The organism is uncultured Tessaracoccus sp., assembly GCF_947286155.1.
Lineage (GTDB): Bacteria > Actinomycetota > Actinomycetes > Propionibacteriales > Propionibacteriaceae > Arachnia.
The window spans coordinates 1-40,526 of sequence record NZ_CAMYPD010000024.1 but is presented as its reverse complement, the minus strand read 5'-3'; the positions used below and the strand labels follow the sequence as shown (position 1 = coordinate 40,526).

The following is a 40,526-nucleotide window of genomic DNA, read 5'->3' as shown; positions in this document are numbered from 1 at the left end:
CCCGGCACTGGTGTCACTTGCCTAGCTGCGACGAGGCGTCGCCCAGAAGCAGGTGACACTTGATCCGCTCAGTTGCCGCACAGGTTGCACCTGCCCGGGGCAGGCCCAGCAACCACCGGGCAGCCGCAAGATAGATCAAGTTCGTGGTGGGTAGACGAGCCACCAACTTGATCTATGATTCAGCGTCGGCGAGCCACGCGTCGGGTTGGTACACGCAGGTCGGGTCGGAGGCGAGCGGGTCGCCCAGCATGGCGTGGGCGCGGGCCCTCGAGCCGCCGCAGATCCAGTTGAAGTCGCACACGCTGCACTTGCCGGAATAGCTCGACGGGTCGCGCAGGGCCTGCATCATGGGCGCGTTCGAGTAGATGTCGTGGAACGACTGCTCCTTCACCGATCCACAGCGGTACGGCAGGAAGCCCGACGGGTACACGTCGCCGATGTGATCCACGAACGCAAAACCCCGGCCTGAGTTCACCCCAATCGGCGGGCGCGGCGGACGTCGATCCGTCACCTCGCCCAGCAGCCGGTCGGTCTCCGCCATCAGCCACCGGTGCAGCTCGCCGCGCTCGGGCATGGGGAGCCCGGCCTGGCGGGCCTCGTCGCGTTGGATCGCCACGCGACGGTAGTTCGGCGCCTCGGTGACCTTCACCGCAATGCGGTCGGAGACGTCGTGCAACCAGTGCAGCACGTCCTCCATCTCCTCCGGGTCGAGGGGCTCGAGGTTCGAGCCACGCCCCATCGGCACCAGGAACAGCAGGTACCACATGTGCGCTCGCATGGCGATGGTGTTGGCCAGCAGCTGCGGCAGTTCCTGCAGGTTGTTCTTGCAGATCGTGGTGTTCACCTGGAAGCGGAATCCATGCTTGACAACGAGCTTTGCCGCCTCCATCGTGGCGTCATAGGTGCCGTCGATGCCACGGAATGAGTCGTGCGTGGCGGCAGTGGCGCCGTCGAGGGACAGCGAAAAGGCCTTCACCCCAGCCTCGCGCACGGACGCGAGACGTTCGTCGGTGAGCAGCGGAGTCACCGACGGCGACAGCGCGATCGGCAGGCCGATGCTGGTGCCGTACGCGATGAGCTCCTCCAGATCGGGGCGCTCGAACGCGTCGCCGCCGGAGAGAATCACGATGGGGCGAGGCGTGCCGTACGAGGCGAACTCGTCGAGCAGTTTCTTGCCCTCGGCGGTGGTGAGCTGGCGCGGGTCGGGTTTCGTGAACGCGTCGGCACGGCAGTGCTTGCACGCCAGCTGGCAAGCCCTGGTCACCTCCCACACGATGACGTGCGGCCGCTCGCCGGCGTCGTGATGCAGAGTGCGGACGACGCCCTTGCGGGCCTCGTGAGGATGCGAACCAGGATGGGCAGACATAGCCTCGACGATAACCGCCGGCCAGCGGATCACCTGAGGCGGGGTCGGGTACCGGAGACACAAGACAGTCCCGCCGCCCACACCCTGAGTGTGAGAGAGGGGGCCGCAACCGTTCTCCTACAAGGTGTTATGATGAGCGCACTTCTTCGGAGGCAAATGGCGTCACCGAAGATGCCCCTAGCCATGGAATTCCGGTGAGAATCCGGAGCTGTCGCGCAACGGTATGGCCAAGAGCTGAGCCCGATCACTGGCGAAGGGCTGTGTATTTCCCGGTCGCGCGAAACGACCCTGACAGGAAGTTCAGACTTTGCCCGTTCCTGAACGTGACGAATCGCCCAGGCAGCGCTTGGCCGCGAGGCGACGTCGGCTGTTGGGGCGCCTCCTCGTACTTGTGGTGCTGCTGTTGGTCTCGCCTACACTCACCATTGCGTTGGGCCCTGCAGGAGTGCCGATCCCAGACGTGCTCGGGGTGATTGCGAGCCACATCCCTGGGTTGGACGTGGATATCACCTGGTCGCAGACGGTTGACGCTATCGTCTGGCAAACCCGGGCGCCTCGCATCGTTGGAGCGGTGGTTGTGGGCGCCATACTTGGAACCTCCGGAGTGGTGCTGCAAGCCATCGTTCGAAACCCTCTTGCCGAGCCGTACGTACTTGGAGTCAGCTCAGGAGCGTCCACGGGGGCAGCGGTCGGCATGATCATCATCGGCACGACGAGTGCTGCTGGCGTCAGCGGGCTGGCGTTCATTGGTGCTTTGATCGCCACCGGTTTGGTGCTTCTGATCGGAGGGCGACAGGGCTCGTCGTTGCATCTGGTGCTGGGCGGTCTGGCGGTGGGTTTTGGGTTTCAAGCCGTGACAAACCTCATCGTGTTTTCCTCGGGAAGCCCAGAGACGTCTCGAGCCGTGATGTTTTGGATGCTCGGATCTCTGGGGCGGATCTCGTGGGCCGACCTCCCGGTGGTGAGCGTAGTTGCCGTAGTACTCGTCGCGCTGATGATGCTGTCCGGCCCGGTTCTCGACGCCCTGTGTAGCGGAGATGCCGCAGCACGCTCCGTAGGGGTGGAGCCCGGACCTGCCCGGGCAATCCTGTTAGTGCTCGTCTCCGCCGCAGTGGGCGTCGCGGTCGCGACAGCGGGGAGTATCGGGTTCGTAGGGCTCGTGATCCCGCACATGATGCGGTCCTTGGTCGGACATTCGCACCGAATGCTGGTGCTCGCGAGCGCCCTCGCTTCCTCACTATTACTCGTCTGGGCGGATGCGTTCGCCCGCATTGCGTTCGCCCCCGCCGAGCTGCCTCTGGGTGTTGTTACTGGGCTCGTCGGGGCGCCCATCCTCGTTGTACTCGTGCGTCGATTGGCTCCGGGTCGCTGAAGCCAAACAACAACTATCGAAAGGTTCAACAATGACGAAACGATTGCTGGTACCACTGGCGTTGCTCTCCCTGGCCGTTGCCGCGTGCGGCACGTCTGCGGCTGACAAAGCAAGTCAGGCCTCCTCACAAGCAAGCGAGCCGAGCACAACCACTTCGCAAGCCAGCGAGCCGAGTGCGGCGACGGGGTTTCCCGCTCGTGTCACCAACTGCGGCCATGAGCTGACAGTTGAAAAGGCCCCGGAACGCGTGCTGATGTTTTCCGGCACAGCTGCACCCGTGTTGGATGAGCTGGGTTTGCTGGACAAGGTGACGGCGCACGCCGGTGCGCAGAGGTTCGGTGAGGCCGCCGGCGAGCTCGATCAGAAACTCAGAGCCATCAAGCAGGTTTCCAGCGAGGAATTGGAAACTGGAGGCGCCACTCTGTCCACCGAGGCGATCCTCGCTGTCAACCCAGACCTCGTGCTCGCCTACGACTTAGGCGTTGATCGGGAGGCCCTTGCCAAGCTGGGGATTCCGTTGTACTCACCAGAAGCGCTGTGCCCCAATTATGAGGTCAAGCAGGCCTCGTGGGAGCTGGTGGACGAGGAATTTGAACGGATCGCCACCATCTTTGGGGCGACCGACCGCTTGCCGCAGGCGTTGGAGCGCCTGCATTCGAAGGTCGACGAGCTCCAGCAGCACAGCGACGCCGTGGCTGGTTCGACTGCCGCGGCGCTGTACGTCACTCCAGGGTCATCCACCTTCTACGCGTACGGGACTTCGTCGATGGTGCAGCCAATCTTCTCGGCGGTGGGGTTGAAGAACTCATTCGACGACGAGACCACCCGGGTGTTCGACATGACGATGGAGACCGTGTTGAAACGGGATCCGGAGTGGATCGTACTGCTCTCCCAGGACGCGACCGAGCAGGAAGCGAGAGACACATTCATGGGGTTCCCTGGCGTGGATGCGCTGCAGGCGGTAACCAAGAACCAGGTTGTTGTCTTGCCCTTCGCGCTGACTGACCCACCAAGCAACCTCTCGGTTGAGGGCGCTGTGCGGCTTGCGAAGGCGTTGCATCAGTAGTGCTCGATGTTCGAGACGTCCGGGTCGAGCGTGGTGGGAAGGTCGTGCTCGATGGGGTGAGCCTCGTGGCACGCCAAGGCGAGACAGTCGGCGTTCTAGGGCCGAACGGTTCGGGCAAATCCTCACTCCTGCTGGCCCTGCAAAAGGCGTTGCAGGTGAAGGAAGGGCAGGTACTCCTGGACGGCACCGACGTGCAATTGCTTGGGCGACGCGCGATCGCTCGAGCAATTGCCGTGGTGGCGCAGGAGACGGGGACGACCCTGCCGCTTTCGGTGCGCGACTCCGTGATGCTCGGGCGTCTCGCGTCGTCTGGGATTCTGCGTTACGGCGCATCTGCGGAGGAAGGCGTTGTCGAAGAGGCGCTCCGGAGGGTGGGGCTCTCAGGCCACTCTGAGCGGCTCATGACACAACTCTCAGGAGGGGAACGGCAGCGCGCGCTGATAGCCCGAGCCATCGCACAGCAGGCTACGCATCTGCTTCTCGACGAGCCCACGAACCACCTGGATTTGCGTCACCAATTCGCGCTACTCGATCTGATCGCCTCGCTTGATTGCGCCACCGTGATTGTGTTGCACGACCTGAACCTTGCAGCGCGCTGCTGCGATCGGCTGCTCCTCCTCGACGAGGGGCGGCTCGTCGCGGCGGGGACACCCGACGAAGTACTGCAGCCGGCCCTGATCGAGCAGGTGTACGGGATCTCGGTGGAGCGAATTGAAAGCGGGGGGAAGGTGCATCTCATCTTCGGGCCTCCTCGCAGCAGCGCTTCGGCCTGATGTGTATTACTGCAGGATGCCCCCGCGTGCGTCGCGGCTGGCCGGTGAGCCGGGGGCTGCGGTGAGGATCATGATGCCTTCGACGATTCCCCAGATCGAGCTCACGAATGCGAGCATCCCGAAAGACAGCACAGTAATCAACAACTGTGCGATTGCCTTGCCCGTGTAGCCGAGGTAGAAGTTGTGGATGCCGAGTGTGCCCAGAAAGACACCAAGCAGACCAGCGGCCACCTTCGACTTGGTGCTGGGCGCCATGTTGCCGTACGGCCCCGGCTGGGCGGCGTAGCCGTAGGGCGGCGGCATGTTCGGGTTGTATCCAGGCTGCGGAGCGTAGGGCTGAGGCATCGGCCCGGGCGCCTCACCGTACGCCTGCGGAGGGTGATTCGTCGGGTCCGCATACCCGGAGGCATATGGCGCGACGGGTTCCGGGCCGCGCGGCATCGGCTCCTGGAAGCTGCTGGGAGGCGCGGGCATCTCAAACTGAGGCGACGATGCGGGCGCAGGCGAAGGGCTAGGCGTCGGTGCAGGCGCAGGGGCAGCACCACCGTCGGATGGGGCATCTGCTTCCGTGGGACGGTCGGGCTCGACTGAGCCGGCCTCGTCCCACGCGCCCTGCTCCTCAGACGAGGCGTAGGGGTCGTCGTAGGGATTGTTGCTCATCGTTTTCCTCCCGTTGCGTGCAAGAACTGCTTCCCATGGTACGGCGTCGGCGGTAGCACGAACGTATCGTGTTTCGCGCGCGCCGTGATTACTGGCGTGTGCCGACGTGGAACGCGACGGCGCCGCCACCCGGCATGGTCACCTTCACCCGCCCGTCGGCGACGGTGATGTCGCAGGCGTCGGAGAGCACATCGCAATACTCCCCGTCCGGGAGCTGCGTCGCTACCTCGATCTGCTGTTCCTGGGCGTCGGAGGAGATCGCGACGAATCCCTTGTCGCCGCGGTCGAGTGACAGCACCGAGTTCTCCCACACCTGACGTTCCACCGGCGCATCCCCGACGACGGCCCGCCAGCCAGCGAGTGCGGCGACGCGTTCGTCGACGCAGTAGAACTCCCCGCCCGACGGTGAGTCGGAGCTGGTGCAGACGACGTCGTCGACCTTCCCGTCGGTGCTCGGGGCTCCGGCGTCCTTGTCGGAAAAGGCGTAGCCGGAGTACAGCACTGGGCGCCCGAAGTCGGTGGCGAGCATGAGCAGTTCGGCCTGCACGAACTGCTCACCGTCCTTCGGCGTGAGCGTCTGGTGCCCGCGCTCGGTGTCGTGGTTGGTGACGAACGTGTAGGCGTGTTCAGAGTCGACGGCGCCCTCGCGCGTCTCCATCGCCAGGTGTAGCGAACCACCCTGCACCACGCCGGCGATGTCGCGCGCCCACTGGAACGCGAACACCCCGCCGAGCGACGTGTAATCCTCTGGCTGCACGGGCTCGTTTCCGCGGATGACCTCGGAGATGATGATCGGGTCGCCATCCACCTTGCTCAGAATCTGCTCCACGTCGCGGACATGCATGTGCTTGGCGGCGTCGATCCGGAACCCGCCGACGCCCAGCGAAAGCAGATCGTTGAGGTAGCCGGCGATGGTGTCCTGTACGTTCGGTGCGTCGGTGCGCAGGTCGGCGAGGTTCGACAGCTCGCATTCCTGAATTTGTTGCTGATCGGAATAGTTTTCGATGTCGTCGTTCGGGGTGAGCCCGCAGTGATGGAAATCGGATTCCTCGTACAGCCCCGGGTAGCTGTAGTGCTTGAACTTCGTGCCCGCCACGCCGGTGCCCCCGTCGATGCCGGCCATGTGGTTGATTACCGCGTCGGCGATCACCTTCACGTCATGCTCATGGCAGGTGTCCACCATGCGCTTGAACTCGTCGCGGGTGCCGAGCTTCGACTCCACCTGGTAGCTCACCGGTTGGTAGCTCGTCCACCACTGTTCGCCCTCGATGTGCTCCTGCGCGGGGGAGAGTAGGACGAACTCGAAGTGATTCGGGCCGAGCACGTCTGCGCACTGCTTGGCTACGGAGTTCCAGTTGTACTGGAACAGTTGGATGCCGACGTTCGGGGTGACCTCGAGTTCATTACCCGACGACGCCTCGTCGCCGGTGCTACACGCGGCCACCAGCATCGTCGCCGTGGCCACGAAGGGCAAGAGATGTGTGCGCATGAGCGCCATTGTGTCAGGCGGAGGGTCAGTGCACCTCGCGCGCGGCGAGATCTGGAGACAGCATCGCGAGCCGCTCATTGATGGTGGCAAGTAGGTCGGCGGTCTCCTCGTCGAGCTGGCGCATGGCCGCGCGCCGCTGCGAGCCTCGCCGTGACGCCCACGCGAGCTGCCCGCGCATCCGCAGTGAGGCCGCCTTCTGGCGCCACACCCTGGCGTCCTCAGTGCCTGGAAACACCTCGTCGACGGCATCCGCGCACGCCTCAATGGCGTCGATCTTCGCATCGAAACGCACCTTCGCGCTCTTGTTGCGCAGCGCGGACTTGATGTTGTCGACGGTGGCTTTCGCCGCCTCGGTGATCTTGGGCGCATCTTTGAGCGCTGCAAGGAGTGCCGCCGACGCAGCAAGCGCGCTGGTGGCGGCTTTGATTACGGGGACTGGGTTGGCCATTACGTCAGTCTACGGGGCGACGCTGCAAGGGATGCGTTGGTGTTCAGGCATCCTGTGCAGCGACGTCGATCCCCGCCCAGCGGACGACCTTCCAGCCGTCAGCGGTGGAACCCTCCAACACGATCCATTCCGTGTTGTGCAGGGGCTGGGCGGTTTCGAGGCTGAGCGATGGGTGGACGGTGAGCCCAAACACGCGGATGGCGGCACCGTGGCTCACCACTGCTGCGACGGCGTGCCCCGCCGCTTCGATCTCCTGCACGGCGCCGGAATAGCGCTCGAGGAACTCGCGAGCGGTCTCGCCTCCCGGCAGGCCGACGTCGAGGTTGTCGGGCGCCCAGCTTTCCAGCACTGCGACGTAGCGCTCCCAGTCTGGGCTCATCTCGTCGTCGCCCGCCGAGATCTCCGTCAGCCCCTCGAGCACGGTTGAGGTCAGCGCAAGCTTGCTGGCGAGCGGTTCGGCCGTCTGCTTCGCGCGCGTGAGATGCGACGTGTACAGAGCCTCGATGGGCTCATCCGCAATGCGCTCGACGAGGTCTCGCGCCTGCTGGAGACCGAGCTCGTTGAGCGGCGCCCCCGGCGCTTGCGTGTCGAGAAGGTGCTGCACATTGGAATCGGTCTGACCGTGGCGAATGAGAATGAGGCGCATGATGCCAGGGTACTCAAGCCGCGATTGAAGTGCCCACTTGTCACCATTTCATCGTGGTCCGGTAATTTCCCCGCAACCAAACGCGTGTGCTACTGTTTCTCGGCGGACCAAACGTGTCCCACACGCGCGAGTGGCGGAATGGCAGACGCGCCGGCTTCAGGTGCCGGTGCCCGCAAGGGCGTGGAGGTTCAACTCCTCTCTCGCGCACGGCACAAAACCCCGTCTGACAAGGTGAAGCACCGAATCAGACGGGGTTTTCTTGTTGTACGGAAAATGCTACAGGGTGGCAAGGCACGCCATAAGGTACCCCGTTGAGCACCCCGCGCCGAACGGAAAAGTCGACTGAACGCACTCTAGATGCCAGAAACCGGCTCACAGAGCCCAAAATCTGCATCTGGAGTGCGCTCAGTCGCGCAGCGTCATCCGTCGCAGCCGAATCCTTGTTGCTCGATGCCGGTGCCACGACAGTACGCGTGCCCGGTGAAGAGCCCGCCGGTGTTCAGCGTCAACTCGCTCACCGTGACGAGCTCGACACCGGCCTCAGTGAGCTGGTGGATGATCTCCTCGGCGGCGGCCACCGTCGAGTCGTGAATGTCGTGCATCAAGACGATCGGCTCGGTGAAGGTCTTGCCGTCCTTGACCGCGATACCGATGGTGCTCGCCGTATTCTTTGTCTTCCAGTCCTCCGTGTCGACGCTCCACTGCACAATCGCCATGCCGTGCGAGGTGATGATCTCGTCGACCATCGCGTTGTGGCTGCCGTACGGCGGGCGAAACAGCAGCGGCTTGAACCCTGTGGTCTTCTTCAGCAGCTCGGAGTTGCCCGCTACCTCTTTCTCGACGCGCTCGCGCGATTTGGACGCCAGGTTCGGGTGCGTCACGCTGTGGCTACCGATCTCGTGGCCGGCAACCGCGACGTCGAGCGTCGTGCCCGGATACTCCTCGATGCTGTTGCCCATCTGGAAGAACGTGGCAGCAGCCTTTGCGGCGTGGAATGCAGCCAGCAGCTCAGGGGTTTTCGGACCAGGGCCGTCGTCGTAGGTCAACGCGACGCAGCGCTCGACGACGCTGTCGAAGCCGATGGCCGTCGTGGGGCGTACCGCGCCGCCCGGCGTCGGTTTGGGGAGCGCCTCGCCAGGGTCGGAGCCGTCCGACGGACGGTTCGGGGAACCCGTCGCGGCAGGGTGGTCTTCGCCGGGCTTGAAATGCGTGATGGAGATCGACGCTTTGCCGGAGAACTCCGACGGGGTGAGGCTGGCCGAGCGGGCGATGCGTCCAAAATCTGAGAGCCACTGCGTAGCGTCGACCGTAATTTTCGCGACGGTATCCGTCACCGCCCCCGCGCGGAACGCAAGCACCATCGCACCATCGCCATTGAACGCCATCGCGGGGCCGTTGCCGTACGGCGCCGACTTCTCGATGAGCGCGGCGTCGGCCTTGTCGGCGTCGAGCCCGGCGTCGGCAGCCGCCTGATGCACTGCCTTCGCAAACTCGCCCCACTTTGAGGCCGAGATCAGCTCGGGCGAGGCAAACGACTGCTGCTTGCGGGTGTCGTACCAAATCATGCACGGCGTGTCGCTCTGCTCGGAGCCGAACGACGAGTGCAGCGCCAGGCCGATGGCATCCCGCGACGCCGCGAGGAGCGCGCCCTTGATCTCCACCTTCTCCTGCGAATCCCACGACGCCTGACGCAGGATGCGGTTGCGCACCACCTCGACGGCCTGCGTCAAGTTGCGTGCCGACGGGAACCGCGGCGTCACCACGTCCTTACCTTTCGCTTCCTTGCTCAGCATCACCTCGACGATGCCCGGCACCAAGGCCGGCGGCACCGTCGTCCATTCCGTGCTGGCAGCTGTTGGCGAGGGCGACGGGGAACCGCTGGCGGCAGTGGGTTCGGGGCTGGGGGCTTTGCCGTCGATGTCTCCGGAGCAGGCGGCGAGGCCGAGCACGGTCGCGGCGGACAGACCTTGGAACGCGCCGCGGCGACTCACGCCGAAACGATGGGTGGGTGGCAGCTGATTCCTCACGAGCTTGAACGTAACCTTCGCCCGGGGTCAATCCCAAATCCCAAAGGTGATTCTGAGAGGATTCTCACCCAATTTTTCGGCTGCGCTCAGCATGAAGGGAAGCGACGAGGAGGCGGCGGCAGCCGCTCGTGACGATTTCGCGGCACAATGACACCATGACGGTTCCCTCTGGCATCATCACCTGTCTCCCCGACGCCGACCTCGACGACGTGGCGAGCGTCGTCGAGGTGCTCATCCAGGAGCACCTGAACACCTTCGCCGTGCCCCTGGGGCGCCTGGGCGAGTTGCGTTCCATTTTCGGTGCCCGAGCGAACTTCGGCGTGTGGGGCATCGACGGGATCAACGCGCTCACCCAATCCATCGAAGCCGACGCACAGTTCATACTCACCGACGGAGCCGACGAGGACATGGCGGCCACTGCCCGGGGGCACTCCGCCACGTGGTTCGCCAGCGCGCTGACCCCGCTCGAGGTGCGTGCGGTGCTGGAACTCGGCGCCACCGGGGCGTTGCTGTGGCCGGCGGAGATCGTCGGGCATTCCATGGCGAAGCATCTGGCGCGTTTGGGGCTCACGTCGAGAGTTATCCCGATGGGTGGGGTTGGCGCGTTTGCTGCCGGGGAGTGGCTGGTGCACGGATCGCCGGCCGCGTGCGTCGACGAGACGCTCCTAGGCGATTCCCTTGGTGGCGGGGATCTCGGCATGCTGCGCGACAGGTGCGAGTCGTTTCGGAAGGCTGCACTGCGCGGAGTGCGCGAAGGCTGATAGCCGCCGCGTCAGTGCGCGGCGCGACGAGGTGCAGGCGCTGGGGGTGCGTCCTCGTCGTCGGAGAAGAGCCCGTCCTCGCTGAGCAGCGCTGACTCAGGTTGCGCAGCGCCTGCCGAACTGTCGCGGCGCACGCGAGAAGCCACCACGGCCGCGGCCACTGCGGCCACACCTCCGACGGCAACCAGCCCGCCGGCAAACCATGCCAGCATACGGCCCATGCCGCCGCCATCCGAGCTTGCCGACGTGCCCTTCGCGTCGTCGCTTGCCGGTGCGGCCGGCGTTGCAGACGCCGTGTTGTCGGGGGAAGGAGTCGCCGTCGGTGATGGTGGTTCGCTGGGCGTGGGCGATGTCTTGGCGATCTCCTTGTGTTGCACCTTGAGCACCACCGGCGTTTCCGCGGCGGGGATGCCGCCCCCACCCTCGAATTTGAGCGTGAGCTGGTGGTCTCCTTTTGCCTCTACCGGAATCTCGTAATGCGTAGTGAATGTGCCGTTGGCTGCAGTGACGGCATATCCCTCCTCCACTTCGCCGGCGGGGGAGAACAGCAAGATGCCGGCGTCGGACACCGGGTCGCCTGCGGGGCTCACGAGCTTGCCGCTGATCGTCACGAACGAACCGTTCGAGGGTTCAGGCAGGTCAGCCTTCGCTGAGAGCTGGGTGGTCGGGGGAGGAGAGGGCGTTGCCGACGGGGCCTCTTGCGAATCGCTGTCGGCAGGCGACGCAGCATGGGGTTGGTCGGCTTGCGCAGCGCGCGTATCCGACGAGGGCACTGTGAGGGTGATGGATGCCGTCGCAGCCGGGTCTTTGCCATGGCCTGAGAAGCGCACGATGAGGTCTTGGCTGCCGCTCATTCCGGGCGGGACAGGGAACCTCATGTCGAAGGTGCCTTGCCTGGTTGGGTGGGACGTGGCCATGTTCCGTCCGCCGAGCGACGCAGACACCGATCCTTTATTGACGGCGTATCCCTCATCATCGATGAGCACGCCATAGACGTTGACCGTCTGACCGTCGAAGTGGACTCGGGCGTCGATCTTCGTCTCGGCTGCATGCGCAGGCGTGCTGAGCAGGCTCAGGCACGCCATGGCGAGCGCCGCGAGCCAGATGGCTGCACGGTTGCGGGATCGAAGAATCGGGTGTCTCCTTCCGTGGGGATGGCCGGAGCCAACTAGAAAACCTAACTAACGATAGCGGGGGATGTCGAGGTTGCATTGTTCGCTTCTATCCTGAAGAATAGCTGAGAGATTCTTAAGTTAGGAGTGGCGTTGGAGGAACACCTTCCATCGGTCGAGTACGCCGACGCGCCCGAGCGTCAGCGCGACTCCAAACGCAGGTCGCGTGTGGCCAAGGCATCGTGGGCTGTCGCGGCTGTGGTTGTCGCCGGGCTCCTCGTCGGATCGCTCGCGTTTGAGTCTGCAGTGCAGGGCGCCTCCGACACCACCGACCCCACCGCCATCCCCATCCCCATCTCCAGCGCGGAGCGCACCTCCGGCGCCGACCGAGGCACCCAGCGCCGCCCCCTCACCGCTCGCGTGACACCAACCCCCACGCCGAGCGCGTCCCCGTCGAGCAGTACCCCCAGCGACGAGGCCTCGTCGCCCAGCGTGTCGACGGCAGCCAGCCCGAGCGAAGCAGCGTCGCCGGCAGCTTCGGCCAGTGCTCCGGCACCGAAGGAGGCGCCATCGTCGTCGGATGTAACACCATCGCCCACCCGCTCGACCCCGGCGGTCCCCAGCCTCGGGGAAGTTGTCGGCACGCAGTGGACGACGGCGACGGTCAACGTTCGCCGCGGCCCTGGCGTCGACTTCACAACGCTGGTCGCACTCGCCCCCGGCACGCAGGTGCAGGTGACGAACGTCGTCGTCGACGGGCGGTGGCAGCAGGTGCTCGTCGACGGAAGGCCGGGGTTCATCTCGAACAAATACCTCGGCGAGAAGGCCGAGGCGCCCACGCAATCCGCTTCGCCCAAGCGTGAGAGGAACGCTGCTCAGGAGCCGTGCAAGGCCACGGTAAGGGGCGAAGAGGGCCTTACGACACGCGCTGTCGGCGTGCTTAGGGCCCTGTGCAGCGAGTTCCCCAATGTGACGAGCTTCGGCGGATGGCGCAACGACGCAGGCTCGTACCATGGCCAAGGACGCGCTATCGACGCGATGATCTCGGGCGAAGCAGGTTGGGAAGTGGCCAACTGGGCGCGAAAGAATGCGTCCAAGCTCGGCATCACCGAAGTCATCTACGCACAGAAAATCTGGACCGCCCAGCGCGCATCTGATGGCTGGCGCTCCATGTCCGACCGTGGCAACGACACCGCCAACCACTACGACCACGTGCACATCACCGTCCGCTGATATTGCTTGTCGGCACCGTCGGCCCAATCTGTTCGCTAAGGCAATAGGCTGGGTGCCATGAATAAGCCCATTGATGCCACCACCACGCCCGCATGGGCCAAGCTCACCGAACTCAAGCAGCAGTTCACGCCCGACTTGCGCGGCTGGTTTGTCGCTGACCCCAACCGTGCCTCCACATACACCTTCGACGTGGCCGACCTCCACGTCGATCTGTCGAAGAACTTTCTCACCGACGACGTGCTCGCCGCGCTCGTCGAACTCGCGGAGCAGGTCGACGTCCCCGGGCGCCGCGACGCCATGTTCGACGGTGAACGCATCAACGTCACCGAGAACCGCTCCGTGCTGCACACCGCACTCCGGCTGCCTGCCGACGCGCAGCTCGAGGTAGACGGGCAGGACGTCGTCGCAGACGTCCACGACGTGCTGCGCCGCATGGGGGAGTTTTCCGACGAGGTCCGCTCCGGCGCCTGGGTGGGGGTCACTGGCAAGCGCATCGAGACCGTCGTGAATATCGGTATCGGCGGCTCCGATCTGGGGCCGGTGATGGTCTACGAGGCGCTGCTGCCGTACAAGCAAGATGGGCTGACGTGCCGGTTCGTCTCCAACATCGATCCGTCCGACGTGTACGAAAAGACGGCTGACCTCGACCCGGAAACCACGCTGTTCATCGTCGCGTCCAAGACGTTCACGACGCTGGAGACCCTCACCAACGCGCGCCTGGCTAAGGCCTGGCTGCTCGACACGCTCGCCAAGCAGGGGGCCATCGACGGCGGCGACGAGCAGCGTCGCGAGGCGATTGCGAAGCACTTCGTGGCGGTGTCGACGGCGCTCGACAAGGTGGCTGACTTCGGCATCGACCCAGCCAACGCCTTCGGCTTCTGGGACTGGGTGGGCGGCCGCTACTCCGTCGACTCCGCCGTCGGGCTGTCCGTAATGATTGCGATCGGCCGCGAGGGGTTCCAGAACTTCCTTGGCGGATTCCACGCCGTCGACGAACACTTCCGCACCGCAGAACCAGCCCGCAACGTGCCGCTGCTCATGGGCTTGCTGAACATCTGGTACGTCAATTTCTTCGACGCCCACTCGCACGCGGTGCTGCCGTACGCGCAATACCTCCACCGCTTTGCTGCTTATCTGCAGCAGCTCACGATGGAGTCGAACGGCAAGTCGGTGCGCTGGGACGGCACGCCGGTGACGTCGTCGACGGGCGAAATCTTCTGGGGTGAGCCCGGCACGAACGGCCAGCACGCCTTCTACCAGCTCATTCACCAGGGCACTCGCCTCATTCCGGCCGATTTCATTGCCGTCGCCAATCCCGCGCGCCCGCTGCGCGATGGCGAGACCGACGTGCACGGGCTGTTCCTGGCGAACTTCTTCGCGCAAACAGCGGCGCTCGCCTTCGGCAAGACGGAGGACGAGGTTCGCGCTGAGGGCACGGCGGAAGAGATCGTTCCCGCGCGCGTGTTCGCCGGCAACCGGCCCACGACGTCGATCCTCGCCCCGGCGCTGACCCCGTCGGTGGTGGGGCAGCTCATCGCGCTCTACGAACACATCACGTTTGTGCAGGGCGTGGTGTGGGGCATCGACTCGTTCGACCAGTGGGGTGTGGAGCTTGGCAAGAAGCTGGCGCTCGAGATCGCTCCCGCGGTGAACGGCGACGAGGCGGCGCTCGCCAAGCAGGACGGGTCCACGCAGGCGCTGGTCTCCTGGTACCTCGCGAAGCGTGATTGACAAGGTGCGCAAGGGCATCGGCTGGGCCCTGATCCTCGCGGCCCTGCCGGTGCTGGGCGCCCAGCTGCACACCATCAGCGCATCGTGGGGGAGGGTGTACGACGCGGTAGATGCGCCGTCGAGGCGCGACGTGCTCGTGCTGGGGGCGAAGGCGGATCGAGGTGGCCCGTCGGCGTTTCTCGCGGCGCGGCTCGATCTCGCCATCGAGCTGTTTCGGCGGGACGTGGCGCGCCGCATCATCGTGAGCGGTGACGGCAGGGCCGAAGCCAACAATGAGCCACGCGTGATGCGTGAGTACCTGGAGCGGCGAGGTGTGCCGTCGGAGATCATTGTTGAAGATCCGAAAGGCCTCGATACCTACGATTCCTGTTTGCGTGCGCGCGACACCTACAGTTCGGATGCAGTTGCCGTGGTCACGCAGGATTTCCACGTCCGACGAGCCGTGACGATCTGCCGGGCGCTCGGCGTGGATGTGTGGGGTGTGGAAGATAGGTCTGTGGCTCGGCGCTGGCCGCTGGTATGGGGCAAGGCGGTGCTGCGCGAGGGGCTCGCGAACGTCAAGATGGAACTCGATCTTCTCTCCGGTCGTCCTCCTGCTGCCGGCCGCTGATCAGCCCCGTGATGATTTCGATACGCGCTCTGCGGGCGCTACTCAATCATCGAGGGGGCGCGCGGGCGCTACTCAATCATCGGGTGAGTGACATCGGTGGTTGTGCCGGCCCGAAGGGCCGAGTCGAAACCACTACCTCTGCAATAGGTGACACTAGGGTCGGTGTGCTACATTGAAGTTGAAAGATCAACAAAAGAAAGTGTCTCACCAGCATGGCTCTCAAACTCATCGTCACCAGCACTCGTGATTCTCGCGTCGGCGACGCGATTGCGCAGCGCATCGCACCCGCCATCGCGGAAGGCGCCGGCCGGGAAGTTGAAGTGCTCGACCTCGTCGACGTGAACCTCCCGCTCTCGCTTGAACCCCAGATGCCGAGCCTCGGGAACTACCAGCATGCAACGACCAAGGCGTGGGCGGAGACCGTCGCCAGTGCGGACGGCTTCGTGTTCCTAACCCCTGAGTACAACGGCTTTTTCACCGCGGCCGCGAAGAACGCCGTCGATACGGTGTATGCCGAGTGGGGCGGCAAGCCGGCGGCTATCGTCGGGTACGGATTTGCGGGAGCCAACAGGGCTGTGCCGATGCTGGCGCAGCTGCTGACCAACGTCAATCTCGAGGTCGCTGAATCCTCCGTGCAGATGCCGTTCGGTGAAGCACTGGGGGAGGAGGGCCTCGACATCGATGCGCTCGTAGCCCCACACATCGATGCGCTGCGCGCCCTGGGTGCCCAGCTCGCGTAACAACGCCGCGAATCACGCCCGGTTACATTCCTGAGCTAACCCAATATTCACACGCGTTGCTCGAAACAGCCCAAAATGGCCGATTTCAGCAAACGCGTGTGGATATTGGGTTAGTTTGCCGTTTTGCTCCAATGGTTGAGCCGGCCCGAAGGGCCGTGTCGAAACCATCACCAGACAGAGACGCCGCGTCCCATGCCGTAGTAGTTCCAGCCGGCGTCGCTCCACTGCTTCGGGTTCAGCACGTTGCGCCCATCGACGATGTTGGGCGAGCCCACCTTCTGCAGCAGCTCGGCGGGGTCGAGGCTGAGGAATTCCTTCCACGGGGTGAGCAGCATCACCACGTCGGCGCCGCGCACGGCGTCGTCGACGGTGTCCGGCACGGTGAGATCGGGTCGACGTCGGCGCAGTTCGGGTCCCGCCGCGGGATCGTAGATCTGCAGCTCCGCACCGCGCGCCCACAGTCGGGTGGCGATGTCGAGCGCGGGGGAGTCGCGAAGATCGTCGGTTTCGGGCTTGAACGTGATACCCAACACCGCCACCTTCTTCCCGACGAGGCGGCTACCCACCGCGTTCTCTGCCAGCTCGACAGCAGCATCACGGCGCCGCAGGTTGATGCCGTCGACCTCCCGCAGGAAGCCAAGCGCATCGCCCACGCCGAGCTCGCCGGCGCGCGCCATGAACGCGCGGATGTCCTTCGGCAGGCAGCCGCCGCCGAAGCCGATGCCAGCCTGGAGGAACTTCGCGCCGATGCGGTCGTCATGGCCGATCGCCTCAGCCAGACGGGTGACGTCGCCGCCGGTGGCTTCGCAGAGCTCGGCCATGGCGTTGATGAACGAGATCTTCGTCGCGAGGAACGAGTTGGCCGCCACCTTCACGAGTTCAGCGGTCGGATAGTTCGCGACGATGAGCGGCGTGCCGGCGGCGAGCGGCGTGGCGTAACACTCGTCGAGCATCGCCTTGGCTTGCTCGCCTACGGTCTGATCCTCGGGGAGGCCGTAGACGATGCGATCCGGGGTGAGCGTGTCCTGCACCGCGTGCCCCTCTCGCAGGAACTCCGGGTTCCACGCCAGGATGATGTGCTTCCCGCTCGCGGCCAGGCGCTCGGACAGCTCCTGCGCCGTGCCCACGGGCACCGTCGACTTACCCGCGACGAGCACAGGTTCGTCGCCGCTGGGCTCAGCGTGGGTGAGGATGGTCTCAATGGCGGCGTCGACGTACCTCATGTCGGCCGCGATGTGGCCCTGCCGCTGCGGGGTACCCACACCGATGAAGTGGATCTGCGCATCGGCGATCTGCGTCGGATCCGTGGTGAACCGCAGGTTCTTCCCGACGTGGCGTTCCAGCAGCTCCGGCAACCCATCCTCGTGAAAAGGTGCGATGCCCTGCGACAGTTTGGCGATCTTCGCCTCGTCCACGTCGAGCCCCACCACGTCGTGGCCTAACTCCGCCATGCAAGCCGCGTGTACCGCGCCGAGATATCCGCAGCCGATCACTGAAATACGCATACCCTGCACTCTACCGGCGTGGGCGGCATTGGGCGTGGCGCCTTGTCGGTGCCAGAATAGCCGGCATGGAATCCTTGCCTGCACAGCTCGATGCTCGCCTGCGCGCGATCACGGGCGTCGATCCCGAAATGCGCCCCGCCACCAAACCCCAGTTTGGGCACTTCCAGTCGAACGTGGCCCTGCGTCTGGCGAAGCAGGAGGGGAAGCCGCCACGCGACGTCGCCGCTAGCCTTGTCGAGCAGCTCGATGTATCCGACCTCTGCGAGCCTTTGGAGATCGCCGGGCCGGGATTCATCAACTTCCGGCTGCGCCCTGAGGTGCTGGCGGCGGCAGCGACGGAGATCCTCGAAGATCCGAACCACGGGCTGAGCGTCACGGATCACCCCCAGCGCATCGTGATCGACTACTCGGCGCCGAACGTCGCGAAGCAGATGCACGTCGGGCACCTGCGCACGACGATCATCGGCGACTGCTTCAACCGCGTCTTCCGCGCGCTCGGCCACGTCGTGATCGCGCAAAACCACATCGGCGACTGGGGCACACAGTTCGGCATGCTCATCGAGCAAGTGCTGTTCGAGGGCATCGACGCAAGTCAGCTCACATTGTCGGAAGCCGACGCGCTCTACAAGCGCGCTGCGGCGCACTTCAAGGACGACGAAGCGTTCGCGACGAAAGCCCGCGCCCGCGTCGCGCTGTTCCAGGGCGGCGACGAGGAGTCGCTGTCGATTTGGCGCCAGCTCGTCGACATCTCGAAGCCTGCCTTCAACGAGGCTTACGACCGGCTGAATGTGCTCCTCACCGACGATGATCTCGCCGGCGAGTCCACCTACAACGACGACCTTCCCGTGCTCGTGAAGGAACTCGAGGAATCGGGCGAGGCCGTGATCGACGACGGCGCATTGTGCGTGTTCGTCGAGGGCATCGACGCGCCCATGATCGTGCGGAAATCCGACGGCGGGTACGGCTACGCCACCACCGACTTGGCCGCGATTCGTCGTCGCGTCAACGAGCTCCACGCCGACCGCATCATTTATGTCACCGACGCCCGCCAGGCGGGGCACTTCCGTCAGGTGTTCGCCGTCGCGCGCAAGGTGGGATTCCTCCCCGACGACATCATCGCCGAGCACGTCGGCTACGGCATGGTGCTCGGCGAGGATGGAAAGCCGTTCAAGACCCGCGACGGGTCTGCCGCGACGCTGTCGTCGCTGCTCGATGCCGCCGAAGAACAGGCCGCCCCGAACATTGCGCTCGCGGCCATTAAGTACGCCGATCTGTCGAACGGACTGCAGAAGGACTACGTGTTTTCCGCCGAACGCATGGTGCAAACCAACGGCGACACCGGCCCCTATCTGCAGTACGCGCACGCGCGCATCTGCCAGATTCTGCGCAAGGCTGAGGCCGAGGGCATCGGGCACGGGGCAGTCACGCTGCTGACCGAGCCCGCTGAGCAGCAGCTCGCGCTCCTGCTCACGCGGTTTGGGGAAGTCGTCGACGAGGTGGCCGCCGAGCTCACACCCCACAAGCTGTGTAGCTACTTGTACGAGCTTGCGGGTGCGTTTTCGACGTTCTACGAGCAGTGCCCGGTGATGAAGAGCGACGGCGACGTGCGCGCGTCGCGTCTCGCGCTGTGCGACACCACGAGACGGGTGCTCGCTTCCGGCCTGGACCTCCTCGGCATCGATGCTCCCGACCGGATGTGAGCCCGTTGGGGCGGCTGTTCATCGGTCGCCGCACCTCTGGCCATCGAGTAGGGCCGAAGGCCCGTATCGAGATGCGGTGTGGTTTCGATACGCGCCTACGGCGCTACTCAACCACCTGACTGATGGCATCCGATGATTGAGCCGCTGCCGAAGGCAGCGTGTCGAAATCATGCGCCGTGAGCTTCAGTGGCAGATTGGCGCCCAAAGATGGGCGGCAATCTGCCACCTAAGCGGATGTGGTTTCGATACGCGAGCTTCGCTCGCTACTCAACCACCGGGCGCGTACGGGCCAACCACCGGGAGGCAGCGCCGGCTAGTGGTCCTCGGGATGGATTTGCGCGTCGGCGGCGGCCATCGCCGCGCCGATGATGCCCGCCTGGTTGCGCAACACCGCGGGCACGGCGGGGGTTTTGATGTCGAGGTTCGGGCCGAACTTGTCCCAATCCTTCGAGACGCCGCCCCCGATGACAAACAGGTCAGGGGAGAACAACATCTCGACGTGCGAGTAGTAGCGGTGCAGGCGCTTCGTCCAGTCTTTGTAGGAGAGCCCCTCCTTATCCTTAATTGACGACGCCGCGCGCTTCTCTGCTTCGTACCCGTCGATCTCGAGGTGGCCGAGCTCCGAGTTCGGCACGAGCACACCGCGGTGGATGATCGCCGATCCGATGCCCGTACCGAGCGTGGTCACAATCACCACCCCCTGGTGATTCTTCGCCGCGCCAAACCGCACCTCCGCGAGGCCGGCGGCGTCCGCGTCGTTCACCAGCGTGATGTTCCGCCCCAGGCGTTCGGTGAGGAACTCGTCGGCATTCAGCCCTGCCCACTTTTGGTGCAAGTTCGCGATGAACGGAATCACGCCGTGCACCACCGGTGCAGGGAAGGTGATGCCCACGGGCACATCGCCGATGGTGGGGGTGAAGTGGTCAATGATTTCACCGATCACATCGCCAACGTTCTTCGGCGTCGACTTCTCGGGTGTCGGAATACGCAGACGGCTCTGCGTCAGTTCACCAGTGGTGAGGTCAACAGGGGCGCCCTTGATGCCCGAACCGCCAATATCGATGCCCAAGAAAATGCTGCTCATGGCAGCACTGTACCGGGTACCTGCTGGGCGTTCGCTCGCCGGGCTGCGCACGAGCGCTGCAGTTCGTCGTGGAACAACTGGCGGGCGTGCCCCGGCTCGAGGTGCGAGATGCTCACGTCGGGGGCGCCGTCGATCACCTGCACCTGCACACTCGCCACCTTCGCGAGACGCTGGAGCGGCCCCTGCGAGATCCCCAGCCCCTGCACCCGGGCGTGCGGAACGATCTCTACGTCGTCGCTGAGCAGTGCTCGACGCTGCGCGATGGCGGAATGTTCGACGGCGAACCAGCGCTGCCCGAACCACGTCAGCCAGCGACCGCGCGGCGACTGCTTCCACCACGTGAAGGCCGTGGGGTCGACGTCGGGCCAAAACAGCGCGATGACGTGCCGGGCCTCGTCGAATTTCCCGAACGGCATGACCATGTCGATACCGTCGTTGGTCTGCTCCTCGGATGCGGCAGCCTGGTTGCCAAGCACCGAGATCTTGACGCTCACCAACCCCGCCCAGCGCATAAACAGCGACTGATGCAGGGAAACGGTCTGCACGCGAGCTGGTCGCAGCGTGGTCTGCACGCGGGTGAGCGCGCCCTGTTGAATGCGCAGCCCCTTGCGGGTGCGCACGATGGTGAAGTCCCAGTACTTCAGCAGCGCTTTCGGAATCTGCCAGATCACAGCGAGCACCGTCAGCCACAGCCAGCCGAGACCAGCCAACACACCGAATGGGCCCAGCGTGATGATCAACAAAATCAGCACCGTTAGCGTGACCCCGAACCCGTACGACAGGAACGCACCCAGCACGATGTTGCCGGTCTGCGCCTTGTACACCACTTCCTCGACGGCGCCGCCGGGCTGGGCGGGTGCCCCGTCGGGGGTAGCGGTGGGTTGCTCGTCGTGCTCCATGCGGGCCAGGAGGGTGTCACGCATGGCTTCCGCGCGATCGAGTTTGAGGTAGCGAAGCGCCTGGCCGCCCTCGCCGCCGACGTCGATCTTCACCTCCGCGAGGCCGAGCAGCCGCGCGACGATGGGCCGGGTGATGTCCACCGACTGCACCTTGGTGAAGTCGATGCGGGTTGTCGACGTCGAAATGAAGCGCTTCTCGATGCGGAACTCGTCGTCGACGACGAATGTCGTGGTGCGCCACTGGATGAATCCAATGAGCAGCGCGAGCACGGCGACGAGGGCGATGCCGCCGAGGACGATCCACAGGATCAGCATGGGCGTCTCATCCAGCTTGATCTCTTCCTGGATGATCATGTTGATGATGAAGCCGACGACGGCGACGGCGACCAGCCAGGCGTTGACGAGCCCGGTGAGGGGCGACGGGCGCTCCACCTTGCGGGGCGCCCGAGCGTGGGGTGCGCCGAGGGTGGGGGAGGGAGCGTCGGAGAACGGTTGCGACATCAGATGCCCGCCCGCAGGTGTTGGCCGCGGTTGATGAAGCGGTCGCGGATCGCCTCAGCCGCCTCGCGGTCGAGGCCGGGGATGCTGATGCTGCCCGTCGACGAAGCCGTCACCATCCGCACGCTGGCTAGGCCGAACATGCGTTCAATGGGGCCAGAGGTTACCTCGACGAGCTGCATGCGCCCGTAGGGCACGCAGGTGAGCTGGCGCTGCCACAGGCCCTGCGTGACGTACACATCCTCGTCGCGCTCGGCGTAGCCCCAGCGCTTCCATACCCGGGGCGCGCGGACGAACCGCCAGATGATGAGCGCGAGCACGCCCACTAGCGTCACCCAGAAGATCCACGGCATCTCAGCCGCAGCCGCACCGAAGTACGCGCCGACGAGCATGCCACCGCCCAGGATCGTCCAGCTGATGGCGATGCTGATGAGTTTTACCGTCAGATATTTGCGGGAAATCGGCTGCCACTGCTCGGTAGGAGGGGCAAAGAGGGGATCCATCGAAGGCATGCGTTCATCCTAACGAGCACGCATTAGCCCCGCGAGACGGACGCCAGCACTTCGAGGATATGCACGAATGGTTTGCCGCTGACCCTACTCATCGCCACCTCGCAGGTGAGCGTCGTGGATGCATAGGCGTCGAACGTGCGCGCCTTGATGTCCTCGACGGCGAGCCGCGTCGCCGCAGTGGGTAGCTCGGGGCGCAGCAAGCCGCGTTCGCCGTGCGCTCCGCAGCAGTTCCACGTCGACGGGATGACGACCTCGTCGGCGACGGCGTGGGCGATGGTGAGCAGCGCGTCCAGGTTGTCGAGGTGGTGATTGGCGCACGACGGGTAGAGCAGCAGCGAGCCGATTCGCTCGTCGATCGTAAGCTTCGGCAGAATCGTCGTCGCGACGAAGTCGACCACGTCGATGATCTCGGGCAACGGTTCCGAGTACGGCTGCAGCATCGCCTGTAAGGCGTGCGTGCAGGCGGAGGAATCGACGATGACTGGCTGGTTCGCGTGGGGCGCGAGGGCTCGTCGCACCTGCCCCGTCATGGTCTGCTCGCCGAGGCGCATGCCGCGGCTGCTCCACGGGATGCCGCAACACAGTCGCGACGCGTTCAACAGCGTGACGGCCACTCCAGCACGCATGCGCAACACGTTGAACGCGTCGAACACGCCCTCGCTGGGCGCGCCGAGGAGTGTCTGCTGGCATCCGGGGAAGTACGCGGCGACGGCATCCTCCGCGGTTTGCTCGCGACGGGGGCGCCTGCGCACCTTCGACCCGCCGGTGAGATCGTCGGAGTAGGCCCAGACGCTGTCGCCACCGTAGCGTTTACGCCCCAACGCGATGAGGGATCGAGCGACGGGCTGGATGCGCTTGGCCGTCGACATCGCCGTCGAGACGAGCGACGTCGTGCGGCCCCAGTTGCGTGCGGCGCGGTCCCAGCTGCGCTCGCTGGCCTCCGTCGTTCTCGCGCTGCGCTGGCGTCGCACGAGCTCGCCGGTGTCAATGCCGAGCGGGCAAGCCACCTGGCACATGCCTGCGGCGGAGCAGGTGTCGATGGCGGCGTACTGGTAGTTCTCGGCAACCGCTTCGAGCAGCTCGGTGTCGTCTTGGCGGGCGGCGATCTCGCGCTGGAGCACAATGCGCTGCCGTGGCGTCAACGTGAGCTCGGCCGACGGGCACGTCGGCTCGCACAGCCCGCACTCGATGCAGCGGTCGACGGCGTCGGAGATCGTCGGCATGAGCTTCAGATTGGTGAGGTGCGAGTCGGGGGCATCGTTGAACATCACTCCGCGGTTCATGATGTTGAACGGGTCGAAGAGGTGTTTGATCTCGCGCATGCACTCGTAGAGTTCGACGCCCACCTGTCGTTCGAGGAAGGGCGCCATGGCGCGCCCGGTGCCGTACTGCGCTTTGACTACGCCTTGTTTAGCCAGTACGAGCTTGACGTAGGCCTCCATGAAGCGCTTGTACTTCCGAAGCCGATCGGCAACCGAGAAACGCTCCGTGAACACGAAATGGAGCGTGCAGTCGGTGAGGTGCCCGGTGATGGCGGGCTGCTGGATGCCGAACCGGGCGAAGAGTCTGCGTAGTTCGCGGATGGTGTCGACGATGTGCTCGCGGGGCACGCTGCAGTCTTCCATGACGAGCGTCGTCGCTGGTGGGCGGCGTTTCGCGAGGGCGACGTGCACGTCGTGGTACAGGTGCGACAACGGCCGGCTGGGGGCCTCGTCGGTGACGTCGTACACCTCCGGAAGTTCCGCGACGGCGTCCCTCACGCTGGCCAGGCGTTGCTCGAGCGCGTCGGGGGATTCGTCGCACAGTTCCAGCCAGAGGGCTGCGTGTTCGTCGAGTTCGAGATCGACGATGTCGGGGAGCGCGTCGGGCAGGGACTGGGCCACGCGGAGGGCCTCCACGTCGAACAATTCGATGGCGTCGAATCCCAGTTCGGCGAGGCGTGATGCGGCCTCGACCGCGTCGTCGAGGCTGGGGAATATGGCGAGGCTTGCGCGGTGGACGGGGAGCACCGGGACGGTGCGCATGGTGGCTTCGGCGATGAAACCGAGCGTGCCTTCGCTGCCCACCATGAGTTGCCGGATCATGGCGGATGGTTTGGAAAACTCGGTGAGCGCGCGGAGTTGGTAGCCCATCGCATTGCGCATCGACCACAGGCGAGCGATGGTGGCGAGCGAGTCCCGGTCCTCGCGCAGGCGGCGTCGAAGGATAGCGAGGCCGCCGGCGACCGTCGGTTCTTCCCAACTCAGGGCGAGGTCGGCGTCGGGTGCCGCGGTGTCGACGACGCGCCCGTTCGGGAGCACCACCACCATCGACTCCACGGTGTGAAACGCGTCCTGCGACAGGCCGAACATTCGTCCCGTCGCGTTGTTGGCGAGGACCCCACCGAGTGTGGCGGATTGCCCGCTCACCGGGTCCGGGCCCAACCGACGTCCGTAGCGGCGTAGCCGCGCATTGATCTCCGCGACGGTAGCCCCCGCGCCCGCGCGCACCCGCTCGCCGTCGTCGAGCACCTCAATGTGTCGGAACCGGCGGCGCACGTCGACGAGGATGTCGTCGCTGATGGCCTGCCCGCTGAGGCTCGTGCCGCCGCCACGCAGTGTGAGCCGACGGCGCTGCTCCCGGGCTTCCGCGAACAGTGAGCGGACGTCGTCGAGGCTGGATGCAACCACCACTTCCGAGGGAAACTCGAGGAAGCGGGACGCATCATGCGAGAGCGCGAGCCGCGTCAACGGATCGGCGCTTCGTAGCATCCCTTCGGTCACGGGCCAAATCCTAGCCGGGGTGCGCGCTGCTTGCAGGGCATGTCTGCTGTCTCCAGCTTCGCTGCTATGATGATGCGTCGAAGATACTGCGGACGTAGTTCAACGGTAGAGCGTCAGCTTCCCAAGCTGAATGTTGCGGGTTCGAATCCCGTCGTCCGCTCCAATGCGAAGCGGTGAGATAGATCAAGTTCGTGGTTGGTCTACCCGCCACGAACTTGATCTATCTTCGGTTTGCTGTAGTGGAAGGGGCAAACCACACACGGATCCGCGTTGGCGATAGAGCGACGGTGGTGCCGCGTCATAACGAGATCAACGAAATCACTGCGAAACACATCTTGAAGCAGATCGGGGCACGATGATGAAAGTTACTGCGCAAGTACAACGCTCTGGTGACTGGTGGGCTATTTCGGTACCGGAAATACCGGGTGTATTCACTCAGGCTCGTCGGCTGTCTCAAGTTCCCGATATGGTCCGGGACGCCGTTCGGCTCATGGAGGGAGATGAAGCACTGGACGTCGAAGTTGAGATCGTCGCCCATACCGAAATCGACGAACTTTTGGGAGAAACCTTGGCTGCACGTAGCGCGGCTGACGAAGCGGCGGCCAGAGCTTCCGAGCTGACGGTGAAGGCAGCAAAAGCGTTGACGGCATCAGGCATCACTGTGCGGGATGCGGGACACTTACTGGGAGTGAGTCCACAGCGAGTGGCGCAACTGACAGCGCGCTGAGTGAAACATCCTGTCGGACGAGTTCGCAGTCCGTCGTCCGCTCCAACGCGAAGCGGCAGTGGGCAATGGTGACGACTTCGCGGAATCCGGGTTCAGCGTTTGGTATTGTCGCGGACGCGGCTCAAGGAGGACACATTGAGGCCGGTACAGCGGAGACCGAGACGACATCGATTAGGTCGCTCGATGGCTACCGACGCAACAAGCGGAGCGCCGATGCGCAACAAGTCGAGAGGGCCGTCGCCGCAGACAACCCGGAGGACCAGTGATGGACTACTACGTCTATCTCGACGAGACAGGCTCAGCAGACTACAACAAGAAATCGGGCGAGTATTTCAGCATTGGTAGCGTTGCCTACAAAGGGGACCATCGCGACCCCCTCTGGAGGGGGTTCCAGCTCCGCACCGATTTAGAGGCCCGTGGGGTTCACTTACCCACGGGGTTCCACGCCGCCGATGACTCGAGAGCGACCAGAGATGAGGTATTCGAGGCCATCAAGCAGTTTCCTCCGATGCGTTTTGATGCCACCCACTTCCTGAAGGAGAACGCCTACGACAGCGTTCGGAAGGAGGGCAAGACCCGCCTCTATCATCTGGCGCTGTACATTCACCTGAAGCACGTCTTCCAGTTGCTCGGCGGTGTTGGTGACCGCGTCTTCGTGATCGCCGGCACCATCCATCTCACGAGGGGAACAGCGCAGGCAGCCAAGGGGGCACTGGAGGACGTATGTCGGCAAAGCTCAAAGCGCAACCGGCCCGTCATCCCGTGCTTATGGGAGGCGAGAACTTCGTGGGGGATACAGGTTGCTGACTACTGCCTTTGGGCACTCCAGCGAGAAATCGCAGACAAGCCATGTCAGTGGTTCCCCAGCGTCGTCAAACCCCTGCAGGCGAGCGATTTCTACCCATGGGGGAGAAAGTAGGAAGACCAGCTATCCCGGTAGGGAAAGGCCCCCCTGGGGCTCTTATCACTGGTCTTCAGGATCCAGTATCGCACAGAGAATCTCTACAGGCCAGGGCCCAGAGGGTGGAACCCCGCGGTCTGCACTTATTGACTAGGCCAATGAGAGCACGCCGAGATGAAGCGGCAAGATAGATCAAGCTCGTGGTTGGTCTACCCGCCAAGAACTTGATCTATCTTTCAGCGTTTTGTGGTAAGCGGCGACACAGGGGTCAACCGTCCGTGAGACGCTCGGTGGGAGTGGTCGCCTCAGCCCGGATGTCCGTCGGGAAAAACGGCACGACGACGAGCGCCCTGCCGGTGACTGTGGCCGACGTGGTATCACCGCTTCGATGCACCGTCGCCGACACATCAGTGAGCGACCCGTTAGTAGTGGCGTCGTGAGCGGCCTGTGTGCCGGCGGCTTCCGAGGCGCCGTAGGCGGCAGCGGCGCGGGCCGCGTCCTGTGCTGCCGCGTGCGCCGTGGTCTGCGCCCACGACATCATCGCCCACTGCACCGCGAGCAAGAAAATGCTGATGACAAGCGGCAGCAGCAGGGATACCTGCACCGACCCGCTCAGTCCTCGTTCATCTCGCATGGCACATTCTTAGCCGACCGACGGGTCAACTCGCGCCAGAATCGTCACCCTGTGGATAGCTCGACGGTCGGAGTGCCGGCACTCGGTAGTTGAGCCACCCACGCAGTGGGCTTGTCGAAGCCCGGGCGGGTCCGGTGGTTGAGTAGCGCCGAAAGCGCATATCGAAACCATCGCAGCCCTGTGCGGAGGATGTGCGTGGTTGGAAAACTGCAAAACTCGCCAACAGTGGCGGCACTCATGCGTGATTGCTGCAGGAGACGTTCCACTGATGTCGAGTTTTGCAGTTGCAGTGGGGCGTCTCGATATGGCGGCGCCTTACCTACTAGAAAGGCTCGAGGGCCACCCCGCACACGGCGAGACGGCCCTCGAGCGCAACAAAGGCACGGTCAGCCGGGGATGACGTCGCCGGACGGCCACTCGGACTTGATGAATTCCTTCACCTTGTCAGAGTGGAGCAGCTCGTCGAGCTTCTGCACACCCTCGTTGTCGTTGTCCTTGCGCCAAGCCACCACGTTGGCGTAGGGGTTGTTCTCGACCTTTTCGGACAGCACAGCCTTCGACGCGTCGAGGCCGGCGGTGAGCACGAAGTTGGCGTTCACGATGGCGAGGTCGATGCCGGGATCGTCCACCATCTGCACCACAACCTCAGGCTGCAGTTCCTCGAACTTCAGCCCCTTCGGGTTCTGCTCGGGCTTCAGATCGAGCACCGACGTCTCCAAGGTGATGTCCTTCAACAGACCGCCTTCCTGCAGCAGCAGGAGCGCACGCGCCTGGTTGGACACGTCGTTCGTGATGGCAACCTTCGCGCCTTCGGGCACCTCGTCGATGGATTGCGCCTCGCGGGCGAACACGCGCATGGGCTCGATGTGCACGCCCTCGCCGTGCTCGAACTCGTAGCCCTTGTTCGCTATTTCCGCCTCGAGGTACGGCAGGTGCTGGAAGTAGTTGGCGTCGAGTTCGCCGCTGTCCAGCGTCTGGTTCGGCAGGACGTAGTCGTCGAACTCCTTGATGGTGATGGAGATGCCTGCATCCTTGGCGAGGTTGTCGCGCACGTACTCGAGGATCTTCGCGTGAGGCACCGGGCTAGCGCCCACGACCACCTCGGTGGCGCCACCCTTCGCGTCGGTGCCGCCGTCGCTCGAAGCGGGCTTGGCGCTGCCACCGGACGAGGCATCGGTACCGCCGCAGGCGGTGAGAGACATGGCGGCTGCCAACGAGGCAGCAACTACAGTAAGAAGCTTTCGCATAGGAATGACTCCTTTGCTCGGGGCCAACAACAAGTTGACCAGTTCTTCAATGCCGGCCTGCGCCGGCGCCCCACGGGGTGTGGGGACAACTTGGGGTCAGCGGTGGTCAACCAGCCGCACCAGCAGCTCACCAACCAGCTGAATGACCTGCACCACCACAATCAGGATGACGATGGTGATCACCATCACCTCGGGGATAAAGCGCTGGTAGCCGTAGTTGTAGGCCAGGCGCCCCAGCCCGCCACCGCCGACGAGCCCCGCCATCGCGGAATAGCCGACGATGGTGACGAGCGTCGTCGTCATCGCAGCAATCAGCGCCGGCAGCGCCTCCCTCAGCCACACCTTCCAAATGATCTGAATCTTCGACGAACCCATCGCGCGGGCGGCATCCGTCTTGCCCGACGGCACGTCGCGCAGCGCGCTTTCCACCAGTCGCGCGAAAAACGGAATCGCGGCAATCGTAAGCGACACGCTCGCTGCGATCGGCCCCACCGCCGTACCGATGAGCATCGTCGTAAAACCGATGAGCGACACCATCAAGATCGCGTACGGGAACGAGCGCACCACATTCACGACGACGCCGAGCGCGCCACCGGCGACGCGCCCCCACCGGCCAAGCGTGTTGAAGTTGAACAGTGCGACGCCCAGCGGCAGCCCGACCAGGATCGTGAACAACCCGGAGATGCCGAGCATCAACAACGACTCCCAAAAACCCACCTGAATGGCATCCCACATCTGCGGGGTCACGGTAGAGAAATCCATCAGACCGGCACCTCCTGCAGCTCGGACGTGAGGCACGCGTCGGCACCCTGGTCGAGGAACAACTGCACCACCCGACGAGGGTCCGTGCCGTCGGGAACCGCGATGCGCAGGTGCGAAAACGTGGTGCCAGCGAGGTGCTCGACGCTGCCCGCGATGATCGCCAATTCCGCTCCGACGAGGTTGGACGTATGCGCGATCACCGGCCCGGCAGCCCGAGAGCCGCGGGACAGCACGTCGACGAGTGTGCCAGCCACGTTGTCGTGGTGGGGGATGCCGAGCAGCATCTGGCTGAGCTTGCCGTCGAGGGAGGACACCACGTCGGTGAGCGGCCCGCTTTCGATGATGCGCCCGTGATCGAGCAGCGACACCGAGTTGCAGATGCGCTTCACGACGTTCATCTCGTGCGTAATCACGATCACCGACCGCTCGGGGCTGCGCAGGCTCAGGATGAGTTCGAGAATCTCGTCGGTGGTGCGTGGATCGAGGGCCGACGTCGGCTCGTCGAACAGCATCACGTCGGGATGCGTGGCGAGCGCGCGAGCGATGCCCACCCGCTGCTGCATGCCGCCCGAGAGCTGCGACGGGTACAGTCGCGCGGCGTCCGCGAGGCCAACCTGCTCCAACAGTTCCATCGCGCGAGCGTGGCGCCGTGCGCGCGGCACACCGGCGATCTCTTGCGGATATGCGACGTTGTTGAGCACCGTGCGCGAATCAAACAGGTTGGCTTGCTGGAACACCAACCCAATCCGACGACGCGCCCTGCGCAGATTGCGGTCTGTGGCGCGGGTCAGCTCCTGCCCGTTGATCTGGATGCTCCCCGCGCTCGGGCGCTCCAGCATGGCGAGGCATCGCACCAACGTCGATTTGCCCGCGCCGGAGTGTCCGATGACGCCGTGCACTTCGCCGTTATCTACGGTGAGCGACACGCCGTCGAGCGCCAGCACGGTACGGGATGCACTCACATACTGTTTCGTGAGGTCGGTGACGGTGATCAACTGCTGCCTTTCCTTTCCCGCTCATTCAACCAGCCGGGAAGGGGCAGCCCCAACTTTCGTCCACGGCAGCCGGACGGGGTTCACCCACAGCTGAACGAGATCCCGGAATCCGACGGGTTACGCCCAGCGCGCGATACCCTCGGCCACCTCGTCGAAACGCTCGCGATCGAGGATTGCACCGATCCGGCGCACGGCGTTGGGGTCGATGCGAAGGAACCGGTTAACGCGCACCTCGGATGGGCGACGCTTGCGGTCCCAGTCGCCACTGCCGATGTCCACCCAGTACCGCCCGGCGCGCGCCTCCTGCGCCGCATCGACGTCGTGATCCTTGCTCGTCACCTGCAAGCCGATCAGCCAATCGCCGTCGCGCCCGATCAGTAACACGGGGCGATCTTTGCCCTGGCTGTGGTCTTCCTCGTAAGGCACCCACGTCCACACGATTTCGCCCGGGTCGGGCACACCGTCGACATGTGGGTCGTAGACGGGCTCGACGTGGCCGGTGAAATCCCCGGGGTAGGGGCCGCCCGGCGCCGGGGTTTCGGGTTGGCTGTGTTGCTTCGACGGCTTGGGTTCCTGCAGATCGCCGGGGGAGGGACGCACTGTCGTCGGCGCAGCCTTGGCGCGCTTCTGCAATGCCCGGCGGCCTTGCTTCGTCGCCTCGTGGACGCTGTCCATCACGAGACGCTTGAACAGTCGCCTCCAGTTCACGCTGTACCCCTACTTTCTGCGTCGTCTCACTCGAGGCTAGCGGAAGCGCGGCAAGCGCCCGTAATAGATGGTGCCCGGGCGGGAATAGCGTTCCGGCTCGTGCGAGCGCACTCGTCGCCACTGCTCGAAATAGCCGCTCACTGGCGGCAGGAACAGCAGCGCGCCTCCCACCAGCACCAGCCCCAAGGCAATCAGCCCGTACAAATTGATCAACAGCGCGACGAGCCCCGCCAGCCCTGCGGCGACGAGCGCCCCGACGCGCGCCCAGCCGCGCCCATTCCAAGCCTGGAACCCGACGACACCCGCGGCACCGCCGGCCAGACCCGCGAGCCCGGCGTACACGAACTCGAGGAACAGCGAGAACCACTTGCCCGGCTCGGGCTCCACCCACCCGGTGAGGTGCGCGGAAGCGAGGTATGTCTCGGGATGCGCGGCGCGCCACCAATGCCAGCCGTAGCTCCACGCCACCGCAGCCACCGCCAGGTACAGCACGATGGAAGCGACGACGAGCACCGCCGGGCGGCGTGGCTCACCGGTACGGGGGCTGAGGGGGACGTCGTCGCGAAGCTCCTCGATGGGTGGGAGCGTCGCGATCTCTTTCGGCTCGGTTTGTGTCATCCCAGCTTGCCCAGCACCAGTTCAGTGAACACCCGCACGCCGTCGTCGAGCACGCCGTCGTCGAACTGCGCGAAGGCCGAGTGGTTGAACGGCGCGGTGGCGGGGTCGAGGTCTTTCGGGCATGCGCTCAGCCCGAAGAAGCAGCCGGGTGCCGCCTCGAGCACCTGCGAGAAGTCTTCCGAGCTGGTGAGTGACTGCTCCCAGCGGACGTGACGCTCGGGGCCGAGCATCCGCACGATGGTGTTCGCCACGTACTGCGTCTCCGCTTCGTCGTTGACGGTCACCGGGTACGGCGGGTGCGACGGGTGCACGTCGGTTCGCAGTCCGTGGGCGTCGCCGATGCCTCGGGCGAGGCGCTCGAATCGCTCAATCACCTTGTTCCTGGCCTCGGGGGAGAAAGCGCGGATGGAGGCCTCGAGCCGCGCCGATTCCGGGATCACATTTGCGGACTGGCCGGCGGCGATGGTGCCGATGGTGAGCACCACCGGGTCGAACACGTCGAACTGGCGGGTGACCATCGCGTGCGAGGCGGTGATGAGCTCCGCCAGCGCAGGCACCGGGTCGTTCGCCTTGTGGGGAGCGGAACCGTGCCCGCCCTGTCCGGTGTAGCGCACCTCGATGAAGTCGTGAGAGGCCATAGTGGTGCCGGGTTTCGTGGTGAAGGTGCCGTAGGGCTCGAGGCCAGCCCAGACGTGGATGGCGTAGGCGGCGTCGATCTTCCTCCCGGCAGCCTCCAGCGCGCCCTCACGGATCATGTAGCTGGCGCCGTTGCGAACCTCCTCGCCCGGCTGGAACATGAACAGCACATCGCCGGCCAGCTCGTCGCGGCGGGCGCACAGCTCACGGGCGGCGCCGATGAGCATCGTCATGTGGAGGTCGTGCCCGCAGGCGTGCATGTTGCCATTCGTCGACGCGTAGTCGAGCCCGGTGGCTTCCTCGACGGGCAGCGCGTCCATGTCGGCGCGCAGCAGCACGACGGGGCGGTCGCCGTCGGAAGTTTTCGTGCCGCGCAGCACGGCCACGACGCTGCTCAGCGATTCGCCCAGCGTGATCTCCAACGGCAGACCTTCGAGCGATTCCAACACGAGCGCCTGGGTCTGGGGCAGATCCAGCCCAACCTCGGGAATCTGGTGGAATCTGCGTCGCAACTCGACGAGTTCAGTCACGGGTGCCTCCTTCAACAACGTTTCCTCGAGCCTACTCGGCCCCAGGTGCGCGGAGCCTGGTGTTCATTCGGGGAACGCGAAGGCCGCGACGGCGTCGAGCCGGGGGAAACCGACGGCGACGTCCGCCTGCGCCGCAGTGACCGGCTTCGCGCAAAACGCGACGCCCAACCCTGCCGTGGCAAGCATCGTGAGGTCATTCGCGCCGTCGCCAGCCGCCACCGTCCGCTCCAGCGGTACGTCGTGCGCGGCGGCGAACCCACGCAGGTCCAGCGACTTTTGTTGCCGGTCGACGATACGCCCCTCAACCTCGCCCGTGAGATACTCGACGCCATCCCGGCGGGCGGTCTGCAGCTGGTTCGCGGCGAAGAAGTCGAGCCCGAAATCGTCGGCAAGCCGGCTCACGAGCTGCGTGAAACCACCCGACGTGACGCCGACGCGCGCCCCGCGCGCATGTGCAGTATCGACGAGTTCCCTCGCCCCCGGAGTCGGGCGCATCAAGGGATAGACCTCGTCGAACACCGTTGTCGGAAGGCCTTTCAAGGTGGCGACGCGTTGACGCAGCGACTGCTCAAAGTCGAGCTCCCCGCGCATTGCCTGCTCGGTGATGGCAGCCACTTCGTCGCCTCTACCGGCGTGCTCGGCGAGCAGGTCGACGGCCTCCGTCATCGTGAACGTGGAGTCGACGTCGCACATCACGATGCCAGCGTCACGCGCGACGAGCGCCCCGTCGACGACGCCCACGGCGACGCCGTCGGCAGCGGCGCGCAACTCGGCACGCAGCGCCTCGGGGTCGTCGGAATCTGCGAACGCGTGCACGACATGGCCGAACGCTGCCTCAGCAGCGACGATCCGCGTGGGCGCGCACCGCGCCACCAGATCGTCGGAGATGGGGGAATCGGATGCGAACGTCACGCGGATCTGCATGCCTCGAGCCTATGCGCTAGCGCTGCGAGGCCACCAGTTTCAGCTCGGCGGTGTGCTCGTTGCCGTCGCGCAGATAGGTGACGTTCACGCTCTGCCCCACCTGCTGTGCGCGCACGAGCCCCACCAGCTGCGCCGTCGACGACACCTGCCGCCCACCAATCGCAGTCACCACGTCGCCGGGGCGCAGCCCCGCATCGGCCGCGGGGGAACCGTCGATCACCTCGGCCACCTCGGCGCCCATCTGCCCGGTGGTCTGCACATCGCGCGCGGTAATACCGATCTGCGGGTATTGCGCCTTGCCTTGTGCGATGAGCTGTTCGACGACGTGCTTGGCCTGGTAGGCGCCGATGGCGAAGCCGATACCGATGTTGCCCGACTTCGTGCCGTCCTCCCGCTCGCCCGACAGCGACGCGATGGAGCTCGTGATGCCGACGAGCTGCCCCGCCGAGTTCACGAGCGCGCCCCCGGAGTTCCCGGGGTTGATGGCCGCATTGGTCTGAATCGCGGCGGTGACCACCGCGTCGGAGCCACGGCTCGTCGGCGACTGCTGCGAACCCACCGCCTGGGTGGTGACGGGCCGATCCAACGCGGAGACGATGCCGGTGGTGACGGTGTTCGACAGCCCGAGCGGGTTGCCGATGGCCATCACAGGGTCACCCACCTTGAGCTTCTGCGAATCGCCCCACGCCATCGGCTGCAGATTCGACGGCGGGTTCACGATGCGGATCACCGCGAGGTCCGTCGACGGATCGGAGCCGACGAGCTCCGCGTCGTAGGTCTGGTCGCCGAGTGTCACGCGAATCTTCTGCGCGCCGTTCACCACATGGTTATTCGTGACGATGTTGCCGGCCTTGTCCACGACCACGCCAGAGCCCTGGCCACCGCCGCGCTCGGAGGCCACTTGAATGGCCACCACCGATTTCGACGCACTGTCCGCCACCGCGGTCCAGTTCGGGTTGCTCGGATCAGCCTGCTGCACCGTCGCGCCGGAACTCGCGCCTTGGGTGGCCCCACCGTCGGTGGTGCTCTCCGACGACGACACTGCGGCCGGCTGCTGGCTGAGCATGTACTGCGTGGTGAGCGCCGCGGAACCCGCGCCGACGCCGCCCGCGAGGAGGGTGAGTCCCAACACTCCTGCCACGAGCTTCCCACCCTTGCGCTTACGCGGAGCTCCGACGGGGCCCCTCGCCGCCGTCGGTGCGGAGGGCTGCCCCTGGGGCTGAGACTGAGGCTGCTGGAACGCCTGGCCCGGGTAGCCCTGGCGTGGAGGCTGGCTGGGGTAGCCCTGGCTGGACGATTGGAACCCCGACGGGTACTCCGGACGCGGCTGGGGTGCGCCCCCGTTGCCAGACGAGGGCTGGCCTGCGTCCCTGCTCCACGGGTTGGGGTTGCTGCTCATGTGTGTCTCCTCACTCGACGATCTGTGCCCAGCTTCATCGGGCAGCCTGTGCGTTTCCTGTGCGGGCGCACCGGGCTACCTGTGAGTGTGTTAGCCGTCGGACGGCTTCTCCTTGCGGTGACGGTTGAGGTACTCCGGGCTCACCGTCATCGCGGAGCGTTTGCCCGAGACGAAGGTGATCAGCCAGCGCACGAGCGTGCCCACCTGGTTCTTGAAGCCGGCGATGGTGAGCAGGTGCAGGAAGCACCACGCCATCCAGGCGATGAAGCCGCCGAGCTGGAGCTTGCCGATCTGCACCACGGCCTTCCACTTCGCGATGGTGGCCATGGAGCCCTTGTCCTTGTACACGAACTTCTCTTCGACGGGCTTGTCGTCGATGCGGTTCACGATGGTGCGGGCGGCGAATTTTGCTGGTTGGATGGCGCCCTGCGCGACGCCGGGGACGCCGTCGACGGCCATCATGTCGCCGATCACGAACACTTCGGGATGCCCAGGCAGCGTGAGGTCGGGGAGCACCTTCACTCGCCCCGCGCGGTCGGTCTCCGCGCCGGTGCGTTCTGCTAATTGCTTGCCCAACTCGGAGGCCTGCACACCTGCCGACCACACCTTGCAGTAGCTCGGGATGACCTCTTCAGAGCCGTCCTTCGCCTTCAACGTGATGGAATGTTCGTCGACGTTGGTGGCCATGGTGTTCATGCGCAGCTCGACGCCCAGCGCCTCGAGGTCGCGGGCGGTGCGCTTGCCAAGCTTCTCGCCGAACGGGGGCAGCGGGTGGTCGACACCGTCGACGAGAATGACGCGCGCCACCGACGTGTCGATGCTGCGGTACTGCTTGTGCAGCGTCTGCGCGGCGAGCTCGCGAAGCTGCCCGGCCATCTCGACGCCGGTCGGCCCCGCTCCCACTACGACGAACGTTAAGAGCCGGCGCCGCTCCTCCTCGTCGGGCTCCACCTCCGCGTGCTCGAACGCATGCACGATGCGGGCGCGCACCTCGAAGGCGTCGTCGATGGTCTTCAGCCCCGGGGCGAATCGCTGGAAGTGGTCGTTGCCGAAGTACGACTGCGTCGCGCCGGCGGCCACGATGAGCGAATCGTAGGCGGTGCGATGCTCCTTGCCGTCTTGCTCCCAGATCACCTCACGCGCGTCGACGTCCACGTCGGTGACCGAGCCGAGCAGTGTGCGAACGTTGCGCTGCTTCGCGAGGATCTCGCGCATCGTCGGGGCGATCTCATTTTGCGACAAGATGCCGGTGGCCACCTGGTACAGCAGCGGCTGGAACAGGTGATGGGTGGTGCGGGAAATGACGGTGACGTCGAGGTCGTCTCGTTTGAGGGATTTCGCTGCGAAGAGCCCCCCGAACCCCGAGCCGACGATGACAACACGATGCTTGCCCATAACGCTCCCTGGAGGTGGTTTCCTATTTGATTACCACTGTAGAAGCCACTGAAAATAGGGCCCAACGTGCGCGAAATGCCTACGTAGCCGGCTACCGCGCTTCGCAACACGCGACGGTGTAGTGCGGGTTCTGCGCGACGACGCGCGTGCGCCCGAGTCGCACGTTGAGCTCCTTGCGCCACGGCAAATGCGAGTTGTACACGCACCACAGCTGGCCGCCCGGGCGCAGCAAGCGGCGGGCGTCGTCGAACAGCGCCAGCGTCGCGTCGGAATCCTTCGCCGTGCCGCGGTGGAAGGGCGGATTGGTGACGATGGCGTCGAAGCTCGCTTCCGGGAGATCGGCGGTGCCGTCTGCCCAGAACGCCTCGACGTCGACGTCGTTCTCGCTGGCCGCGATCTGTGTGGCCGCGACGGCCGACCAGCTCACATCGACGCCCGTCACCCGCTTGTCACGCTGCGCGAGCCAGCACGCGATGGACCCATTGCCGCAGCCAAAATCCAGCACATCGGTGCCGTCGACGTCGAGCACCTCGAGCAGGAGCTTCGTGCCGGGGTCCACCTTCGTGCCACCGAACGTCGCCCCGTGCGAGGCTACGGTGAGCCCGAGCGCGTCGTGGTGTTTGAGTTTCGGCCAGTCGGACTCAGCGTCCGCCTCCGGCCCCCAGGCGCGCAGCACGCGCGACTTCTGGCGGCCGAGGCTCGCGTTCACGGCGGTGAAATATTTCGCGAGCACCGAGTTCATCGACTTGTTCATATGCTTGTCGCGCCCACCCGCGAGGAACAGCATGTCGTCGCGCCCGAGCACGGAGGCCGCGATCTCGTCGAGGGCCGCGAGCGCCTTCGGCAGGCGCCCGACGGCGAGCGCCGCGCCGCCGAGCTCGTCGGGGTGGTCGACGAGCAACTCCTCGGGCACCTGCTGCGCGTCGCGGACGTCGTCGCAGAACACGCGCATGCTGCCGGTGCGCGTCGCCAGCTGCTCCACGAGCGCCGGCGCGTCGAACACCGCGACGGTGCTCAGCTCGGCCGGGAGCTCGTCGATAAGGAGGCGGTCGACGGGGTCGAGGGCGGTCATGCGGGCTCCAGGTTCAGCAGGGGACGGAGGTCGTCGAGTGTATCGAGCCGGTGGCAGCGGTGCACCGGGCCGCTCGGTTCTTCGCGGAGGAGGGCCGACGCCATGCCCGCCGCGCTCGCGGCCTCGGCGTCGATGGGGCGATCGCCGACGAAGATGCAGTCGTCGACATCGAGCCCGTGGCGCTCCAGTAGGAGCTGCACCATCGTTGGGTCGGGCTTGCGCGGGAACCCGTCGGGAGCGCATACCATGTCGTCCACGGTGAGCTCGAGTGCCGCGAGGAGCGCCTCGGCGGAGGTGCGGTCGCGGTGCGTGATGATGAGGTTGAGCCCACCGGGGGCGCGCACGTCGGCCATGAGCTCACGTGCGCCTGCCATCACGGGCGGAGGATTGCTCTCCCAGCGGCGCTTCAAATCAGCGTTGGCCTGCTCAAACACCGCCGCCGGTAGGCCCGTGCGGTCCGCCAGCGCGTCGATCGCGTGCCGCGTGGAAGTGTGAGTGAGCGAGGCCACATCGTCGACGGGGACGGCGGCGCCACGACCCTGCGCGGCGTTGGCGAGGGCCTGGTTCAGCTCGGGATAGGTGTCGACGAGCGTGCCGCCCATGTCCCAGAAGATGTGGCGGTGGCGGGAAGGCATGCGGCGAGTCTAGTAGCGACGCTCCAGGCGCACCTGCGGCAGGCAAGCCGTCGCCTCCGAAATGAGGCGTGCGCCCAGCTTGGCCGTGCGCCCGTCGACGTCGTACTTGGGGTTCAACTCGACGACGTCCATGAGCCGCAGCTTCCCGGACGCCGCGACGGTTCGGACCGCACCGACGATGGCGCGGGCCGGCACGCCCAGCGACGCGGGCGCGGAGACGCCCGGCGCGATGGCCGCCGGCAGCACGTCGAGGTCGATGGTGAGGTAGACCGCGTCGAGGCCGGCGATAAAGTTCTCGGCGAACTCGATCACGCGCTGCGTGGAGCAATCCACGTCGAACAGGTAATCGACGTCGAGCTCGTCGGCGCGCTGGAAGAGGGCACCGGTGTTCGACGGCTCAGCGATGCCGATCACGCCGTAGCGGAAGGCCTCGCCCGCGTCGCTTTGGGCCAGGGCCATCTGCTGAAACGGCGTGCCCGAAGTGGGGCGCTCGGCGCTGCGCAGGTCGAAGTGCGCGTCGAGGTTCAGCACACCCCAACGCTGCCCGGCCACCACTCCCGACGCCGTGAGCCCCAGGTACGACGCCCACGCCGTCTCGTGCCCGCCGCCCAGCACCACGGTGAGGACGTTGCCGTCGGAGGCCAGCGCGTCGCCGATGCGGTGACCCATCGCCGCTTGCCCGGCCTCAAGATCCTCGCCCTCGACGGCCACGTCGCCCAGATCGTGCAGCCCGACGGAGCCGTCCGCGAGGCGACGGTGCAGCGCCATCGGCGCTAGCGCGCGGCGCAACTCGGCAGGGGCGGCTGCCGCTCCCTGGCGCCCCTGGTTGCGGCGAACCCCCTCGTCGGAGGCGAAACCGAGCAACGAGATGTGGCTGCCGGCGGGGGCGTCGGTGCTGATGCGCTGATGCCACCGGGCGTGCTCGGGCCCGTCGCCGTCGGTTCTGCCTGTCCAGATCATGCGGCCATTGTCTCGCGCGCGGCGTCCGGAACCAAGGCTGGCTTCGCGTAGGCTTCGAGCCAGCAAGGAGGTGCGCATGGGCAAGGTGCCGGCGGCGGAGTCGACGCTCGCCGTGCTCACGTTTTTGGCAGGGCAGTCGCGCCCGGTGGCGGCCAGCCGGATTGCCGCGACGCTCGGCATCCCGCGTTCCACCACCTACGACCTGCTCGGTGTGCTCGTCGCAGCCGGGTTCGTGATTCGCTACGACGCTGAACGCGCCTACGGGCTCGGGCCTGCCGCCTACGAGCTCAGCTTCGCCTATCAGCGCCAGGCGCCGCTCGCGATCGTCGGCGGCAAGGTGGCCCGCAGAGTCGTCGACCGGCTGGGGGAAACGTGCCACATCGCGGTGCTCCAAGGCCGCGACGTGCTCTACGTCGTGGAGCAGCGCGCGGCGGGGCGCCCGTCGCTGGTGACCGACGTCGGGGTGCGCCTGCCCGCGCACCTCACCGCGTCGGGGCGGGCCTTGCTGGGAGCGCTGCCGCCTGCGCAGCTGCGGGCGATGTACGCGGGCGTGTCAACGCTGGAGCGCATGGGCGCCGAGGGGTCGCTGGAGTACTCGCCGTCGCGGGTAATGGCCGAGGCGGCAGACACCGCGCGCCGCGGGTTCGCCGTCGAAGATGGGGAAGTCACGACGGGGTTACGCTCGCACGCGGTGCCCGTCGTGAACAGGGCGGGCTGGCCGATCGCCGCCGTCGCCACCACGTTCGAGCAGGCGCCAGCAGGGGGCGTCGAGGTGCTGCGCGAGGCGGCGGAGGAGCTGCGACGCGCGCTCGCCTGATGTCCGGTATCTCGGACAGTATTCGGCCCGTTGGGGCGCCTGTGGGCCGATGACGCTGGCGCGGCACCGTCGGCTGGGCTGAGATGGGGTCAATAGGTAAGGAGGCACCGATGAGAACCGTTCGCGCGCCACGAGGCACCGAGATCACCGCGAAATCGTGGTCCACAGAAGCGCCCATGCGCATGCTCATGAACAACCTTGATCCCGAGGTGGCCGAGCGCCCCGAAGACCTCGTCGTCTACGGCGGCACCGGGCGCGCCGCCCGAAGCTGGGAGGCGTTCGACGCCATCGTCGCCACGCTGAAGGAGCTCGAGGAAGACGAGACCCTGCTCGTGCAGTCGGGCAAGCCGGTGGGCGTCGTGCGCACCAACAAGTGGGCGCCGCGCGTGCTCATCGCGAACTCCAACCTCGTCGGCGACTGGGCCACCTGGGAGCATTTCCGCAAGCTCGAGGCCGAAGGCCTCATGATGTACGGCCAGATGACCGCCGGCTCCTGGATCTACATCGCCACGCAGGGCATCCTCCCTGTCTCTTATACACATCTCCGAGCCCACGAGACGTAGAGGAATCTC

Annotated in this window: 37 protein-coding genes, 2 tRNA genes, 1 pseudogene and 1 riboswitch; of the genes and pseudogenes, 15 read left to right on the top strand and 25 right to left on the bottom strand. The window is 65.6% G+C overall.

Translation table 11 applies throughout. From position 1 onward, the window contains the following. Nucleotides 1-172: 172 nt before the first annotated feature. Complete coding sequence (locus tag Q0X68_RS07670; protein ID WP_297749849.1) at nt 173-1,366, bottom strand: TIGR04053 family radical SAM/SPASM domain-containing protein; 1,194 nt, start codon at nt 1,364-1,366, stop codon at nt 173-175. 129 nt (nt 1,367-1,495) lie between these two features. Then, nucleotides 1,496-1,637: riboswitch (cobalamin riboswitch) on the top strand. A gap of 75 nt (nt 1,638-1,712) precedes the next feature. Between Q0X68_RS07670 and Q0X68_RS07665 the strand changes: the two genes are divergently transcribed. The 3 genes from Q0X68_RS07665 to Q0X68_RS07655 are packed head-to-tail and all read left to right on the top strand — an operon-like array spanning nt 1,713 to nt 4,577. Then, complete coding sequence (locus tag Q0X68_RS07665; RefSeq protein ID WP_297749852.1) at nt 1,713-2,738, top strand: iron ABC transporter permease; 1,026 nt, start codon at nt 1,713-1,715, stop codon at nt 2,736-2,738. A 31-nt stretch (nt 2,739-2,769) separates the two neighbouring features. Beyond that, nucleotides 2,770-3,804, top strand: coding sequence for an ABC transporter substrate-binding protein (locus Q0X68_RS07660; protein WP_297749846.1), 1,035 nt, complete (start codon nt 2,770-2,772; stop codon nt 3,802-3,804). Further along, the gene (locus tag Q0X68_RS07655) at nt 3,804-4,577 is read left to right on the top strand and encodes an ABC transporter ATP-binding protein (protein ID WP_297749843.1); all 774 of its coding nucleotides are present in this window, start codon (nt 3,804-3,806) and stop codon (nt 4,575-4,577) included. The genes Q0X68_RS07660 and Q0X68_RS07655 overlap by 1 nt, the downstream gene beginning before the upstream one ends. Nucleotides 4,578-4,583: 6 nt before the next feature. Here the strand turns inward: Q0X68_RS07655 and Q0X68_RS07650 are convergent, their stop codons facing one another. From Q0X68_RS07650 to Q0X68_RS07635, 4 genes are all read right to left on the bottom strand, one after another. Further along, nucleotides 4,584-5,237: a TM2 domain-containing protein gene (locus Q0X68_RS07650; RefSeq protein ID WP_297749840.1), complete on the bottom strand. Its 654-nt coding sequence runs from the start codon at nt 5,235-5,237 to the stop codon at nt 4,584-4,586. Nucleotides 5,238-5,325: 88 nt separating this feature from the next. Then, nucleotides 5,326-6,726: an alpha-amylase family glycosyl hydrolase gene (locus Q0X68_RS07645; RefSeq protein WP_297749837.1), complete on the bottom strand. Its 1,401-nt coding sequence runs from the start codon at nt 6,724-6,726 to the stop codon at nt 5,326-5,328. A 25-nt stretch (nt 6,727-6,751) separates the two neighbouring features. Beyond that, a complete protein-coding gene (locus Q0X68_RS07640) occupies nt 6,752-7,174 on the bottom strand; it encodes a hypothetical protein (protein WP_297749834.1) in 423 nt (140 codons plus the stop codon). 43 nt (nt 7,175-7,217) lie between these two features. Next, the gene (locus tag Q0X68_RS07635) at nt 7,218-7,820 is read right to left on the bottom strand and encodes a histidine phosphatase family protein (RefSeq protein WP_297749831.1); all 603 of its coding nucleotides are present in this window, start codon (nt 7,818-7,820) and stop codon (nt 7,218-7,220) included. Nucleotides 7,821-7,944: 124 nt separating this feature from the next. On the opposite strand from Q0X68_RS07635, the gene Q0X68_RS07630 reads away from it, so the two are divergent. Then, nucleotides 7,945-8,027 (top strand) — tRNA-Leu (locus Q0X68_RS07630). Nucleotides 8,028-8,239: 212 nt separating this feature from the next. Here Q0X68_RS07630 and Q0X68_RS07625 read toward each other — a convergent pair. Further along, entirely contained in the window at nt 8,240-9,811 is a 1,572-nt protein-coding gene (locus Q0X68_RS07625) for a polysaccharide deacetylase family protein (RefSeq protein ID WP_297749828.1), read from the bottom strand. Nucleotides 9,812-10,002: 191 nt separating this feature from the next. Between Q0X68_RS07625 and Q0X68_RS07620 the strand changes: the two genes are divergently transcribed. Beyond that, the gene (locus tag Q0X68_RS07620; RefSeq protein ID WP_297749825.1) at nt 10,003-10,608 is read left to right on the top strand and encodes a hypothetical protein; all 606 of its coding nucleotides are present in this window, start codon (nt 10,003-10,005) and stop codon (nt 10,606-10,608) included. An 11-nt stretch (nt 10,609-10,619) separates the two neighbouring features. Here the strand turns inward: Q0X68_RS07620 and Q0X68_RS07615 are convergent, their stop codons facing one another. Continuing rightward, nucleotides 10,620-11,693, bottom strand: coding sequence for a carboxypeptidase-like regulatory domain-containing protein (locus tag Q0X68_RS07615; RefSeq protein ID WP_297749822.1), 1,074 nt, complete (start codon nt 11,691-11,693; stop codon nt 10,620-10,622). 180 nt (nt 11,694-11,873) lie between these two features. On the opposite strand from Q0X68_RS07615, the gene Q0X68_RS07610 reads away from it, so the two are divergent. The 4 genes from Q0X68_RS07610 to Q0X68_RS07595 all read left to right on the top strand — a co-directional run bounded on the left by Q0X68_RS07610 (nt 11,874) and on the right by Q0X68_RS07595 (nt 16,034). Next, nucleotides 11,874-12,953 carry an SH3 domain-containing protein gene (locus Q0X68_RS07610; RefSeq protein WP_297749819.1) on the top strand — a complete coding sequence of 360 codons (1,080 nt, stop codon included), beginning with the start codon at nt 11,874-11,876 and terminating at the stop codon, nt 12,951-12,953. Nucleotides 12,954-13,010: 57 nt separating this feature from the next. Next, nucleotides 13,011-14,684 (top strand): glucose-6-phosphate isomerase, encoded by a 1,674-nt coding sequence (pgi, locus tag Q0X68_RS07605; protein ID WP_297749815.1) that lies wholly within the window; start codon nt 13,011-13,013, stop codon nt 14,682-14,684. Then, entirely contained in the window at nt 14,677-15,294 is a 618-nt protein-coding gene (locus tag Q0X68_RS07600) for a vancomycin high temperature exclusion protein (protein ID WP_297749812.1), read from the top strand. The genes pgi and Q0X68_RS07600 overlap by 8 nt, the downstream gene beginning before the upstream one ends. Nucleotides 15,295-15,506: 212 nt before the next feature. After that, a complete protein-coding gene (locus tag Q0X68_RS07595) occupies nt 15,507-16,034 on the top strand; it encodes an NADPH-dependent FMN reductase (protein WP_297749809.1) in 528 nt (175 codons plus the stop codon). Between the two features lie 167 nt (nt 16,035-16,201). On the opposite strand, the gene Q0X68_RS07590 is transcribed toward Q0X68_RS07595, so the two are convergent. After that, nucleotides 16,202-17,539 (bottom strand): UDP-glucose/GDP-mannose dehydrogenase family protein, encoded by a 1,338-nt coding sequence (locus Q0X68_RS07590; RefSeq protein ID WP_297749806.1) that lies wholly within the window; start codon nt 17,537-17,539, stop codon nt 16,202-16,204. A 65-nt stretch (nt 17,540-17,604) separates the two neighbouring features. On the opposite strand from Q0X68_RS07590, the gene argS reads away from it, so the two are divergent. Then, the gene (gene argS / locus Q0X68_RS07585) at nt 17,605-19,239 is read left to right on the top strand and encodes an arginine--tRNA ligase (protein ID WP_297749803.1); all 1,635 of its coding nucleotides are present in this window, start codon (nt 17,605-17,607) and stop codon (nt 19,237-19,239) included. Between the two features lie 313 nt (nt 19,240-19,552). Here the strand turns inward: argS and ppgK are convergent, their stop codons facing one another. The 4 genes from ppgK to Q0X68_RS07565 are packed head-to-tail and all read right to left on the bottom strand — an operon-like array spanning nt 19,553 to nt 24,994. Next, nucleotides 19,553-20,323 (bottom strand): polyphosphate--glucose phosphotransferase, encoded by a 771-nt coding sequence (gene ppgK, locus Q0X68_RS07580; protein WP_297749800.1) that lies wholly within the window; start codon nt 20,321-20,323, stop codon nt 19,553-19,555. Further along, entirely contained in the window at nt 20,320-21,723 is a 1,404-nt protein-coding gene (locus tag Q0X68_RS07575; protein ID WP_297749796.1) for a PH domain-containing protein, read from the bottom strand. The genes ppgK and Q0X68_RS07575 overlap by 4 nt, the downstream gene beginning before the upstream one ends. Continuing rightward, nucleotides 21,723-22,232: a PH domain-containing protein gene (locus Q0X68_RS07570; protein WP_297749793.1), complete on the bottom strand. Its 510-nt coding sequence runs from the start codon at nt 22,230-22,232 to the stop codon at nt 21,723-21,725. Before Q0X68_RS07570 ends, Q0X68_RS07575 begins: the two co-directional genes overlap by 1 nt. A gap of 23 nt (nt 22,233-22,255) precedes the next feature. Further along, entirely contained in the window at nt 22,256-24,994 is a 2,739-nt protein-coding gene (locus Q0X68_RS07565) for an FAD-binding and (Fe-S)-binding domain-containing protein (RefSeq protein ID WP_297749790.1), read from the bottom strand. Nucleotides 24,995-25,082: 88 nt separating this feature from the next. Between Q0X68_RS07565 and Q0X68_RS07560 the strand changes: the two genes are divergently transcribed. From Q0X68_RS07560 to Q0X68_RS07550, 3 genes are all read left to right on the top strand, one after another. After that, nucleotides 25,083-25,157: transfer RNA gene (locus tag Q0X68_RS07560), tRNA-Gly, on the top strand. A gap of 192 nt (nt 25,158-25,349) precedes the next feature. Further along, nucleotides 25,350-25,721 (top strand): type II toxin-antitoxin system HicB family antitoxin, encoded by a 372-nt coding sequence (locus tag Q0X68_RS07555; protein ID WP_297749788.1) that lies wholly within the window; start codon nt 25,350-25,352, stop codon nt 25,719-25,721. 265 nt (nt 25,722-25,986) lie between these two features. Then, entirely contained in the window at nt 25,987-26,640 is a 654-nt protein-coding gene (locus tag Q0X68_RS07550; RefSeq protein ID WP_297749785.1) for a DUF3800 domain-containing protein, read from the top strand. Nucleotides 26,641-26,890: 250 nt separating this feature from the next. Here Q0X68_RS07550 and Q0X68_RS07545 read toward each other — a convergent pair whose 3' ends face one another. From Q0X68_RS07545 to hutG, 13 genes are all read right to left on the bottom strand, one after another. Next, nucleotides 26,891-27,256, bottom strand: coding sequence for a TadE/TadG family type IV pilus assembly protein (locus tag Q0X68_RS07545; RefSeq protein WP_297749781.1), 366 nt, complete (start codon nt 27,254-27,256; stop codon nt 26,891-26,893). A 386-nt stretch (nt 27,257-27,642) separates the two neighbouring features. Next, nucleotides 27,643-28,503 carry a MetQ/NlpA family ABC transporter substrate-binding protein gene (locus tag Q0X68_RS07540; protein WP_297749779.1) on the bottom strand — a complete coding sequence of 287 codons (861 nt, stop codon included), beginning with the start codon at nt 28,501-28,503 and terminating at the stop codon, nt 27,643-27,645. Between the two features lie 96 nt (nt 28,504-28,599). Continuing rightward, nucleotides 28,600-29,265, bottom strand: coding sequence for a methionine ABC transporter permease (locus tag Q0X68_RS07535; protein ID WP_297749776.1), 666 nt, complete (start codon nt 29,263-29,265; stop codon nt 28,600-28,602). Then, entirely contained in the window at nt 29,265-30,260 is a 996-nt protein-coding gene (locus tag Q0X68_RS07530) for a methionine ABC transporter ATP-binding protein (protein ID WP_297749773.1), read from the bottom strand. The genes Q0X68_RS07535 and Q0X68_RS07530 overlap by 1 nt, the downstream gene beginning before the upstream one ends. Before the next feature lie 117 nt (nt 30,261-30,377). Continuing rightward, nucleotides 30,378-30,968: a type II toxin-antitoxin system PemK/MazF family toxin gene (locus Q0X68_RS07525; RefSeq protein ID WP_297749770.1), complete on the bottom strand. Its 591-nt coding sequence runs from the start codon at nt 30,966-30,968 to the stop codon at nt 30,378-30,380. 36 nt (nt 30,969-31,004) lie between these two features. Next, nucleotides 31,005-31,586 (bottom strand): hypothetical protein, encoded by a 582-nt coding sequence (locus tag Q0X68_RS07520; protein WP_297749767.1) that lies wholly within the window; start codon nt 31,584-31,586, stop codon nt 31,005-31,007. Continuing rightward, the gene (locus Q0X68_RS07515; RefSeq protein ID WP_297749764.1) at nt 31,583-32,752 is read right to left on the bottom strand and encodes a M20 family metallopeptidase; all 1,170 of its coding nucleotides are present in this window, start codon (nt 32,750-32,752) and stop codon (nt 31,583-31,585) included. The genes Q0X68_RS07520 and Q0X68_RS07515 overlap by 4 nt, the downstream gene beginning before the upstream one ends. A gap of 63 nt (nt 32,753-32,815) precedes the next feature. Beyond that, a complete protein-coding gene (serB, locus tag Q0X68_RS07510; protein ID WP_297749762.1) occupies nt 32,816-33,676 on the bottom strand; it encodes a phosphoserine phosphatase SerB in 861 nt (286 codons plus the stop codon). Nucleotides 33,677-33,692: 16 nt separating this feature from the next. Then, complete coding sequence (locus Q0X68_RS07505) at nt 33,693-35,075, bottom strand: S1C family serine protease (protein WP_297749759.1); 1,383 nt, start codon at nt 35,073-35,075, stop codon at nt 33,693-33,695. 90 nt (nt 35,076-35,165) lie between these two features. Beyond that, nucleotides 35,166-36,470 carry an NAD(P)/FAD-dependent oxidoreductase gene (locus tag Q0X68_RS07500; RefSeq protein WP_297749756.1) on the bottom strand — a complete coding sequence of 435 codons (1,305 nt, stop codon included), beginning with the start codon at nt 36,468-36,470 and terminating at the stop codon, nt 35,166-35,168. A gap of 91 nt (nt 36,471-36,561) precedes the next feature. Further along, entirely contained in the window at nt 36,562-37,542 is a 981-nt protein-coding gene (locus Q0X68_RS07495; RefSeq protein WP_297749753.1) for a class I SAM-dependent methyltransferase, read from the bottom strand. Then, nucleotides 37,539-38,177 (bottom strand): HAD-IA family hydrolase, encoded by a 639-nt coding sequence (locus Q0X68_RS07490; protein ID WP_297749750.1) that lies wholly within the window; start codon nt 38,175-38,177, stop codon nt 37,539-37,541. The genes Q0X68_RS07495 and Q0X68_RS07490 overlap by 4 nt, the downstream gene beginning before the upstream one ends. A 9-nt stretch (nt 38,178-38,186) precedes the next feature. After that, a complete protein-coding gene (gene hutG, locus Q0X68_RS07485; RefSeq protein WP_297749747.1) occupies nt 38,187-39,137 on the bottom strand; it encodes a formimidoylglutamase in 951 nt (316 codons plus the stop codon). 76 nt (nt 39,138-39,213) lie between these two features. On the opposite strand from hutG, the gene Q0X68_RS07480 reads away from it, so the two are divergent. Then, on the top strand, nt 39,214-39,954 hold the full coding sequence (locus Q0X68_RS07480; protein WP_297749744.1) for an IclR family transcriptional regulator: 741 nt from the start codon (nt 39,214-39,216) through the stop codon (nt 39,952-39,954). A 110-nt stretch (nt 39,955-40,064) separates the two neighbouring features. After that, a pseudogene (locus Q0X68_RS07475) lies at nt 40,065-40,490 on the top strand (urocanate hydratase); the annotation flags it as partial. Nucleotides 40,491-40,526 lie beyond the last annotated feature (36 nt).

What these genes read in the sequence shown, in the direction of transcription:
- argS (WP_297749803.1), top strand. Translation starts at nt 17,605, where the DNA reads ATGGAATCCTTGCCTGCACAGCTCGATGCTCGCCTGCGCGCGATCACG.
- Q0X68_RS07505 (WP_297749759.1), bottom strand. Translation starts at nt 35,075, where the DNA reads ATGAGCAGCAACCCCAACCCGTGGAGCAGGGACGCAGGCCAGCCCTCG.
- Q0X68_RS07480 (WP_297749744.1), top strand. Translation starts at nt 39,214, where the DNA reads ATGGGCAAGGTGCCGGCGGCGGAGTCGACGCTCGCCGTGCTCACGTTT.
- Q0X68_RS07635 (WP_297749831.1), bottom strand. Translation starts at nt 7,820, where the DNA reads ATGCGCCTCATTCTCATTCGCCACGGTCAGACCGATTCCAATGTGCAG.
- serB (WP_297749762.1), bottom strand. Translation starts at nt 33,676, where the DNA reads ATGCAGATCCGCGTGACGTTCGCATCCGATTCCCCCATCTCCGACGAT.
- pgi (WP_297749815.1), top strand. Translation starts at nt 13,011, where the DNA reads ATGAATAAGCCCATTGATGCCACCACCACGCCCGCATGGGCCAAGCTC.
- Q0X68_RS07670 (WP_297749849.1), bottom strand. Translation starts at nt 1,366, where the DNA reads ATGTCTGCCCATCCTGGTTCGCATCCTCACGAGGCCCGCAAGGGCGTC.
- Q0X68_RS07555 (WP_297749788.1), top strand. Translation starts at nt 25,350, where the DNA reads ATGATGAAAGTTACTGCGCAAGTACAACGCTCTGGTGACTGGTGGGCT.
- Q0X68_RS07645 (WP_297749837.1), bottom strand. Translation starts at nt 6,726, where the DNA reads ATGCGCACACATCTCTTGCCCTTCGTGGCCACGGCGACGATGCTGGTG.
- Q0X68_RS07660 (WP_297749846.1), top strand. Translation starts at nt 2,770, where the DNA reads ATGACGAAACGATTGCTGGTACCACTGGCGTTGCTCTCCCTGGCCGTT.
- Q0X68_RS07495 (WP_297749753.1), bottom strand. Translation starts at nt 37,542, where the DNA reads ATGACCGCCCTCGACCCCGTCGACCGCCTCCTTATCGACGAGCTCCCG.
- Q0X68_RS07615 (WP_297749822.1), bottom strand. Translation starts at nt 11,693, where the DNA reads ATGGCGTGCCTGAGCCTGCTCAGCACGCCTGCGCATGCAGCCGAGACG.
- Q0X68_RS07570 (WP_297749793.1), bottom strand. Translation starts at nt 22,232, where the DNA reads ATGCCTTCGATGGATCCCCTCTTTGCCCCTCCTACCGAGCAGTGGCAG.
- hutG (WP_297749747.1), bottom strand. Translation starts at nt 39,137, where the DNA reads ATGATCTGGACAGGCAGAACCGACGGCGACGGGCCCGAGCACGCCCGG.
- Q0X68_RS07595 (WP_297749809.1), top strand. Translation starts at nt 15,507, where the DNA reads ATGGCTCTCAAACTCATCGTCACCAGCACTCGTGATTCTCGCGTCGGC.
- Q0X68_RS07520 (WP_297749767.1), bottom strand. Translation starts at nt 31,586, where the DNA reads ATGACACAAACCGAGCCGAAAGAGATCGCGACGCTCCCACCCATCGAG.
- Q0X68_RS07620 (WP_297749825.1), top strand. Translation starts at nt 10,003, where the DNA reads ATGACGGTTCCCTCTGGCATCATCACCTGTCTCCCCGACGCCGACCTC.
- ppgK (WP_297749800.1), bottom strand. Translation starts at nt 20,323, where the DNA reads ATGAGCAGCATTTTCTTGGGCATCGATATTGGCGGTTCGGGCATCAAG.
- Q0X68_RS07575 (WP_297749796.1), bottom strand. Translation starts at nt 21,723, where the DNA reads ATGTCGCAACCGTTCTCCGACGCTCCCTCCCCCACCCTCGGCGCACCC.
- Q0X68_RS07650 (WP_297749840.1), bottom strand. Translation starts at nt 5,237, where the DNA reads ATGAGCAACAATCCCTACGACGACCCCTACGCCTCGTCTGAGGAGCAG.
- Q0X68_RS07545 (WP_297749781.1), bottom strand. Translation starts at nt 27,256, where the DNA reads ATGCGAGATGAACGAGGACTGAGCGGGTCGGTGCAGGTATCCCTGCTG.
- Q0X68_RS07640 (WP_297749834.1), bottom strand. Translation starts at nt 7,174, where the DNA reads ATGGCCAACCCAGTCCCCGTAATCAAAGCCGCCACCAGCGCGCTTGCT.
- Q0X68_RS07490 (WP_297749750.1), bottom strand. Translation starts at nt 38,177, where the DNA reads ATGCCTTCCCGCCACCGCCACATCTTCTGGGACATGGGCGGCACGCTC.
- Q0X68_RS07500 (WP_297749756.1), bottom strand. Translation starts at nt 36,470, where the DNA reads ATGGGCAAGCATCGTGTTGTCATCGTCGGCTCGGGGTTCGGGGGGCTC.
- Q0X68_RS07535 (WP_297749776.1), bottom strand. Translation starts at nt 29,265, where the DNA reads ATGGATTTCTCTACCGTGACCCCGCAGATGTGGGATGCCATTCAGGTG.
- Q0X68_RS07550 (WP_297749785.1), top strand. Translation starts at nt 25,987, where the DNA reads ATGGACTACTACGTCTATCTCGACGAGACAGGCTCAGCAGACTACAAC.
- Q0X68_RS07590 (WP_297749806.1), bottom strand. Translation starts at nt 17,539, where the DNA reads ATGCGTATTTCAGTGATCGGCTGCGGATATCTCGGCGCGGTACACGCG.
- Q0X68_RS07540 (WP_297749779.1), bottom strand. Translation starts at nt 28,503, where the DNA reads ATGCGAAAGCTTCTTACTGTAGTTGCTGCCTCGTTGGCAGCCGCCATG.